General features: G+C 72.5%; 42 protein-coding genes, 1 tRNA gene and 1 pseudogene. 27 read left to right on the forward strand and 17 right to left on the reverse strand.

Annotated features, from left to right (window positions below):
- The 4 genes and pseudogenes from Aph01nite_RS20765 to Aph01nite_RS20780 form a co-directional block, all read right to left on the reverse strand.
- Window positions 1-868, reverse strand: a pseudogene (locus tag Aph01nite_RS20765) (hypothetical protein); the annotation flags it as partial.
- A 259-nt stretch (window positions 869-1,127) separates the two neighbouring features.
- On the reverse strand, window positions 1,128-1,937 hold the full coding sequence (locus tag Aph01nite_RS20770) for a helix-turn-helix transcriptional regulator (protein ID WP_204042599.1): 810 nt from the start codon (window positions 1,935-1,937) through the stop codon (window positions 1,128-1,130).
- A 60-nt stretch (window positions 1,938-1,997) separates the two neighbouring features.
- Window positions 1,998-3,362, reverse strand: a complete 1,365-nt coding sequence (locus Aph01nite_RS20775) for a sensor histidine kinase (RefSeq protein WP_204042600.1) — start codon at window positions 3,360-3,362, stop codon at window positions 1,998-2,000.
- A 16-nt stretch (window positions 3,363-3,378) separates the two neighbouring features.
- The gene (locus Aph01nite_RS20780) at window positions 3,379-4,233 is read right to left on the reverse strand and encodes a helix-turn-helix domain-containing protein (protein ID WP_204042601.1); all 855 of its coding nucleotides are present in this window, start codon (window positions 4,231-4,233) and stop codon (window positions 3,379-3,381) included.
- A 123-nt stretch (window positions 4,234-4,356) separates the two neighbouring features.
- On the opposite strand from Aph01nite_RS20780, the gene Aph01nite_RS42205 reads away from it, so the two are divergent.
- From Aph01nite_RS42205 to Aph01nite_RS20795, 3 genes are read left to right on the forward strand one after another with little or no spacing between them, the layout of a single operon-like run.
- Complete coding sequence (locus tag Aph01nite_RS42205) at window positions 4,357-5,142, forward strand: helix-turn-helix domain-containing protein (RefSeq protein ID WP_204042602.1); 786 nt, start codon at window positions 4,357-4,359, stop codon at window positions 5,140-5,142.
- A 20-nt stretch (window positions 5,143-5,162) separates the two neighbouring features.
- Window positions 5,163-6,395 (forward strand): sensor histidine kinase, encoded by a 1,233-nt coding sequence (locus Aph01nite_RS20790; RefSeq protein WP_204042603.1) that lies wholly within the window; start codon window positions 5,163-5,165, stop codon window positions 6,393-6,395.
- A gap of 14 nt (window positions 6,396-6,409) precedes the next feature.
- Window positions 6,410-7,318 (forward strand): helix-turn-helix domain-containing protein, encoded by a 909-nt coding sequence (locus tag Aph01nite_RS20795; RefSeq protein ID WP_239161846.1) that lies wholly within the window; start codon window positions 6,410-6,412, stop codon window positions 7,316-7,318.
- A gap of 137 nt (window positions 7,319-7,455) precedes the next feature.
- On the opposite strand, the gene Aph01nite_RS20800 is transcribed toward Aph01nite_RS20795, so the two are convergent.
- The gene (locus Aph01nite_RS20800; protein ID WP_239161847.1) at window positions 7,456-8,478 is read right to left on the reverse strand and encodes a polysaccharide deacetylase family protein; all 1,023 of its coding nucleotides are present in this window, start codon (window positions 8,476-8,478) and stop codon (window positions 7,456-7,458) included.
- A gap of 657 nt (window positions 8,479-9,135) precedes the next feature.
- Here Aph01nite_RS20800 and Aph01nite_RS20805 point away from each other — a divergent pair.
- Window positions 9,136-10,005, forward strand: coding sequence for a tyrosine-type recombinase/integrase (locus Aph01nite_RS20805; protein WP_204042604.1), 870 nt, complete (start codon window positions 9,136-9,138; stop codon window positions 10,003-10,005).
- A 180-nt stretch (window positions 10,006-10,185) separates the two neighbouring features.
- A tRNA-Met gene (locus Aph01nite_RS20810) sits at window positions 10,186-10,258 on the forward strand.
- A gap of 43 nt (window positions 10,259-10,301) precedes the next feature.
- Here the strand turns inward: Aph01nite_RS20810 and Aph01nite_RS20815 are convergent.
- The gene (locus Aph01nite_RS20815; protein WP_204042605.1) at window positions 10,302-11,171 is read right to left on the reverse strand and encodes an SDR family oxidoreductase; all 870 of its coding nucleotides are present in this window, start codon (window positions 11,169-11,171) and stop codon (window positions 10,302-10,304) included.
- 80 nt (window positions 11,172-11,251) lie between these two features.
- On the opposite strand from Aph01nite_RS20815, the gene Aph01nite_RS20820 reads away from it, so the two are divergent.
- Both Aph01nite_RS20820 and Aph01nite_RS20825 read left to right on the forward strand, forming a co-directional pair.
- Complete coding sequence (locus Aph01nite_RS20820) at window positions 11,252-11,764, forward strand: Rrf2 family transcriptional regulator (RefSeq protein WP_204042606.1); 513 nt, start codon at window positions 11,252-11,254, stop codon at window positions 11,762-11,764.
- 8 nt (window positions 11,765-11,772) lie between these two features.
- Window positions 11,773-12,930: a hypothetical protein gene (locus Aph01nite_RS20825; RefSeq protein WP_204042607.1), complete on the forward strand. Its 1,158-nt coding sequence runs from the start codon at window positions 11,773-11,775 to the stop codon at window positions 12,928-12,930.
- 6 nt (window positions 12,931-12,936) lie between these two features.
- Here Aph01nite_RS20825 and Aph01nite_RS20830 read toward each other — a convergent pair whose 3' ends face one another.
- The gene (locus Aph01nite_RS20830; protein WP_307836790.1) at window positions 12,937-13,380 is read right to left on the reverse strand and encodes an STAS domain-containing protein; all 444 of its coding nucleotides are present in this window, start codon (window positions 13,378-13,380) and stop codon (window positions 12,937-12,939) included.
- A 76-nt stretch (window positions 13,381-13,456) separates the two neighbouring features.
- Here Aph01nite_RS20830 and Aph01nite_RS20835 point away from each other — a divergent pair, with 76 nt between their 5' ends.
- The 3 genes from Aph01nite_RS20835 to Aph01nite_RS20845 all read left to right on the forward strand — a co-directional run bounded on the left by Aph01nite_RS20835 (window position 13,457) and on the right by Aph01nite_RS20845 (window position 16,314).
- Window positions 13,457-14,221: a putative hydro-lyase gene (locus tag Aph01nite_RS20835; protein WP_204042666.1), complete on the forward strand. Its 765-nt coding sequence runs from the start codon at window positions 13,457-13,459 to the stop codon at window positions 14,219-14,221.
- A 128-nt stretch (window positions 14,222-14,349) separates the two neighbouring features.
- Window positions 14,350-15,579 carry a glycoside hydrolase family 16 protein gene (locus tag Aph01nite_RS20840; RefSeq protein WP_204042609.1) on the forward strand — a complete coding sequence of 410 codons (1,230 nt, stop codon included), beginning with the start codon at window positions 14,350-14,352 and terminating at the stop codon, window positions 15,577-15,579.
- Window positions 15,580-15,702: 123 nt separating this feature from the next.
- Entirely contained in the window at window positions 15,703-16,314 is a 612-nt protein-coding gene (locus Aph01nite_RS20845; RefSeq protein ID WP_204042610.1) for a 4Fe-4S single cluster domain-containing protein, read from the forward strand.
- Here Aph01nite_RS20845 and Aph01nite_RS20850 read toward each other — a convergent pair.
- Together Aph01nite_RS20850 and Aph01nite_RS20855 are read right to left on the reverse strand one after the other, a co-directional pair.
- Window positions 16,286-17,800 (reverse strand): serine/threonine-protein kinase, encoded by a 1,515-nt coding sequence (locus tag Aph01nite_RS20850; RefSeq protein ID WP_239161848.1) that lies wholly within the window; start codon window positions 17,798-17,800, stop codon window positions 16,286-16,288. The two genes, Aph01nite_RS20845 and Aph01nite_RS20850, sit on opposite strands and share 29 nt — an antisense overlap.
- Before the next feature lie 82 nt (window positions 17,801-17,882).
- The gene (locus Aph01nite_RS20855) at window positions 17,883-18,371 is read right to left on the reverse strand and encodes a hypothetical protein (protein ID WP_204042611.1); all 489 of its coding nucleotides are present in this window, start codon (window positions 18,369-18,371) and stop codon (window positions 17,883-17,885) included.
- Between the two features lie 198 nt (window positions 18,372-18,569).
- Here Aph01nite_RS20855 and Aph01nite_RS20860 point away from each other — a divergent pair, with 198 nt between their 5' ends.
- The 8 genes from Aph01nite_RS20860 (at window position 18,570) to Aph01nite_RS20895 (ending at window position 38,448) form a co-directional block, all read left to right on the forward strand.
- Entirely contained in the window at window positions 18,570-20,978 is a 2,409-nt protein-coding gene (locus Aph01nite_RS20860; RefSeq protein ID WP_204042612.1) for a hypothetical protein, read from the forward strand.
- On the forward strand, window positions 20,975-24,160 hold the full coding sequence (locus Aph01nite_RS20865) for an acetate and sugar kinases/Hsc70/actin family protein (protein ID WP_204042613.1): 3,186 nt from the start codon (window positions 20,975-20,977) through the stop codon (window positions 24,158-24,160). Before Aph01nite_RS20860 ends, Aph01nite_RS20865 begins: the two co-directional genes overlap by 4 nt.
- The gene (locus tag Aph01nite_RS20870) at window positions 24,160-25,275 is read left to right on the forward strand and encodes a hypothetical protein (RefSeq protein ID WP_204042614.1); all 1,116 of its coding nucleotides are present in this window, start codon (window positions 24,160-24,162) and stop codon (window positions 25,273-25,275) included. The genes Aph01nite_RS20865 and Aph01nite_RS20870 overlap by 1 nt, the downstream gene beginning before the upstream one ends.
- 371 nt (window positions 25,276-25,646) lie before the next feature.
- Window positions 25,647-30,950 carry a non-ribosomal peptide synthetase/MFS transporter gene (locus Aph01nite_RS20875; RefSeq protein ID WP_239161849.1) on the forward strand — a complete coding sequence of 1,768 codons (5,304 nt, stop codon included), beginning with the start codon at window positions 25,647-25,649 and terminating at the stop codon, window positions 30,948-30,950.
- Entirely contained in the window at window positions 30,947-32,332 is a 1,386-nt protein-coding gene (locus Aph01nite_RS20880; RefSeq protein WP_204042616.1) for a condensation domain-containing protein, read from the forward strand. Before Aph01nite_RS20875 ends, Aph01nite_RS20880 begins: the two co-directional genes overlap by 4 nt.
- A 1-nt stretch (window position 32,333) precedes the next feature.
- Window positions 32,334-34,148, forward strand: coding sequence for a non-ribosomal peptide synthetase (locus tag Aph01nite_RS20885; RefSeq protein WP_204042617.1), 1,815 nt, complete (start codon window positions 32,334-32,336; stop codon window positions 34,146-34,148).
- Complete coding sequence (locus tag Aph01nite_RS20890) at window positions 34,145-37,096, forward strand: condensation domain-containing protein (RefSeq protein WP_204042618.1); 2,952 nt, start codon at window positions 34,145-34,147, stop codon at window positions 37,094-37,096. Before Aph01nite_RS20885 ends, Aph01nite_RS20890 begins: the two co-directional genes overlap by 4 nt.
- A complete protein-coding gene (locus tag Aph01nite_RS20895; protein ID WP_204042619.1) occupies window positions 37,093-38,448 on the forward strand; it encodes a condensation domain-containing protein in 1,356 nt (451 codons plus the stop codon). The genes Aph01nite_RS20890 and Aph01nite_RS20895 overlap by 4 nt, the downstream gene beginning before the upstream one ends.
- Here the strand turns inward: Aph01nite_RS20895 and Aph01nite_RS20900 are convergent.
- A complete protein-coding gene (locus Aph01nite_RS20900) occupies window positions 38,432-39,727 on the reverse strand; it encodes a methyltransferase (protein ID WP_239161850.1) in 1,296 nt (431 codons plus the stop codon). The genes Aph01nite_RS20895 and Aph01nite_RS20900 overlap by 17 nt on opposite strands.
- A gap of 73 nt (window positions 39,728-39,800) precedes the next feature.
- On the opposite strand from Aph01nite_RS20900, the gene Aph01nite_RS20905 reads away from it, so the two are divergent.
- Together Aph01nite_RS20905 and Aph01nite_RS20910 are read left to right on the forward strand one after the other, a co-directional pair.
- Window positions 39,801-41,039, forward strand: coding sequence for an FAD-binding protein (locus Aph01nite_RS20905; protein ID WP_204042620.1), 1,239 nt, complete (start codon window positions 39,801-39,803; stop codon window positions 41,037-41,039).
- 109 nt (window positions 41,040-41,148) lie between these two features.
- Window positions 41,149-42,813, forward strand: a complete 1,665-nt coding sequence (locus tag Aph01nite_RS20910; protein WP_204042621.1) for an FG-GAP repeat protein — start codon at window positions 41,149-41,151, stop codon at window positions 42,811-42,813.
- A 14-nt stretch (window positions 42,814-42,827) separates the two neighbouring features.
- Here the strand turns inward: Aph01nite_RS20910 and Aph01nite_RS20915 are convergent, their stop codons facing one another.
- Both Aph01nite_RS20915 and glnII read right to left on the reverse strand, forming a co-directional pair.
- Entirely contained in the window at window positions 42,828-42,989 is a 162-nt protein-coding gene (locus tag Aph01nite_RS20915; RefSeq protein WP_204042622.1) for a hypothetical protein, read from the reverse strand.
- A 54-nt stretch (window positions 42,990-43,043) separates the two neighbouring features.
- The gene (gene glnII, locus Aph01nite_RS20920; protein ID WP_204042623.1) at window positions 43,044-44,063 is read right to left on the reverse strand and encodes a glutamine synthetase; all 1,020 of its coding nucleotides are present in this window, start codon (window positions 44,061-44,063) and stop codon (window positions 43,044-43,046) included.
- A gap of 295 nt (window positions 44,064-44,358) precedes the next feature.
- Between glnII and Aph01nite_RS20925 the strand changes: the two genes are divergently transcribed.
- Window positions 44,359-45,477 carry a 5-methyltetrahydropteroyltriglutamate--homocysteine S-methyltransferase gene (locus tag Aph01nite_RS20925; protein WP_204042624.1) on the forward strand — a complete coding sequence of 373 codons (1,119 nt, stop codon included), beginning with the start codon at window positions 44,359-44,361 and terminating at the stop codon, window positions 45,475-45,477.
- 33 nt (window positions 45,478-45,510) lie between these two features.
- On the opposite strand, the gene Aph01nite_RS20930 is transcribed toward Aph01nite_RS20925, so the two are convergent.
- Complete coding sequence (locus Aph01nite_RS20930; protein ID WP_204042625.1) at window positions 45,511-46,287, reverse strand: VOC family protein; 777 nt, start codon at window positions 46,285-46,287, stop codon at window positions 45,511-45,513.
- A 219-nt stretch (window positions 46,288-46,506) separates the two neighbouring features.
- Between Aph01nite_RS20930 and Aph01nite_RS20935 the strand changes: the two genes are divergently transcribed.
- Both Aph01nite_RS20935 and Aph01nite_RS20940 read left to right on the forward strand, forming a co-directional pair.
- Complete coding sequence (locus Aph01nite_RS20935; RefSeq protein WP_204042626.1) at window positions 46,507-49,236, forward strand: helix-turn-helix transcriptional regulator; 2,730 nt, start codon at window positions 46,507-46,509, stop codon at window positions 49,234-49,236.
- 84 nt (window positions 49,237-49,320) lie between these two features.
- Window positions 49,321-51,459 carry a GMC oxidoreductase gene (locus Aph01nite_RS20940; RefSeq protein WP_204042627.1) on the forward strand — a complete coding sequence of 713 codons (2,139 nt, stop codon included), beginning with the start codon at window positions 49,321-49,323 and terminating at the stop codon, window positions 51,457-51,459.
- On the opposite strand, the gene Aph01nite_RS20945 is transcribed toward Aph01nite_RS20940, so the two are convergent.
- Together Aph01nite_RS20945 and Aph01nite_RS20950 are read right to left on the reverse strand one after the other, a co-directional pair.
- The gene (locus Aph01nite_RS20945) at window positions 51,441-52,658 is read right to left on the reverse strand and encodes a DNA polymerase domain-containing protein (RefSeq protein ID WP_239161852.1); all 1,218 of its coding nucleotides are present in this window, start codon (window positions 52,656-52,658) and stop codon (window positions 51,441-51,443) included. The genes Aph01nite_RS20940 and Aph01nite_RS20945 overlap by 19 nt on opposite strands.
- Before the next feature lie 55 nt (window positions 52,659-52,713).
- On the reverse strand, window positions 52,714-53,610 hold the full coding sequence (locus tag Aph01nite_RS20950; protein ID WP_204042628.1) for a ribokinase: 897 nt from the start codon (window positions 53,608-53,610) through the stop codon (window positions 52,714-52,716).
- Window positions 53,611-53,689: 79 nt separating this feature from the next.
- Between Aph01nite_RS20950 and Aph01nite_RS20955 the strand changes: the two genes are divergently transcribed.
- Window positions 53,690-54,601, forward strand: a complete 912-nt coding sequence (locus tag Aph01nite_RS20955) for a sirohydrochlorin chelatase (RefSeq protein ID WP_239161853.1) — start codon at window positions 53,690-53,692, stop codon at window positions 54,599-54,601.
- A gap of 18 nt (window positions 54,602-54,619) precedes the next feature.
- On the opposite strand, the gene Aph01nite_RS20960 is transcribed toward Aph01nite_RS20955, so the two are convergent.
- On the reverse strand, window positions 54,620-54,979 hold the full coding sequence (locus tag Aph01nite_RS20960; protein WP_204042629.1) for a DUF2203 domain-containing protein: 360 nt from the start codon (window positions 54,977-54,979) through the stop codon (window positions 54,620-54,622).
- Window positions 54,980-55,067: 88 nt separating this feature from the next.
- Here Aph01nite_RS20960 and Aph01nite_RS20965 point away from each other — a divergent pair, with 88 nt between their 5' ends.
- The 3 genes from Aph01nite_RS20965 (at window position 55,068) to Aph01nite_RS20975 (ending at window position 56,759) form a co-directional block, all read left to right on the forward strand.
- Window positions 55,068-55,253 carry a hypothetical protein gene (locus Aph01nite_RS20965; protein WP_204042630.1) on the forward strand — a complete coding sequence of 62 codons (186 nt, stop codon included), beginning with the start codon at window positions 55,068-55,070 and terminating at the stop codon, window positions 55,251-55,253.
- Window positions 55,254-55,344: 91 nt separating this feature from the next.
- Window positions 55,345-55,902, forward strand: coding sequence for a hypothetical protein (locus Aph01nite_RS20970; protein WP_204042631.1), 558 nt, complete (start codon window positions 55,345-55,347; stop codon window positions 55,900-55,902).
- Window positions 55,899-56,759 carry a PrsW family intramembrane metalloprotease gene (locus Aph01nite_RS20975; protein ID WP_204042632.1) on the forward strand — a complete coding sequence of 287 codons (861 nt, stop codon included), beginning with the start codon at window positions 55,899-55,901 and terminating at the stop codon, window positions 56,757-56,759. The genes Aph01nite_RS20970 and Aph01nite_RS20975 overlap by 4 nt, the downstream gene beginning before the upstream one ends.
- A gap of 4 nt (window positions 56,760-56,763) precedes the next feature.
- Here Aph01nite_RS20975 and Aph01nite_RS20980 read toward each other — a convergent pair whose 3' ends face one another.
- Entirely contained in the window at window positions 56,764-57,657 is an 894-nt protein-coding gene (locus Aph01nite_RS20980; RefSeq protein WP_204042633.1) for a GNAT family N-acetyltransferase, read from the reverse strand.
- Window positions 57,658-57,671 lie beyond the last annotated feature (14 nt).

Below are 57,671 nucleotides of genomic sequence, written 5' to 3' on the forward strand. Positions count from 1 at the left end.
CGGAGCCCGTGCCGAACTGCGCCTGGGCGAGCCGTCGGTAACCGTTCGTCTTGTACGGCAGGTCGATGATCTCCGCGTACTGCGGGAACTCCTCGGCCAGGCCGACGATGCGCTCGGTCAGCTCGGTCGGGTCCATGTAGTGGTCGACGAAGTCGGAGACGTAGTGCCGGCTGGGCGCCTTGCGCGGCGTGCCCAGCCACTTGCTCACGTCGGCCGTGATCGTGCCGCCCCGGCTGCTGGTGATCGTGACCTTGGTGGGGGCCTCGGTGATCTTCAGCGGCGCGTTGAACCGGTGGTACATGTACTGGCCCGCGTCGGTGAAGCGGGACATCGCCGCCGTGCCGCCGGAGCCGGGGGCGGTGCCGGGTCCGCTGTCCCAGGTGGCGGTGAGGACGGTCTGCGCGTCGGTGGCGCTCGACTTCACCTCGACCGACAGGAAACGCTGGGCGTCCACGCTGGTGAACCACTCGGCGCGCAGCACGGTGAGGGTGTCGACCTCGGCCTCCGCCGCGGCCGCCTCGGCGAGGGCCTGACGCCGCTCGGTCTGGTTGGCGGCGAAGTCGCTCTGGTCGGATATGACGCCGCGCAGGTCGTAGCCCTGGTCCCGGAGACTCTGGGCTTCCTGCGGGCTCAGGACGGCGTGCACCTCGATGCCGTCGTCACCGGCCTTCTTGTACTCGGCCAGGTCGACGCCCATCTCGTTCAACCGGTCCACGGCCGCCTGGTCGGGGACGACGATCCGGATCAGGGCGACGCCGTTCTGCGCGGTGGACGGCTGCCGATCGGGGGCTACCTCGCTGACCTGGGGGGAAGGGTCGGCCTGCACAGGAAGCGGGCTGAGCGTGATCGCCAGAGGTAAGGCGATCATCACCGCGAGACGACGGCCTCTTCTGCTGTCGGAAGCGCTCCTCATTCGAGATTCCTCCATCTGGCGTGCCGGGCCAGGTAGGGGGTTCAGCCTGACCGCGGAGCACACAAGTCGAAGGCAGTCTTCGCCTCCAGGACGATCTTCGTCAAGCCGTCATATGCGCCGATTCGGGATTTTTCCGTAACGGAATTATCTCTGCGCATCTTCCGGGATATAGCGCCCGGACCCTGGGGTGGGAGCCGGCCCGATCGCCCGAGCTTCACGGGGTCGTGTCGAGGCCGCTCAGCAGGATGAGCGATTGTTCCGAAGCGCTGCCGGGGTCGGCTTTCAGGAGGAGCAGCTGCTGCCCGGGGGCGCGGTTGACGTTGTAGACCGTGCCGGTCACGTCCAGGTCGCCCACCACGGCGTGGTGCAGGCGCCGGGGCGTGAAGCCCAGATCGCCGATGTCCGGACCGGCCCAGAGCCTGCGGAACTCCTCGCTCTTCAGCGACAGCTCGCCGACCAGCTCGGTGAGGTACGGGTGCTCCACGTCCAGGGAGGCCGCGGCGCGCAGCTGCGCCACCCGGGCCCGGGCCATGCGCTCCCAGTCGAGGTAGAAGGTCCTGGCCTCGGGGTCGAGGAAGGCCATGCGCAGCAGGTTGTCGCGGTAGACGAGGCCGTCGTAGAGGACGGATCCCGACTGGTTGATGGCGAGCACGTCCTGGAAGCGGCCGCAGACGAGGGCCGGGGTGGCCGGCCAGCTGCGGATCAGGGCGACGAGGCCGGGGCTGACCCGTTCGGTGGCCGCGCCGTGGCGGATCGGGCAGAGCTGGGCCAGGTCGTACAGATGGGTGGCGGCGTCGGGGCCGAGGGCGTAGAGCCGTACCAGCGCGTCGAGGATCCGGCCGGAGGGGTGCCGTTCGAGGCCCTCTTCCAGGCGGATGTAGTAGTCGGTGCTGATGCCGGCCAGGATGGCCACTTCGTCGCGGCGGAGCCCGGGCGTCTGGCGTCCCAGGAGCCCCACCTGACAGGGGAAGGCGGCCTCGCGTCGCTCACGAAGGAAGTCTCCTAGCAGTCGGTCACTGTCCACTTGATCACCATATGTCGGGAATATGAGGTTTGGGGGGCCGGGGAACAGCCACCCGGGGAGTCAGCGGGTCCGGGCTTCCGGACCGGCGTCGCGGGCGGGCAGGCGCAGGACGAAACGCGCGCCCCGCTCGCTGTCCTCGATGGTCAGGGCGCCCTGGTGGGCTTCGGCGATCTCCCTGGCGATCGCCAGGCCGAGCCCGGTCCCGCCCGCGTCCCGGTTGCGCGAGGCGTCCAGGCGGGTGAACCGGTCGAAGACCATCTCCCGGTGCTCGGCGGCGATGCCGGCGCCGTCGTCGGCGACCTCCATGACCGCCGACGAACCGTCGGCCCGGACGCTGACGGTGATCCGCGAGCTGGCGTGGCGTTCGGCGTTGTCGAGCAGGTTGGCCAGCAGCCGGGTGATCCGCAGCCGGTCGCAGTCGACGCAGACGCTCTCCCGGAGATCCTTGACGATCTCCTTCTGGTGCGTACGGCGGTCCAGTTCGGCGCTGACCAGCAGCCGCAGATCGGTCGGGTCGTGGTGCAGCGGCGCGCCCGCGTCCAGCTGGGCCAGGGTCAGCAGGTCGGCCGCGGTCGCCTGGAGCAGCTCCACGCCGGCGAGCACGGCCTCGGTCATCTTGAGCCAGTCGGTGTCCCACGGGTAGCGGAGAGCCTCCTCCAGCTGGGCGCGCATGCCGGTGATGGGAGTGCGCAGGTCGTGGGAGGCGTCCGCGGTGAAGCGGCGCAGCCGGGTGTAGGCGCTCTCCAGCCGGTCCAGGGTGTCGTTCACGGTCTCCGCCAGGCGCCTGATCTCCTCGTACCGCATCGGGACCGGGACCCGGCGTCCGAGGTCGGTGGCGGTGATCTCGCGCAGCTCGGCCCGGATGGCGTTCACCGGGGCCATGGCCTTGGTGAGGTCGCGAAAGGACCACGCGGTCATCATCGTGGTGGCCAGCACGGACACGCCGATCGCCAGCAGGAGCGCCGAGGTGGAGCCGTACCAGGGAGGGATCGGGACCGCGATGTAGAGCAGCCAGACCCCCGGCGGCTGGAAGACCTTGTACGCCACGACGGTCATGCAGCCCTTCAGCCCCGCCGGCGGGCACAACGTCCGCATGGCGCGCACGTGGCCGCTGGGCGCCATGAAGGAGCCGATGGCCGGCCGGCCGGCGAGCTCCGGGGTCGACGCGATCACCCGCCGCTGGGCGTTCACCACCTGGATGGCCTCGACCTTCCCCCGGGTCAGGATGGCCGGCAGCGGGCCCTCCCGGATCAGGGGGACCACCCGGTCCCAGGCGTCCGTGACGCGGGCCTGCGCGCCCTCCGCCGCGTGGTTGCCGGTGTACAGCAGGAAGAGCACGCTGACGGCGAGGCACACCGCCGCCGCGACGACCGCGGTGGCCGTTGTCCTGCGCGCCCGGAACGAGGGCGGGCACCAGCTGAGCATGCCGGACATCCGAAGGTCAGGGACCGGGGCTCGGGTCGTCTTCGCGGACCTCCGTACGGAGCGCGGCGAGCGCGGACACGGACGGGCTGCCGGGCACCGGCTGGAGGGTGACCAGCTGCTGCCCGGGGGCCCCGGACACGGAGAACATGTCGCAGTTGATCGTCAGCTCCCCGAGGTAGGCGTGGCGGAAGCGTTTGGTGTGGCTGCGCTCGGCCCCGACGTCGTGCCGGGCCCACACCCGGCGGAAGTCGTCGCTCAGGTCGGACATCTCCTCCACCAGCGTGGCCAGGCCGGGATCGTCGAGGTCCCCGGCGAAGGTGGCGCGCAGGTGGGCGACCCGGCTGCGCGCCTGTACCTCCCAGTCGCGGTAGAACTCCCGTGCGGCCGGATGGAGGAAGAGCACGCGCAGCATGTTGTCGCCCGGTTCCAGCTCCGTGGGCAGCCCCCGTCCGTAGAAGGCGGCGGCCAGCGGGTTGATGGCGAGCACCTCCATGGTCCGGTTCATCACGAAGGCGGGCGTCCAGTCCCAGCTCCGCATCAGCCGGAGCAGGGACGGGCTGACCTGCGGCCGGGCGGCGGGCGGGAGGGGCGGGAGGTCGGAGTGGGCCAGCGCGTACAGGTAGGCCGTGGCGTCGGGGCCGAGGCCGAACACCTCCGCCAGCGCGCCGATCACCTGGTCGGAGGGGTGGCGTTCCCGTCCCTGTTCCAGCCGGATGTAATAGTCGGTGCTGACTCCCGCCAGCATCGCGACCTCCTCCCGGCGCAGGCCGGGCGTGCGGCGCAGTCCGACGTCGAGCAGTTCGACCTGGGCGGGAGAGGTGACTTCGCGCCGGGCGCGAAGGAACTCGCCGAGCATTCTGTCACTGGCCATACTTGATACAGTATGCCCGTTTTATCCAATTTGCCTGGGTGTGTCACTGTCAGGCAAGTTCGGGGCACTGCGTGGGAGTCCCGTGGTCACCCTCGCCGGGACGTACCGGCCTATGGTGCCGACATGGACAGCAGCAGGCTTCTCGGTGACTTCCTCCGTACTCGGCGCGAGGCTCTGACCAGCGTCGACACGGCGGAGATCGCGATGCTGGCCGGGATCAGCGCCGACTTCTACGCGCGGCTGGAGGAGGGGACACAGGTTCCCTCCCCGCGGGTTCTGGACACCCTGGCGCGGGTGCTGGAGCTGAACTCCCGTGCGGCGGAGCGCCTGTGGGAGGTCGCGCGCCCGCTGCTGCGTGTCCCGGCGGAGCCGGCCGGACCGGAACCGGCCGACCCCCGGCTGCGACGCCTGATCGACGGCTGGTACGGCGTGCCCGTCCTGCTCTGCGACCCCGTGATGAACGTGCGGGCGAGCAACGATCTGGGCGCCGCCCTCCTGGACGGGCTGCGGCACGCCGACAACCTGTTCAAGCTGGCCTTCCTGGATCCGGCGGCGGCGGACTTCTTCGTCGAGTGGGCCCACATCGCCTGCGCCGCGGCCGACCTCCTGCACGACATCCAGGCCCAATCCCAATCCCGATCCCATCACCCCGCCCTGACCACGCTGATCGGCGAACTCTCCGAACAGAGCCGGGACTTCCGGCGCATGTGGGCCGGGCACGACCTGTCATCCGACGCTCGCCGGGTCAAGCGACTGCGCCACCCGGAGGTCGGGAAGCTCACCCTCTTCTGCGACGTGCTCGACGTGCAGCGCCTTCCCGGGCATCGCGTCCTCGTCCTGCAGGCCGAACCCGGCAGCCCGTCCGAGCGCGCCCTCGCGCTCCTGGGCAGCCTCACCGCCTCCATCTGAATGATCTTCCGGAGAGTACCGTGACCATCATCCACAGTCCCCGCTCCATCCGCGGGCGCTGCACCGCGGCCATCTCGCTGCTGGCCCTCATCGTCCTGTCCGTCCTGGGCACGACCGTCTGCCTCCCCGTCCGGTACGCCCTGGGCGCCGACCCCTACACCCAGTCCGACCATGTGGCCGGCCTCCTCCGCGGTCACAACCTGGAATACCTGATAGCCGCCCTGATCCTGGTCCTGACCGCCGGCACCGGCCTGTTCACCTGGTGGGCCATCGGCGCCGCGCTCCGCCCCATCCAGTCCATCCGCGCCCACATGGACAAGATCAACGCCAACGACCTCGGCCGCCGGATGCCGGTGCCGCCCGGGGACGACGAGATCGCCGAGCTGGCCCGCACCGCCAACCACACCCTGGCCCGCCTCCACGAGACCGTCGCCCGGCAGCGCCGCTTCGCCGCCACGGCCTCGCACGAGCTGCGAAATCCGATCGCCGGGTTGCGCGCGGAACTGGAGGACGCCCTCGAACATCCCGAGGACACCGACCCGCAACGCGCCCTGCGTACGGCCCTGAACACCACCGACCGTCTCGACACCATCGTCACCGACCTGCTCGCCCAGGCCCGCATGAATCCCGCGGGGCCGGACTCGCACGCGCTGATCGACCTCACCGAGCTGCTCACCCAGGAGACGGCCCGGATGAACCGCACCCATACCCACAGCCCTCGGCCCACCAGCACGGGAGTCGAACCGCTCGCCCGCGCCAACGGGCCGAACGGCGACTTCCGGGGGGTGCCGGTCCGGCTGCACACCCAGGGCGACGTGTGGATCTGCGGGTCGCGCATCCAGCTCATCCGGGCGGTGACCAACCTGGTCAGCAACGCCCGCCGGCACGCCGGGAGCGCGGTCGACCTCACCCTCGGCACCGAGCACGGCCAGGCCGTCATCGAGGTCACCGACGACGGGCCCGGCATCCCGATCGCCGACCGCCAGCGCGTCTTCGAGCGTTTCACCCGGCTGGACGACGCCCGCCGGCTGGACAGCGGCGGCAGCGGGCTCGGCCTGCCCATCACCCGCGACATCGCGCACCACCACCACGGCACCCTCACGCTGGAGGACTCGCTGGTGGGCGCCCGCTTCGTCCTGCGCATCCCACAGCTCGACCCACCGGCCGCCCCGCGGTACGAGCCGGCCCTCCCGATCGCCGATCCCCCGCAGTCGAAAGTGAAATATCCTGCCAAACTAGCCGAACAAATGTGACATATGGTGACGAAATGGACATCGACAACAGCAACTTGCTCGGTGAGTTCCTGCGAGCCAGGCGTGAGACGACCAGTCCAGCACAGGCGGGCTTCCTGCACGCCCCCTCCCGCCGCACACCGGGGCTGCGGCGTGAGGAGGTGGCCATGCTGGCCGGCGTCAGCACCTCCTACTACATCCGGCTGGAGCAGGGCCGCGAGCGCAACCCGTCCGCCCAGGTGCTGAGCGCCCTGGCCCGCGTGCTGGGCCTGGACCCCGACGCCACCGGCTACCTCTACTCGCTGGCCCACCCCTGGGCCCGCCCGCCGGCGGAGTCGCCCGTGGAGCAGGTCAGCCCGAGCCTGCTGCGGCTGGTCAACCTCTGCCACGACGCGCCCGCGATGGTGCTCGGCCGCCGCCTGGACGTGCTCGCCATCAACCCCATGATCGAGGCCGTGTACGAGGGCATGACGAACCTCGACAACTGCCTGCGCATGATCTACCTCAGCCCGGCGGCGTTCGACTTCTATCCCGACTGGGAGAAGGCCGCCCGCTCCAAGACGGCCCAGCTGCGGACCGCGGTGGCGACCGACCCCGACGATCCGTACCTGCACGGGCTGCTGGAGGAGCTGACCGCGCACAGCGAGGAGTTCCGGCGGATCTGGGCCCTGCACGAGGTGCAGATCCGCGCCGACGAGGTCAAGGAGCTGCGCCACCCGAGGGTCGGCGACCTCAGGCTCTCCTGGGAGGTGCTCTCGGTGAGCGGCACCGGCCAGAAGTTCGTCGCGCTGGTGCCCGATCCGGGCAGCGACTCCGAGCGGGCGCTGCGGAGACTGGCGGAGACGATCTCCCAGGAGGCCGCCCCCGAACCCGCCCCCGAACCCGCTCAGGAGTCCGCTCAGGAGCCCGCTCGGCCGGCCCGGGATCTGTCGATGCGCTCCTGACCCACCGCCGCCTCGCGGGTGTTGTGACACACGCGAGGCCCTCGCGGATCGGGGCATCTGCGAGGGCTCGCGCGGCCGGTCCCCAGGGGTTCCGGGGCCTTAGGGGTTCCGGGGTCTTCAGGGGTTCCTGGGCGGGGTCATCCGACCCGGCAGGAGACCGATGGCCAGGTCCAGTTGCCGTTGTGCTGGATGGTCACGCCCCAGTTGTTGCCGCTGCCGTTGGGCCTGGCGACCAGCTGCTGCTGGCTGGGGAAGGTGGCGCTGACGTTCCAGGTGGACAAGACCCTGGCGGGGGACGGGATGTTCATGGTCACGGTCCAGTTGCCGGCGCCGGTGACGGAGATGTTGAGGTTGTAGCGGTCGCTCCACTGCTGGCCCGCGGAGCGCGTCGCGGTGCAGCTGCCGCCACCGCCGGGCGGCGGGGAGGACGGCGGGTTGCTCGGGTTGCCGCCGCCGCTGGGGGCCACGGCCCTGCCGGTGCTGGAGGAGATCATGCCGGCGCACAGGTTGCGGCCGGCCAGGTTCGCGGCGATCTGCGGGATCGCGTTGACCGTGGTGGCGTACCCGTCGTGCATCAGGATGATCTGGCCGTTCTGCAGCCGGCCGGCGGCCTGGACGATCGCGGCCGTGCTCGCGCCGTTCCAGTCCTGGGAGTCCACGTCCCAGATGATCTCCCTCAGGCCGAGCTGCTGCTCGACCGACCGGAGGGTGGCGTTGCTCTCCCCGTACGGGGGCCGGAACAGCGTCGGGGCGGTGCCCGTGGCCTGCTGGATCGCCTGCTGGGTCCGCTGGAGCTCCGACTGGATCTGGGCGCTGCTCATGGTGATCAGGTGGGGGTGGGTGTAGCTGTGGTTGCCGATCCACATGCCGGCGTCCCGCTGGGCCCGGACCAGAGCCTGGTTGCTCGCGGCGTTCTGGCCGGTGTTGAACATGGTGGCCCGCAGGCCGTTCTGCCGTAACGCGTTGAGCAGGGTGCTGGTGGTGCCGCCGGGTCCGTCGTCGTAGGTGAGCCCGACGTAGCCGGCGCTGCAGTCGGCGGCCTGGGCCGCGGGCAGCGAGGTCACGGCGAACGTCGTGCCGAGCACGGTGGCGAGGCCCATCAGGAGTGAGGTCCGGATGCGGGAGCGGCGTACCCGGGCGGTGGGCGCGTTCTCGATCATGCTTGTTCCTCCAGCGATGAGGCTGAACGGGGTGGTGGTGCGGCGTGACGATCACGGAATCGCCACGCCGCACGATTTCCCCGCCGGGCGCCGCGCAGGTCGCCCGGCAGGAGACTGGAGACTGATCCCCCGCAGAAACAATTTCGGAGATCAGGGGTGTCATCAGAGCATGATTCACTGCGGTGTACGCCTCACCACGTGCGGAAACGCCGCCGTTGTGGGGCCGAGCGGGAAGGTGCTCAGCGCTCATTCTGAGGACACGTTACGAAAGATGTCAAGAATACTTCGAAACGTTTCCTTCACATGAACCGTTTAATGCGACATCTACCTGCGGAAATAAACCCCGAATGGAACGAAACGTTTCCACGTTCATCAAGTACGGCTGTTACGGGGGCGTGACGCGCCGATGGCCCATCCGGCGCGTCGCGGGCCGTCCGAGCTGCGACCCCATAGTCTGAAACTTTCAGTCGCGCGCGCCGATCGGGGATCGCATCCAACTCACTACAAGATCATTATACGTCGCCTTTGACTAGCGTCACAGATTCGTCGTAGCGTCGGTCGTGCTCGCGGGAGGCCATGCCGGGCGGACCGTCCGGCATGTCAGGCGTAGTCGCTCACCGGAGAGCGGCGAACACAGACCTGGGAGGGCACGCGCCGATGACCGTCACGGTGGTGCCGCTCCGCGGTCGTATGACCACGCCGGCCGAGGCCGCCGCCCGGCTGGACGCGTATCTGGACCGGTGCGCGCTGGCCGCCAACACCGTCACCGCGTACCGCCGGCAGGTGCGGGCCTATCTGGCCTGGCTGGGCGAGCACCTCGCGCGGCACTCCGACGCCTTCGTCGACCGGGTCGGCGCGGAGGCCGCCGCGGCCGCCTGGCAGCGCACCCTGCTCGCCGACGCCGCCCCGGCCACCGTCAACCAGGCGCTGGCCGCGGTCGCCCTGCTGTACGAGGTGGGGGCCAGCATGCGGATCAAGGTCAAGAACGCCCGCAACCCGCGGCCCGCGCCCGAGGCGCTCACATCCGGGCAGGAGGCCGCCCTGCGCCGGGCCGCCGATGAGCGAGGGCCCCGCGACTCCGCCATCATCGCCGTGCTGCTCGGCACCGGCGCGCGCGTCGAGGAGGCCGCGCTGCTGCGGGTGCCCGACGTCACGGCCGGCACCTGCCTTCTGCGCGGCAAGGACGGGCTGGTCCGCGCCATGCCGCTGCCCGTCGCGGCCCGCGACCGGATGTCGGCCTGGCTGGTGGCCCGCGCCGACCTGCTGGCCGCCCAGCCCCGACTGGCCGACGCCGCCGCGGCCGGCGACGACGGGCTCTGGATCGGCACCCGCGGCGTGCTCACCGCCACCGGCCTCACCGACGTCGTCCGGTCGTGCGGGACCGCCGCCGGACTCGCCGGCCTGCGGCCGTACACGCTGAGGCACACGTTCGCCACCCGGCTCCGCGAGCAGGGCGCCGACCCCGCCGACATCAAGGAGCTGCTCGGCAACAAGTCCCTCGGCAGCGCGGTCCGCTACTTCCGGTGAGAAATGCGTTGCCCGGCCCGGTCGCGTCCCGGCATCCTTGACGTGCGCCGACCGGCCTGAGGAGGGGAAATGCGTACACACCGTCGTGGGATGCGCATGCCCCGGAGGGCTCACGAGTAGGCCGGCGCGATGCCGGCACGTGAGCCGCCTGGTCGATCCGGGCGGCTTCGTCGTTTCCGGAGCGGGTGAGGGCGCTGGTGTGCTCGGCGGTTTCATACGCCGCATGGGGCGGGTTCGATTCCCGCACCCGCTACTGACAAGCCCGGGGCCGGGGTGGGCCCCGGGCTTGCCGCCGGTCAGGCGCCCAGGGCCTCCCGGTTGGCGGTCAGCAACTCGCGCAGGGACTTGGGGTCACGGCCGGTGAGGTCGCGTACGGCGGTGGAGACGGCGGCGGCCCAGCCACCGCGGGCGGAGGCGCCGAACGAGGCGAACAGCTGGGCGCCCTCGGCGGGGATGCCCGCGCCGACCAGGCCCTGGATGAAGGAGTCGTCGTCGACGAGGACGGCCTCGACCGGGCGGCCGGTGATCTCGGCCGTGAGCGCGGCCAGGGCCACGGCGTCGATCGCGTCGGGGCCGGTGACGTCGTACGCGGTGTTCTCGTGGCCCTCGGAGGTCAGGACCGCCGCGGCGGCGGCCGCGCAGTCCTCGCGGGAGACGTAGGCGGTGGCGCCCTCGCCGCTGTTGGCGTACAGGTGGCCGCTCGCCGCCGCCTGCGCCGCGGTGCCGATCTGGTATTCGGCGTAGATGTTGTTGCGGAGGAACGTCCAGGTCAGGCCGCTGTCGAGGATGGCGGCCTCGGTGGCGCGGTGGTCGGGGGCGACGGCGGCCGGGTTGCCCGGCTCGGGGCTCGGCAGCGAGGTGTAGAGCACGTGCTTGACCCCTGCGGCGCGGGCCGCCTGGACGGCCTTGGTGTGCAGTTCGACGCGCTGCGGGCCGGTGATGTCGATCGAGATCAGCAGCACGCGGTCGACGCCGGTCAGCGCGGCCTCCAGACCGGCCGGGTCGTTGAAGTCCCCGTGCCGGACGTCGGCTCCGCGCCGCGCGAAGTCCTCCAGCGCGGCCGGGTCGCGGGTGATCAGAACGGGCTTCTCCCCCTTGTCGAGCAGGAGTTCGGCGACCTGGCGGCCGAGGTGACCGGACGCTCCGGTGACGGCGACGGTGGGCATGGGGGTCCTCCGGGGATAGTTCGTAATCAGAACGGTGACAGTTAATCATAACCAGATCGATTACAGTTAGACTTGTGGATGTGAGCAGCCCCACGAACACCCGCTTCGCCGTCGCGTACCACGCGCTGGGCCTGCTCGCGTCGATACCCGGCGAGCCCCTGAGCTCCGAGCAGATGGCCGCCAGCGTCGGCTCCAGCTCCGTCTACCTGCGGCGCGTCCTCGGCCTGCTCCGCCGCGCCGGTTTCGTCCAGTCCCGCCCCGGCCTGTACGGCGGCTGGCTCCTCGCCCGCCCTCCCGCCGAGATCAGACTCGGCGACGTCTGGCGCGCCGTCCAGGGCGACGAACCGGTGCTCGGCATCCACGGCCCCCCATCCGGCTGCCCCGTCGGCGACTCCGTCAGCACCCGCCTGGCGCAGGTCGAACAGCGCGTCGCCCGCGCCATCGAAGCCTCCCTCGACGAACTCACCGTCGCCGACACCACCCCCGACGGCGCCCCCTTCACCCCCGACATCCTCACCATCCCCGACCCACCCCGCCCCGGCACCGCAAAGTGGTCCCCCACCGACGAACAGGTCGCCCCCAGCGGATCATGACGGGCAGAATGCCCGCTATGCATGCCGCCGACATCGACTGGTCGCGCCTCTTCCACGCGTACGGCCCGGCCTCCGACACCCCCGCCCACCTCCGCGCGCTCACCGGCCCCGACGACGACGCGCGAACCGGGGCCCTCGACCACCTCTGGAGCGCGGTGATCCACCAGGGCACGCCCTGGACGGTCACCCCGCCGGCGGCCCTGGTCGTGGCGGAACTGCTGACCGACCCGGAGACGATGCGGCCCGCCAACGATGTGCTCCGCGCCATCCTGCTCGACTTCCTGGGAGAGGTGGCCGAGGCCGCGCTACCGGACACCCCGGAAGACGAGATCAGGGCGGTCGCCTACCCGGCGAGCGGCGAGGACGAGATCGGCCCGGCCCTCGATGCGATCCTGGCCGAGAACGAGGTTGACTGGGACGGTGACGCGGTTCAGGCGATCATGGCCCGGGTCGTGCTCGACCTCCGCGCGATCGCCCCGACCCTGCTCGACCACGTGACCGCCTGCCTCGACGACCCCGACCTCCGCGTCCGGGTGGACGCCACCGGCGCGGCCGGAACTCTCGCCCTGATCCCCGGCGTGGGCGCCGACGGTCTCGCCGCCCGCCTCGAAGGCACCGCCGCCCGGTCCGGGGACCACCACGAGCGTTGCGCCGCCATGCTGACCCTGGGCGCGCTCGGCGTCGCGCCCCGGGCCTTCCTCGCCGACCCCCACCCGGCCGTACGCGCCTGCGCGGCGCTCGCCCCGGCGCTGGCCGCGGACCCCGCCGCGACCCGGGAGATCCTGGCCGCGCTGCGCGACCCGGCCGAGGCGGACTCCTGGCTCACCATCCCGCTCCGCCTGGTCCCCGGCCGTCTTCGGTTCGCCCTGGTCGCCGCGGCCGTCGAGCGGGCGGAGTCGTTCGAGGAGCTGCTTCCCGCCGCGCTGGCGATCGCCGGGATGACCAGCCACTGGACCGTGGACGTCGACTGGGGTCCGCTGCTGACGGCGGCCTTCCCCGCTCCCGTCGGCGAACCGCCCGTCCTCACGCCCGCGCAGCGCGCGTACCTGGGGGCGCTGGTGGCCAACGACGAGATCTGGAACCCGAAGATGGTGAACCCGATCTCGTGGTTCCGGGCGGCCGGGCTGCCGTACGAGCGCGAGGCCTGCCGGAGGCTGATCTCCTGAGGTCGGTCAGTGGTGGGCGGAGATCAGGGCGCTGTCCAGGGAGGGGTAGGTGGTCATGCCGCCCATGCGGCCGGTGACGCCCATGAGGTAGAAGGCGCGTTGGAGGCGGGGGGAGAGGCCGCAGACCACGACGCGTTCGCCCATGCCGAGCCGGCGGTACGCGTCGAGGATCACGCGGACGCCGCTACTGTCCATGAATCGGAGTTCGCTGAGGTCGAACAGCAGGCGTTCCGGCTGCTGTTCCATGGCCTCTTCGACATGTGTTCTGAATTCGGCTTCGACCGCGATGTCGAGCTCTCCCCAAACCCTCATCACGGTAAAAGGAGGGCGATATTCGGTGGACACGCGGAAGTATTCCATCGGGCTCACCTCCGGGCTCACCTGCCAGTTTACGTGCAGAGACGTCCCGGTAGCGAGCGGCGGGGTCAGGCGACCTGGTCGCCGGAGCATGATCGTCAGGGGTCGCGCGCGATGAACCGGGGTTGTCGCGGGTATTCGGAAAGGCGTGACGCGAGCGGAGGTGGCGATGACGCCGGAGGAGGCGCGGGCCCGGTTCCGGGGTGGGGTGCGGGTGCCGACCGCCGGGTTGTGCGCGGGGTGGACGCAGGCGAATCTGCTGGCGGTGCCGCGCGTGTACGCGTACGACCTGCTGCTGTTCGCGCAGCGTAATCCGCGGGCGTGCCCGGTGCTGGATGTGGGCGACGAGGGCGCGGTGGGGACGGCGATCTTCCGGGGGGATCTGCGGACGGATCTGCCGGCGTACGTGGTGTACGAGGACGGGGTGCCGGTGGCCGAGCTGTCGGACGTGACCGCGTTCTGGCGGGGCGATCTGGTGCCGTTCCTGTTCGGGTGCAGTTTCACGTTCGAGGACGCGCTGGTGCGGGCCGGGGTTCCGGTGCGCCATCTGGAGGCCGGGTCGAACGTGCCGATGTACCGGACCAGCGTCCCGTGCAGGCCGGCGGGCGCGCTGTCGGGGCCGCTCGTGGTGTCGATGCGGCCGATCCCGGCGTCGCTGGTGGCCATGGCCGTACGGGTGACGTCGCGGTACCCGGCCGTGCACGGCGCGCCCATCCACGTGGGAGAGCCGGAGGAACTGGGCATCCGCGACCTGAAGGCACCCGACTTCGGTGACCCCGTGGAGATCCGCCCGGGCGAGGTGCCGGTCTTCTGGGCGTGTGGCGTGACCACCCAGGCGGCGGTCATGTCCAGCGGCGTACGGTTCGCCATCGGGCACGCGCCCGGGCACATGGCGATCACCGACAGCCTCGACAGCGACTACCTGGTTCCCTGATCTCCACGCCGGGAGAAGTGCGGCAACACACAGAATAAAAAGGAAACCTTCCTATTGACAATGCTCGTGACCGCAGTGTTACATCTGCTTAATTTAAGCAGTGAAGCTAGCCGGTACCGGAGGCATTCATGCGCAGATCCCGGCTCCTCCTCACAGCCGCCGCCATGCTCGTCACCCTGACCAGCGGCCTGGTCGCCATCACCAGCGACGAGCCCGCCGCGGCCGCCATCGGCCCGGTCACCTGGTCGGACGAGTTCAACGGCGCCGCCGGAACCGCCGTCGACGGCTCCAAGTGGCGGTTCGACACCGGCGGTGGCGGCTGGGGCAACAACGAGCTGCAGTACTACACCAGCACCACCCGGAACGTGTCCCACGACGGGCAGGGCCACCTCGCCATCACGGCCCGCAGGGAGAACCCGTCCAACTTCCAGTGCCACTACGGGACGTGCCAGTACACCTCCGGCCGCATCCTGACCGCCGACCGGTTCACCCAGGCGTACGGCCGGTTCGAGGCCAGCATCAAGATCCCCCGAGGGCAGGGCATCTGGCCGGCGTTCTGGATGCTCGGCGGCGGCAACTGGCCCAACACCGGCGAGATCGACATCATGGAGAACGTCGGCAGCGTGCCGAACACCGTCCACGGCACCGTGCACGGCCCCGGCTACTCGGGCGGCAGCGGCATCGGCGGCAGCCGTACGATCGGCGCGCCGCTGGCGGACGCCTTCCACAGCTACCGGATCGACTGGTCGCCCAACCTCATCGTCTGGTATCTGGACGGCTCGGAGTACTTCCGGCTCACCCCGTCCGGCGTACGAGGCAATCAGTGGGTGTTCGACCACCCGTTCTTCATGATCCTTAACGTGGCGGTGGGCGGCAACTGGCCGGGTCCCCCGAACGCGAGCACCACGTTCCCGCAGACGATGCTGATCGACTATGTCCGCGTCTCGGCCTGGACCAACGACGGGCCGGGCGGCGGCGGGAACGCGCTCCGCTCGAACCTGAACGGCCGCTGCATCGACATCCCCGGCGCCAACCCCGTGGACGCCGCCCGGCTCCAGATGTGGGACTGCAACGGCACCGCCGCCCAGCAGTGGTCGATCAACAGCGACGGCACCGTCCGCGCGATGGGCAAGTGCATGGACGCCGCCGCGGCCGGCACGGCCAACGGCACGCCGATCCAGCTCTACACGTGCAACGGCACCGGCGCCCAGCGGTTCACCCTGTCCCCCGCCGGCGACCTGGTCAACACGGCCGCCAACCGGTGCGTGGACATCGTCGAGCGCAACACCGCGAACGGGGCACGGCTCCAGCTCTGGGACTGCTCCGGCGGCTCCAACCAGAAGTGGACCCGCGCCTGAGCGTCTGAGGACAGGCGCGTCCGGTCATCCGGACGCGCCTGTTCGCATTGGTGTAGGTTGCGAGCGAAAGGCCTAATAGCAAAATTCCATTTAATGAGCATTTTTTATGGAATAGAGCGATAAGTGATCAATGTGGCGGAGACGTGCGTCGGGACGCGGGCGCTGGGGCCCGGCCTGCGGTCCGTCGTCTGGGTCCAGGGATGCCCGTTCGACTGCCACGGCTGCGTGGCCCCGGAGTGGATCCCCGACCGCCCGGCCCTGCTGATGTCCCCCGCCGACCTCGCGGAGCGGCTGCTCGCCGACCCTGACGTGACCGGTCTCACCTTCTCCGGCGGGGAGCCCATGAGCCAGGCGGGCCCGCTGGCGGAGGTCGCCAGGATCGCCCGGCGTACCAGGGAGCTGACCCTGATCACGTTCACCGGCCACCGGCTGGAGCGGCTCCGCGCCGACCCGCCGGACGGCGCCGCCGACCTGCTCGCCGAGACCGACGTGCTGATCGACGGCCGGTACGTGGCCGCGCGCAACGACGGCAAGGGCCTGCGGGGCAGCTCCAACCAGCGGATCCACCACCTGACCGAGCGGCTCCGGCCGTACGGGGAGGAACTGCTGGCCGGACCCCGGCACAACGAGCTGCGGATCAGGGACGGGTCCGTGCTGATGGTGGGCGTGCCCGCCGACGGCATGCTGGACGCCGTCCGTACGGCGCTCAGTGGGCGGACAGGACCGCCGAGTTGACGATCTTGGCCGCGCGGTCGGCCGTGATATAGCCGGCTCTCGGGCCCGAGTAGTACAGCGACACCGTCACGTTGACCGTTTTGAACATCACCGTCGTCTGGTTGTAGCCGTCCGCCCGGCGGGTCCAGCTGTAGGTGGCGTCGCCGACGGCCCGCGCCGCGCGCAGGCGGGTGCCGGGATAGCGCTTGGGCTCGTCCATCATGGTGGCCCGGGTCATGTCGTACGCGGTCTGGGTGATCTCCAGGGTCGCGAACTGGGTCTTCTGCACGTTGATGAAAGCCGCGCCGGGCCCGGTCCACATGCACGCGTCGTGCGTCTGGAACTGGCGTTTGACCGGGCCGCCCAGCAGCGCCCGGGCCTGGGCGGGCGTCAGCAGGTCACACGCCTCCGGGTTGCCGGCCAGCAGCAGGCGCGCCGTGGCGGTCGGGTTCCCCGGCGAGACGCGGGTGCCGGGCGCGCTCGCCGTGCTGCTCGCCTGCGGCGTGGCCGTCACCGAGGGGAACAGGTCTCCACGCCAGAGCGCCACCGCGACGACGGCGAGCAGCACGACGGCCAGCACGCCGCCGATGATCACCGGCACCGTGGAGCCGCGCCGGGGAGGGGCCGCCTGGGCGGGGATGGTCGGGCCGCTGACCCCGTTGGGGTTGGTCGGCACCCCGCCGTTCACGATGGCCTGGAGCTGGGCGGCGGCGTAGCCGGGCGGGCAGCGCCGGGCCGGGTCCTTCTCCAGCATGGCGGCCAGCACGGGCGCGAGCGGGCCCGCCAGGCGCATGGGGTGCGGCGGCTGCATCAGCACGGCGGCCATGATCGCCGCGTTGTTCTCGCGGTGGAACGCCGTGCCGCCCTCGACGGCCGTGTACAGGGTGGCCCCGAGCGACCACAGGTCGGCCAGCGGGCCGTCCGGCTCGCCGCGCAGCCGTTCCGGGGCCATGTATCCGGGCGAGCCGCTCAGCATGCCGGTCTGGGTGAGGGCCACGTCGTCGGCGACCGTCGCGATGCCGAAGTCGGTGAGCAGCACCCGGCCCTGGTCGGTGATGAGCACGTTGCCGGGTTTGACGTCGCGGTGCAGGATGCCCGTGGCGTGCGCGGCGTTGAGCGCGTGCAGCACGGTCAGGCCGATCTCGGCCACCCGCTGCGGCGGCAGCGGCCCGCTGGTGCGCACGATCTTGTCCAGGGACTGGCCGCGGACCAGCTCCATGACGATCCACGGCCGACCGCCGTCCAGGACGACGTCGTGCACGGTCACGATGGACGGGTGCGAGCGCAATCGGGCGGCGGCCCTGGCCTCGCGCAGGGTCCGTTCGCGCATCTCGGCCAGCTGGGCCTCGCTGAGTCCCGGCGGGAGCAGGACCTCCTTGATCGCCACTTCCTGGCGCAGGAGTTCGTCGCTCGCGTGCCAGACGGTGCCCATGCCGCCCTGCCCGATCGGGGCGATGAGCCGGTACCGCTCGGCCAGCAGGGTCACCGGGCGTTCGGCCTGCGCCACGACTTTCTCCTCCAGATCCGGTTATGAGCGGGTAAACCGTACTTCAAAAGACGGTGTCCGCTCAGCCGGAAACGGCGAAGTATTAGCGTCTGGCCTTTTTGCGGCGTTTTACCAGTACGCGGGCGACCGCCAGGCCCGCCGCCGCAGCGAAGACGTAGCGGGTGCGGTGCCGCTTCTGTTTCCGGGTCTCAGGCTCCGGGTTCGGGTTCGGGTTCGGGACGGTGTCCTCGGCCACGGGGTCAGGAGATGAGTGGGAGGAGTGTCCGGGGCGTACGACGTCGTTGACCGGGGGTGCGGCGTCGGCGCGCCGGGCGTTCTCCGCCGTGTCGTCGGCCAGGTGGGGCCGGGGTTCCGGCTCGATCGGCGGCCAGACCAGCATGGCGTCGGACGGATCGGCGGTGGACGGCCGCGCCGCCTCCGGGCGGGTGGTCGCGGCGGGGCGGACCTGGGGGACGTTGAGCGAGAGGGAGACGCTGTCGGGCAGTTCCTGCCCCATCTCCGCCCGCCGCGCGCCCACTTTGCCGGCGGTGAGCGGCTCGGCCGGCGCTTTCTCGGGGTCGATCTCGGTCATCGACTCGCCCTCCCCTCGGCGATCTCCGCCTTTGTGCGGATTTATCCATCTGTGCACGTACCCGCGGTCCCCGAACGAAACCTCCGGCGAAATGGCGGCCTTCGGGCGGAACCCCTCATTTGAGGAAGTTCCCGCAGGTCTCTCGCAGATACAACGAAACCACGTCGGTTCGCCATAACGCCAGGCAGGGGGTTTCGGATGAGCGTTGACCACTTGAGACGCGACATCCAGGACGCGGAGCAGTTCTCGGCGAGCGTGCTGCGCCTGCTGGACGGCGCGCCCGTGCCGGAGGAGCTGGGCCGGAGCCTGAGCCGGGTCAGGGAGCAGGCCGACCAGGTGCTGACGGCGGCGCGGCAGCCGTACGTGCTGGGGGTGCTCGGGGAGTACAGCGCGGGCAAGACCATGCTGATCGCGTCGCTGCTGGGCCTGCTGGACGACCTGTCCATCGGGGACCGGCCGACCACCGGCAACGTCACCGCGTTCTGGCTGCGGCAGGGCCGGGACGGCAAGACCCGGATCTCCGAGTCCCGGGTCTCCTACATCTCCGCCAACACCCTGGCCGAGTACCAGCGGGCGCTCGGCGAGCAGCTCCGCGCGGCGGCCGGTGCGAGCGGCGGCGGCGCGTGGCTGACCGACGGGTTCCGCCGGGCGGTCGCCGAGGCGTCCGCGCCCGGCGGCAACGGCCGCATGCTCCGCGACTGGTACGACAACAGCAAGGGCTGCCCGCACGACGTCGGCCGCCTGGCCACCCAGCTGGTGGCGATCACCGGGGCGGCGCACCGCTACCCCGCCCTGCTCGGCACCCGCGGCCGCGTCCCGCTCGACGAGATCGGCCCGCTGCTGGTGATCACCGGCGAGCGCACCGAGTCCACCCGCGCCTCCATGGAGCCCGACCCGTTCTGGCTGGTACGGCACGTCGAACTGACCGTCGAGATCCCCGCCGAGGTGCTCGACCTGGACCGCCTGGTCGGCGCGTCGCCGTGGACCACCGGGAACACCACCGGGGACGCCACCGGGGACACCACCATGGCCGACCGGCTGGTCGTCTACGACTTTCCCGGCTTCCTCAACCACGTCTCCGGCGAGCGCGACCTGCTGCTCACCAGGACGATGCTGAAGGACATGGACACGGTCGTCGCCCTGCTGAAGGCGGCGAACGCGGACGGCCCCGCCTCCGACCAGCTGGCCCGGCTGCTGCACGACGTGCCGGCCGGCGAGCGGCGCGGCCGGGTGCTGGTGGGCGTCGGCAACGTCAGCGACATCCCCGAGATCACCCGCCTCAGGTCGGCCGACGCGCAGCGGGCGGAGCACGAGGACGAGGTGCTGCGGCAGCTGCCCTCCCTCAAGGAGCTCCTCGACACGGCCGCCAAGCTCAGCCCGGACGAGCCGCCCTTCCTCTACTCGGGGCCGGTGGCGCTCGACCGGCTGGGCTTGGCGTACGGGCGGCTGGACGGCCGGCTGCGCGACGCGCTGGAGGTGGCCGCGGCGGCCGGCACGGTCGCGGCCCGGCTGCCCCTGGTGAGCAGGCTGCGGCCGATGCTGAGCGCGCTCGCCCTGGACGGCGGCCGCGAGTCGGTCCTGCGCCGCCTGGAGGAACGCCTCGCCGAGTACGGCCTGACCCGCCGCCACCAGCGCGTCCAGGCCGAACGCCGGAGCCTCGACGCCGAGCTCGACCGGTTCGCCGCCGCCCTCGGCGAGAGCGCCCAGCAGGCGCGGGCCTCGGGCAACGCCGCCGTCAACCACCTGCTGAGCAGCTTCGAGGGCACCCTCACCTGGCTGAACGCGCAGTCCTCCCAGCTGCTCGCGGCGGCGCTCGCGGCCAGGACCGGCGCGGGCGGCCAGTCCGTCATCGCCGCGATCGAGCAGGACGTCACCAGCCGGGTCTTCGCCTGGCCGGAGTGGTGGCAGATCCTGTCCAGCACCGCGGGCGCCGAGGTGCAGAGCGGCCCGGAGACCACCGAGAGCTTCGCGCCCCGGTTCGAGGAGACCTGCGCGGCGGCGACCGCCACGGCCCGCGGCCGGACGCTGCTGCTGTGGGAGTCCGCGCTGATCCAGAGCGCGGAGCAGAGCATCACCCCGGAGGCCCGCGGGCTGGCCGGGAGCCTGGAGCTGGACGAGAAGGACCGGCGGCGGATCCGGCTGCTGACCGAGCCGTCGGAGTGGCGCGGCATGCTCACCAGCAAGGCCGCCGAGCTGGAGCCGCCGGAGGACCTGGGCACGGTGGCGGACGCGTTCCCGATGCGCCGCCCGCACCGGTTCGCGTGGGCCATCCCGGAGAGCCGGCGGACCCATCTCGACGACGTGGAGCTGCGGCATCAGCTGCATCCCGCCCGGATCATCCGGATGCGGGAGGAGGTCGTCAAGGCGGCGATCATGGTCGTCCAGCGGCAGCTGGACGCGCTGCGGCCGCAGGCGGTGGCGTACGCGCAGCAGTACCTGGCCCGGCTGGCGGGGCTGCTCGGCCCGTTACGGGCGAGCGTCAACGCCGCGCCGGCGCCGGAGCAGGGCGCCCCGCTGCTGGACGAGCTGACGCGGCTGCGCGCCCGGCCGGAGGAGGACCGGGCCGAGAAGAACCCGTGGGAAGACCTTGAGGAGCTGGGGGCATGACCGTGGAGATCGCGTTCCTGAACGCGGAGGGTGTGCCGATCACCGAGTGGCGGGTACGCGCCGACGCGGAGTCGCAGACGATGCCGGTGCCGGTCGTGCGGTTCCAGGGCCGGGGCGACGTCGTCCTGCGGCGGGTGCGGATCACGGCCGGGGCCGGGGCGCCCGCGCGGGCGGCGGCGTTCGCGGAGCGTTGGACGCCGTCCCTGCCCGCCGAGGGCATGCTGCTGGCCGAGGGGAGCTGGTGGCGGCTGGCGTCGGCCGCGCCGGTCAGCCGCTCGGAGGTGCCGCCGGGGAGGACGGTGTTCGAGTGGACGGTGTCGTACCAGGCCGCGGAGGGCGGCGGCGAGCGGGAGGCGAGCAGCCGGATCACCGTGGACGGCGGGGAGGAGCCCCGGGACCGGCACGACGGCTGGATCGCCCTGGACTTCGGCACCTCGACCACGTCCATCACCATGTTCGACCCCAAGAACCGGTACAACCTGCACGGCCTGCTCCCCAGCCAGACCGCCGTCATCCGCGAGGGCCTCGGCGAGGTGCTGGACAACCAGGACCCGGACGCGGTGCTGTTCGGCATGCGCGGCGCGGAGTGGCGGCGGGCCATGGAGAGCGTCGGCATCGCCCTGTCCCCCACCTACTCCCCCGGCTCCGACCCGCTGGCCACCGTGCGCGCCACCCTCGACACCGACCTCTACCGGCTGCTCATCGCCCTCGAACGGCACGCGGTGGACGCCTGGCAGCCGGGCCTCGCCACCGGCCTGCGCGCCCTGTACGGCGCCGCCTTCGCGATCCCCCCGATCGAGGAACACCGCATGGTGCGCATCCCGCTGCACGCCGAGGACGAGTTCACCATCTCCAGCGAGATCGAGATGGTCACCCTGGACCGGCCGCCCTCGGTACGCATGGCGAAGGAGGGGTACCGGCTGGACCGGGACGCGCCGGAGCTGCCCGCCCAGGTCCGCTACCAGCCGGGCCTGAAGCAGTTCATCGGCGCCGGCCGCCCGCTGCCGGGGCTGCCGGATGACGCGCGGGCGCGGGTGACCACGGACGACGCGGTGGCGGCGGCCTGGCAGCGGCTGCTCCAGGACCGGGTGGCCGGCCACTGCCAGGCCCATCCCGACCTCTACTCGACCAAGCCGATCACGCACGCGGTGATCACCTATCCGACGGCCGCGCCGCCGAAGACCCGCCTGGACTGCGAGGCCATCGCCCGCAAGATCGGGCTCCAGCAGGTCGTCACCGCCTACGACGAGGCCACCGCGGCGGCCATGTTCTACCTGATGCGCGACTTCGCGGGCGATCTGCCGGTCGGCATCGAGGCGTTCCGGGCGCGCTGCCGCCGGGACGGGGGCAGCCCCGTCTGGCACCGCAACATCCTGGTCGTGGACATCGGCGGCGGCACCACGGACATCGCGCTGATCGGCCTCACCCTGCGCGACGAGACCGAGTTCCGGCCCGGCAAGGGGCACGACGTGCAGGGCCGGTTCTACACGCTCAGGCCGACCGTCCGGGCCAAGGCGGGGCGGGCCCAGCTGGGCGGGGACGCCATCACCCGGGAGATCTTCCTGCGGCTCAAGGCGCAGCTGGCCGACGCGCTGCTGACCCGCAGCCCCGACCTGATCCAGGGCGAGTACCTGCCGTACCTGTCGGAGGGGGTGTACACGGCGGGCTCGCTGCTCGCGCCGCATCCGGACCCGGAGCGGGAGAGCGTGCGGATGGACCTGATCGACGAGGTCATCCCCACCCGCTGGAAGCGGCGTCCCGGCGACGACCGGGTGCTGCTGCGGTTCCGGCTGCTCTGGGACGTGGCGGACCGGGCCAAGCTGGCGCAGTCGGCCGAGGAGGGCGACTACCCGGTCCGGCGGGTCGAGGAGCTGCTGCAGCTGGACGGCAAGGCCGCCGACGCCGTCTCGGAGATCGGCGAGGTGGTGCTCCGGCGGGCCGACCTGGCCGAGGCGATCAAGAGGGTGGCCACCAGCGCCTTCGACATCGGCGTCAACGTGGTCAAGAAAGCGCTGAGCAGGAACGACGACGGCACCAGGGAACCCCTCGACTCGGTCATCATCTCGGGCGGCACCTCGGCGCTCCCGCAGATCAGGCGGGCGCTGCTGCGCTCGTTCACGGAGGCCGGCGACGACCTGCGGTGGAACCCGCTGAACGTGGTCTACGACGCGAAGTTCGCCAAGACCGCGACGTCCATCGGCGCCTGCTGGGCCGAGCACGTGCGCGCCAAGGGGTACCCGTCGGCGGGCAGCGCCATGCTGAGCGTCGGCGGCGGGCTGACCGAGCTGCACATCGACGTGAACAACCTGTTCCACTCGCTGGCCAACACCTTCGTGCTGGACGCGCTGAGCGAGCAGGACCGGCCGCTGTTCCTGATGGGCGCCGAGTTCGACCGCATCCAGACGGGCGCGGAGATCGACGGCCGGCTGCGCTCGGAGTGGCTGGACCCGCAGGAAGCGATCATGATCTACCGGCAGCCGTTCTCGCCGGAGGAGACGCAGAAGCCGATGTGGGCCAGCCTCAACCTGGACCACCTGCAGAAGCGGCAGGGCGACACCGGCCTCAGCCTCACCCGCTGGCGGCAGCAGGTGAAGGTCTGCTTCGAGATCGACGAGCGCACCTTCTTCACCGCCCACTTCTGCGCCGGCCGCGGCCCGATCCACCTGGTCGACTTCGCCGGCGCCGGAGCCACGCCCGACCTGGTCGAGCCGGGCGAGGACGGGGTGCCGGTGGTGCGCCACGACATCGTGGTCAACCCGCAGACGTCGGGCGGCATGGCCGCGGCCGGACAGGTGATCTTCGAGAAGGGCGCCCGCCTGACCGACCTCGTCCGCGGCGACGGCGGTCAGCCCCGCCCGGCGCTGATCAGCCGCCCCCTGCCGAAGGACGTCCCGGCCGACGGGGTGTGGTCGTTCTACTACCGGCGTCCGGGCGGGCCCGCCGACATCACGCAGATCGGGAAGGACCTGCCCGCGCCCGACGCCGGCCGGCTGGGGCCCGACCACGTGGCGGTCCTGGACGAGCGCGGGCGGCTGACCGTGCTGCGCGCGTACGTGCCGTACGAGCGGGCGGCGACGATGGCCGAGGTGGTGGAGCGGCCGGGCGCGGTGCTGAGCGTGCCGATGGTGCCCGGGGACTCCGACGTGGACGACCGCCTCAACCCGTTCAACGGAATGCACTGATGGCCGCCTTCGACGACCGGCTCAGGCTCCTCCTGGCCGGTCCCGGCCAGAGCTCCGCCCTGCTCGTGCGCTCCTTCCTGTACGGCCTCCGCGCCGGCCTGGCCGAACTCCCCCCGGACGACCAGGGCGTCGAGGAGGCCGCCGCCCTGGTCACGGCGATCGGCGACCTCCTCGACGGGCACCCGCCGATCACCCCGGCGCTTGCCGCGCCCGCCCCGGCGCCGGTCGTCCCAGTCGCGGACGTCCAGCCGCCCGACGCCCTGCTCAACGCCTTGGCGGAGTTGCGCGACGCCGTGCTGCGGGACACCGGCGAACCGGCGGCGGCCGGTCCCCACGACGACGCGGCCCAGGTGTGGACCACGCTGCACCTGGCCACCCTGCGCCTGCCCCGAGCGGACGCCGAGACGGTCCGCGACCAGGCCGCCGAGATCGCCGGGCGGAACGGCGCGGTCCTCACCACGCCCGCCCCCGAGGACACCGTCGCGGGGCTCACGAGCGAACGCCTGGTCCCCGGGCTGCGGATCGCCGACCAGGTGGTCGCGCCCGGCCTGTCCGTCTCCCCTGCCGGCCGTCCGCATCCCCTGCTCAGGCCGGCCGGGTCAGACGTGGCCACCGCGCCGCTGCACGCGCTGGCCGGGCAGGTGCTCACGCTGGCCGAGCGGGATCCCTGGCTGCGGCACTGCCTCCAGGTGCTGGAGTTCCTCGGCCTGTGCGAGCTGGCCAAGCCGGCCGAGCGCCGCAAGTTCGGCGATCACCTGGTCCGGCGGCAGCACGCGGCGGCGGGGGCGGAGCCGTACACGGCGGAGTGGCTGGACGCGCTCGTACGGCTGCACGAGGCGGTCTGCTCGGCGGTGCACCTGCCGCCCGCGCCCGACGACTCCTGGTGGGGCGAACGGCGTACGGCCTGCCACCAGGCCCTGGCGGCGGCGGCCCGCGCCACCCCGGACGGGTCGGTCAAGTTCCCCCCGGCCCGCTACAAGGGCGTCGGCGACCTGACCAGGCAGGACATCGCCATCCAGCTGCCGCAGCGCTCGGGCCAGGTACTCGCCTGCGTGAAGGCGTGGTCCCGGATCGGCGGCGCGGAGAGCCAGGGACGGGTGATCTACGCGGGCTGACCAGGATCCGCGAAATGAAAGTTTCATGCGCTCCGGCTTTCCGGGCATTCTCCGGTGCGCGGCCCAGACGATCGCCCCAGATCCGGAGATCCCCGCAGGGAACGGCGTAATTTCCCGCCCCCAACAACTGGCCCTAATGCCATGTGATGGATAACGTTGCGGAGGACTCGCGCCGAGTTCCACCTGTTCAAGGTGGGAGCGTTCCCACGACCGATTCCGGCCGCAGGCGAGTTCGGCTGAGGCGGTGCCACTACGGCGGCCCGAATTCCGGGCTGCCGATATTAGCGGTGCCGTGAAGAGTTGACTGGACCATGCAGGATGGGAGCGCTCCCAGTGTTCTGTGCCCGTGGAGTCGATCCGGGGGTCATGCCGTGACGCGGGCCGAACTCTCGCCCGCCCAGCGTTCCCGGCTCGCCCAGCGGTTCCGCCAAGGAGCCGCCGGCCTGTCCATCCAGCCCCGCCCGCCGGGCACCGCGCCCCCGCTCTCGTACGCGCAGGAGCGGCTCTGGTTCCTGGAGCAGTACGCGCCGGACACCCCGGCCCACACCGTCTCCTTCGCGGTCCGGGTGGACGAGGCCGTCGACGAGCCGGCCATGGCCGCCGCGCTCCGCGACCTGACCGCCCGGCACGAGGCCCTGCGCACGCGCTTCGCCGTCACCGAGGACGGCGAACCCCAGGTCCTGCTGGACGCGCCCGACGCCGAGTTCACGGTGGACGACGACCCGTCGCGGCTCCAGCGGGAGCTGGACCGGCCGTTCGACCTGGAACGCGGGCCCCTGGTCCGGGTGCTCGTGCTCAGGCTCGGCCCCGCCGAGTCGGCGCTGCTGCTGACCATGCACCACAGCGTCACCGACGGCTGGTCCTGCGACATCGCGATGGAGGAGCTGTTCGCGCTCTACGCCGCCAGGAGGACCGGGACGCCCGCCCGGCTCGCGCCCCTCGCCGCGCAGTACGGCGACTACGCGCGCTGGCAGCGGGAGCGCTCGCACGACGGCGACATCGCGTACTGGAAGAGCCGGCTGGCCGGGCTGCCGCCGCTGGACCTGCCGACCGACTTCCCCCGGCCGCCCGAGCAGCGGTGGGAGGGCGCGGCCCATGACGTCTGGATCGACGCCGAGCTGACCGAGGCGCTCACGGTACTCGGGCGCGGGCACGGGGCGACGCCGTACATGACCGTGCTGGCCGCGTTCCAGGTGCTGCTGTCCCGGTTCTCCGGGCAGGAGGACTTCGCGGTCGGCTCGCCGGTGTCGGGACGGGACCTGGTCGAGCTGGAGCGCATGGTCGGGGTGTTCGTCAACTCGCTGGCGATGCGCGCGGACCTGTCCGGCGACCCGACGTTCACCGAGCTGCTCCAGCGGACCAGGGAGACGTGCCTGGACGCGTACACGCACCAGGAGCTGCCGTTCGACCGGCTGGTGAGCGAGCTGGCCGTCGAGCGGGACGTGTCCAGGCCGCCGGTGTTCCAGGTGCTGTTCGCGCTGCACAACTACCGGTCCGGCTGGCTGAGGACGCCGGGGCCGGCGCTGGAGGCGTTCCCGGTGCCGACCGTCTCCAGCCGGTTCGACCTGGCGTTGTACCTGTTCCAGACGCCGGGCGGGCTGACGGGGACGTTCGTCTACTCCACGGCGCTGTTCCGCGCCGAGACGATGGACCGGCTGAACGCCTGCTTCGTCCGGCTGCTGCGCTCCATCGCGGCCGATCCGGACGTGCCGATCTCGGCGCTGGAGCTGGCGCCGGAGGAGGAGACGGCCGAGGTGCTGGCCTTCGGGGCGAGCGAGCCGCCGGTTCCGTTCACCGGCGCGGGAACGTTGCACGAGGCGATCGCGGCGCAGGCCGCCCGTACGCCCTGGGCCACGGCCGTCGTGTGCGGGGACCGGTCACTCACGTACGCCGATCTGGACGGGCTGGCCGGCGAGCTGGCCGGCCGGCTGCGGCGGCTGGGGGCGGGCCCGGGGCACCGGGTGGGGGTCTGCCTGGAGCAGTCGGCCGAGTCGGCGGTGGCGGTGCTCGGGGTGCTCAAGTCGGGCGCCGCGTACCTGCCGCTGGATCCCGAGCATCCGAAGGACCGGCTCGCGTACGTCCTGGCGGACGCGGGGGCCGAACTGGTGGTCACCGAGGGCCCGCTGCTCGATCGCCTGCCGGACGGGGTGAGCCCCGTCCTGGTCGGGGACCCGGCGAGCCAGGGCTCGAGCCTCGGCGAGGACACCGGCGGCGCGCACGCCGGGCCCGGGGACCTCGCGTACGTGATCTACACGTCCGGCACGACCGGGCGGCCGAAGGGCGTCGCCGTCCAGCACCGGGAGGTCATGACCTACCTGGCGGGCGCGCACGAGCGCCTGGGCATCGAGCCGGGCGCGTCGTTCGCGCTGCTCCAGTCGCTGGCGTTCGACTTCGCGGTGACGGTCTTCTACCTGTGCCTGATGACCGGCGGCACAATGGACCTGATCGCCTCCCGGACGGCGGGCCCCGATCTGGCCGCGCGGTTCCGGAGCAGGCCGCCGGACTACCTCAAGATCACGCCCTCCCACCTGGCGGCACTGACCGCGGACACGCCCGCCGCCGAGCTGCTGCCCCGGCGGCTGCTGATCCTGGGCGGGGAGGCCGCCGACGGCGGATGGGCGGGCGAGCTGGCCCGGATCTGCCCGGTGGTCAACCACTACGGCCCGACCGAGGCCACGGTGGGCGTCACGACGTACCGGATCGAGGGCGAGCCGGGCGGGACGCTGCCGATCGGCAGGCCGCTTCCCGGGGCGCGGGTGCACGTGCTGGACCGGAGCCTGCGGCCGGTCCCGGTGGGCGTGCCCGGCGAGGTGTACCTGGGCGGCGAACGGCTGGCGCGGGGGTACCTCAACCGGCCGGGGCCGACCGCCGGGAGCTTCCTTCCCGACCCGTACGGCGCGCCGGGCGCGCGCATGTACCGCACCGGCGACCTGGCCCGCTGGCTGCCCTCCGGGGACCTGGAGTTCCTCGGCCGCCGCGACCATCAGCTCAAGATCCGCGGATACCGGGTCGAACCCGCCGAGATCGAGGCCGTCATCGGCGGCTCCTGCGTGGTCGTGCCCCGCGACGGCCGCCTGGTGGCCTACCTGGCGGGCGACCCCGTCCCGGACGCGGAGCTGCGCGACCGGCTCGGCCGTACCCTGCCCGACTACATGATCCCTGCCCAGTTCGTCTGGCTGGAGGAGCTCCCGCTCAAGTCCCACGGCAAGATCGACCGCGACCGGCTGCCCGAGCCGGCCGCCCTCCCGGCCGGCGAGTACGTCCCGCCGGCCACCGACTCGGAACGCGCCGTCGCCGAGATCTGGTCCGAACTGCTCGGCGCGGAGCGGGTCGGCGCGCTGGACGACTTCTTCCACCTCGGCGGTCACTCCCTGCTGGCGATGCGGGTGATCGCGCGCCTGCGCAAGGCCGCGCCGCACCGGACCGTGACCGTGCTCGACCTGTTCAAGCACCGCACCGTACGCGACCTGGCCCGGCTCCTCGACACCGGCGACAGCGGCCCGAAACGGTTCCTGCACCGGTTCACGCCACCCGGCAAGACGACGAAGGGCACGCTGGTCTGCGCGCCGTACGGCGGCGGCAGCGCGGTCATCTACAAACCGCTCGCCGACGTCATGCCGGACGGCTGGCAGCTGCTCTCCATCGCCGTCCCCGGCCACGAACTCGGCGAGGAGGGCCGCCCGATCACGGAGGTCGCCGACGGCTGCGTGGCCGAGATCCTGGCCGGCGTCACCGGCCCCCTCGTCCTGTACGGCCACTGCGGCCTGGGCGTCATGCTCACCGTGGAGATCGCCCGCAAACTGGAGGCGGCCGGCCGCGAGGTGGAGGCCGTCTACCTGGGCGGCATCTTCCCGTTCGGCCGCCCGAAGGGCCGCCTGGCCGGGCTCTCCCGGGTGATGGAACGCCTGCGCAGCGACCAGATCTGGGCCAACGCCCTGCAGTCGGCCGGGCTGGACATCGACGAGCTCGACCCGGCCCAGCTGAAGCTGATCATCGACAACCGCCGGAAGGGCACCCGGGAGGCCGAGCAGTACTTCACGAACCTGTTCGAGGAGAACACCGAACGGCTGCGCGCGCCCGTCATCTCGGTGGCCGGGGAACGCGACCCGGCCTGCGAGTTCTACCAGGAGCGCTACCGCGAGTGGCACCTGCTGAGCGACTGCGTGGCCGGGGTGGTGCTGGACGAGGCCGGGCACTTCTACCTGAAGTACCGCGCCGAGGAGCTGGCCACGATCGTGACCGGCGTGCACACGGCCATCGCCGGGGACGCCACCGAACCTTTGCGGCGGACCGAACGCTCCACGTGGTGGCTGGAGGGGCTGTCCCGCAAGGACGTGATGGCCGACGAGGACGGGCTGGCGCTCGGGCCCCAGCCGAGCATGCGCCGGTTCTTCGCGGTGGCAGCCGGGCAGCTCATCTCCTGGACGGGGTCGGCGCTGACCGACTTCGCCATCCCCGTGTGGATCTACGTCACCACGGGGTCCTTGGCCAACTTCACGCTGTTCGCCGTGCTCGGCCTGGTGCCCGGCATGCTGATCTCCCCCGTGGCGGGCGCGATCGTGGACCGGTACGACCGGCGTACGATCATGATCCTCGGGGATGTGGCCGCGGGCGGGGTGCAGCTCATCCTGGGCGTGCTGGCGTGGACCGGGAACCTCCAGGTCTGGCACATCTATCCGCTGATCGTGGCGTTGTCGCTGTCGCTCACGTTCCAGCGCTTCGCGTACATGTCGGCGGTTCCGCAACTGGTGCCCAAGCAGTACCTGGGCCACGCCAACGGCGTGGTGGCGACCGTGACCGGATCGGCCATGCTGCTGGTGCCGCTCATGGCGGTCGGGCTGATGTCGGTGATCGGGCTGGGCGGCATCCTCGTGCTGGACGTGGTCAGCTACGTGGCCGCGACCCTCGTCGCGCTCTGCGTCCGGTTCCCCAGGACGATGGCGTGGCGGCGCAGGGAGAGCCTGATCGAGGAGATCAAGGGCGGCATCCGGCACTCCTGGGGCAACTTCAACTTCCGGGCCATGCTGCTCTGGTTCGCCGTGCTCAACGTGTTCCTCGCCCCGCTGTGGCTGATGTTCACGCCGCTGGTGCTGTCCTTCGCGACGCTGCCCGACATCGCGCGCGTCTCGCTGGCCGGCGGGGTCGGCGGCCTGCTCGGCGGCCTGGTGATGAGCGTCTGGGGCGGGCCGCGCAAGTACCGGCTGCGCGGGGTGTTCCTGGCCACGCTCGGGTTCGCGGTCTTCTGCGGCGTCGTCGGGGCCCGCTCCGACCTGACCCTGATCGCGGCGGGCGCGTTCGGCATGGCCTTCTTCATGACCCTGATCAACGGCCAGTACGCCACCATCATCCAGGTCAAAGTGCCCCAGCGCTTCCACGGCCGGGTGATCGCGCTCAACACGCTGGTGGCCTGGTCGACCCTGCCGTTCGGCTACATCGTGGTCGTGCCGTACGGGTCGGAGCTGTTCAAGCGGATCGGCGAGGCGACCGGCCTGGGCTCGGACCGCGGCATCGGCCTGCTCTACGTGGTGTGCGGCCTGGCCATCGCGGTCATCGCGCTGGTCGCGCTGCGGATCAGGACACTGGCCCGTTTCGACGAGGAGGTACCGGACGCGATGGCCGATGACCTGGTGGGCACCGAGGCGCTCAGGCGCCGGCTTGAGAAGGTCGCGCCATGACCCCCGAGGACCGCGCGGAGCTGGTCAAACGGCTGGCGGAGCTGCCGCCCGAGCGGCGGGAGGCGCTGCGCAGGTCGCTGGCCGAGCAGGCGGACGGGATGGCCTGGCCGCTCTCCTCCGGCCAGGAGCGGCTGTGGTTCCTGAGCAGGTTCGACCCGGACGACACCGGCTACCACATGATGTGGCACGTACGGCTGCACGGCGCGGTGGACCACGCCGGGCTGGTGTGGGCCTTCTCCCGGATCGTGGCCAGGCACGAGGTGCTGCGCACCCGGTTCCTGCTCCGGAGCGACCGGCCCGCGCAGGTCGTCAGGGACCCCGAGACGGTGCCGGTGGAGCGGATCGCCGGCGGCGGCCAGGACGCCGTGGTCGCGTTCGTCAACCGGCCCTTCGACCTGAGCAGGGACCTGCCGATCCGGGTGGCGCTGATCGGCGACGGCGACGCGCACCTGCTGTGCATGGTGATCCACCACATCGCCGGCGACGCCTGGTCCCTGGACGTGCTCATGCGCGAGCTGGCCGAGTGCTACGCCGCCTACCAGGAGGGCCGCGAACCCGCCCTGCCGCCCCTGACCCTGCAGTACCGGCATTTCGCCGTGTGGGAGCGGAAGCGGCAGGACCCGCGCGCCCTGGAGTGGTGGGCCGAGTGGCTCGCCGGGGTGCCGCCGCTGGACCTGCCCGTCGACCGGCCGCGGCCGAAGCGGTGGAGCGGGCAGGCCGTCCGCGCGTACGTGTCCGTGCCCGACGACGCCGCGACCCGGCTGGAGGACCTGGCCAAACAGGAGCGCTGCACCCCGTTCATGGCGCTGGTGGTGGCGTTCCAGGCCGGCATGGGCCTGCTGGCCGGGCAGGAGGACTTCGCCGTGGGCGTGCCCGTGCACGGCCGGGACCGGCCCGAGTTCGCGACGCTGATCGGCTGCTTCTCCAACACGATCGCGGTCCGCGCCGACCTGTCCGGCGACCCCACCTTCCGCGAGCTGCTGCGCCGGGCCCGCGGGCCGTTCCTGCGTGCGCTGCAGAACTCCGGCACGCCGTTCGAACGGGTGCTGAACGCGGTCCAGCCGCCCCGGGACCTGAGCCGCCCGCCGCTCTGCCAGGTCGTGTTCAACCTGACCCACGACCTGCCCAAGGCCGACCTGTTCCGGACCACCCTGGGCGACCTGCGGGTGGAGACGTGCGAGCCGCTGCGCGTCACCCAGGCCAGGGCGGAGGTGCTCGGGGAGATCTACCGGGACTCCTCCGGCGTCGGCGGCTGGCTCGAGTACAACAGCGACCTGTTCTCCGCCGAGACGGGACACCTCATCGGCGAGACCTTCACCGGCCTGGTCCATCGCGCGGGCAAGCACCCGGACCTGCGCCTCTCCCACCTGAAAGGCATGTGAGATGAGCCTGTTGGCGCGATGGCGTGACCTGACCCCGGACGCGGTCGCGGTGAGCGGACCCGGCGGCGACCTGACCTACGCCGAGCTGGACCGCCGGGTGACCGCGCTGGCAGGAGTCCTGCGCGAGCGGGGGGTGCGGCCGGAGGTCCCGGTCGGCCTCTGCCTGGAGCGGACCACCGGCATGCTGGTCGCCATCCTGGCCGTGTGGGCGGCGGGCGGCGCGTACGTGCCGCTGGACCCGGCCTTCCCGGAGGACCGGCTGCGGCTGATGCGCGAGGACGCCGGGATCCGGCTGGTGCTGACCCAGCCGGGCGTGGACCGGCGGCTGGTCGCGGACGTGGCCGAGGTCCTGACGATCAGCGAGGGCGGGCTGACGGAGGAGAGCGCCGAACCGGGCCGCTGGCCGGAGGGCGACCTGGCCTACCTGATCTACACCTCCGGCTCGACCGGCCGCCCCAAGGGGGTGGCGGTGCCGCACCACGCGGTGACGCACCTGATCGAGTCGTTCGCGGACACGCTCAAGCCCGCCCCCGGCGACGTCTGGCTGGCCGTGACCACCCTGTCCTTCGACATCTCCGTGCTCGAACTGCTGCTGCCGCCGGCCTGCGGCGCGCGCGTGGTGATCGCGGCCGACACCGCCGACGGCAAGTCGCTGCGCGAGCTCGCCATCGCCCAGGGCGCGACGATCATGCAGGCCACCCCGGCCGGCTGGCGCGTCCTGCTCGAATCCGGCGGCGTGCCCGAGCAGATCACCACCCGCCTCTGTGGCGGCGAAGCCCTGCCCCGCGACCTCGCCGACGCGCTGCTCGCCGACGGCGCGCGGCTGTGGAACGTGTACGGCCCCACCGAGACCACCGTCTGGTCGGCCGCCGGCCTGGTGCCCCCCGGACCCGCCCCGGTCACCCTCGGCGAACCCGTCGGCGACACCGGCCTGTACGTCCTCGACCCCGGCGGCGAACCCGCCGAGGAGGGCGAGCTGCACATCGGCGGCGCGGGCGTGACCCGCGGCTACCGCGGCCTGCCCGCCATGACCGCCGCCCGGTTCCGGCCCGACCCCTTCAACCCCCGGCCCGGATCCCGCATGTACGCCACCGGCGACCTGGTCCGCAGAACCGGCGCCGGACTCGAATTCCTGGGGAGAGCCGACCAGCAGGTCAAGGTACGCGGCTTCCGCATCGAACTCGGCGAGATCGAGACCGCCCTCCGCTCCGGCGTCGAGGTACGGCAGGCCGCCGCCGCCGTGCACCCGGGCCCGGACGGCACGCTGCGGCTCGTCGCGTACGTGGTGGCGCGGGAGGCCGACCCCGGCGCGCTCTGGCCGGTGCTGCGCGAACGCCTGCGCAGGTCCGTGCCGGAGTACATGGTGCCCGCCCACCTGGTCGTCCTGGACGCGCTGCCGCTCACGCCCAACGGCAAGCTCGACCGGGCCGCGCTGCCGCCGCCCGCCTGGACCAGGGCGGGGACCGTCCCGTACCGGGAGCCGGGCACGCCGGTGGAGGTGGAGCTGGCCGCCATCTGGGGGGAGGTGCTGGGGGTGGCCGAGCCGATCGGGGTGGACGACGACTTCTTCGACCTGGGCGGGCACTCGCTGGCCGCCACCCAGATCATCGCCAAGATCCAGGCGCGGTTCGCCATCGCCGTCCCCATCGTGCTGCTCTTCGAGCATTCCACGGTGACCGCGCTGGCCCGGGAGATGGAGCTGTTCGACCCCGACGAGCTGGACCTGAACGAGGTGGCCTCGCTCCGCGACCAGCTGGACGGGCTGAGCGCCGAGGACCTGGCCGCGATCTTCGACGACCTGGCGGCCGGGTCATGAAAGCGCCCCTCTCCCCCGCCCAGGAACGCCTCTGGGCGCTCCAGCGGCTGGAGCCCGGCAACTCCGCCTACAACTGCCATCTGGTCCGGCGGCTGGAGGGCCCCCTCGACCGCGCCGCCTTCGACCGCGCGGTCGCCCTGGTCGCGGCCCGGCACGAGAGCCTGCGCACCCGCTTCGTCGAGGAGGACGGTGTGCCGTGGGCCGTCGCGGGCACGCCCGCCACGGTGGACTGGCGGCGGGCGGCGGACGAGGCCGAGGCGGTGGAGCTGGTCGCCGACCTGGTGGGCCGCCCGTTCGACCTGATGGCGGGCACGCCGGTACGGATCTCGGTGATCGAGATCGCCGACGCCGACCCGGCCGAGCACGTGCTGTGCGTGGTGCCGCACCACATGGTCGCGGACGGCTGGTCTCTCCAGATCCTCCTGGCCGACCTGGCCGAATGCTACGACGCCTCGGTGGCGGGGCGGGCGCCCGAGCTGGCGCCGCTGCCGATCCAGCCCAGCGACTTCGCGCGCTGGCAGCGCAGGCGGGACGAGCGGGCCGCGCCGTTCTGGCTGGAGCGCCTGGCCGACCCGCCGCCGCCCGACCTGCCGTTCCGCGCGGCCGGCACGGCGAGCGGGCGGGGCGGCTTCCACCGGATCGAGATCCCGCCCGAGGTGGCGCGCGGGCTCGAACGGGTGGGCCGGGAGCGGCGGGCGACGCTGTTCATGGTGCTCACGGCCGCCTACCAGGCGCTGATCTCCCGGCACACCGGCCGGCGCGACGTGCTGGTGGGCACGGCGGTGGCGGCCAGGGAACGGGCCGGGCTGGAGCCCATCGTCGGGTTCCTGTCGCAGGTCGTGGTGCTGCGCGGGGACCTGAGCGACGACCCCGCCTTCGCCGAACTGGTGGACAGGACCCGGGCGGACGCGGTGACGGCGCTCGGGCGGCCGGCCGTACCGTTCGAGCGGTTCGCGCAGCCCTCCGAGATCCTGGTGCCGAGCCTGTTCATCCTGCACAACCAGACGCCCGGCAGGGACGGGTCGTTCGGCGGGCTCACCATGAGCCGGTTCGAGGACGGGTACCGGCAGGCCAAGGTGGACATCTGCATCGACGCCTGGCATGACGGCAGCCGGATCCTCATGTCCATCAACTACGACGTCGGCCTGTTCGAGGAGGCGGACATCGCCCTGCTGGGCGAACGATTCCTGCGGCTGCTCGAATCGGCGGCGGCCGACCCGCGGGAGCGGGTGTCGCGGCTGGCGATGGCGGACCCGGCGACGGAGCCCGTCCCCGTCCCAATCGAGGTCCCGGTCGAGCCCGTCCCGTTCACGCTGGGCGGGCCGCCGGACGCGGTGGCGCTGATCTGCGGCGACGACTGGATCACGTACGGGAACCTGGACGAGCGCGCCGGGGAGGTCGCGGAACGGCTGCGCGCGGCGGGAGTCACGACCGGGGATCTGGTGGGCGTCCGCCTGCCGCGCTCGGTGGAGTTGATCGCGACGCTGCTGGCGGTGTGGCGGCTGGGCGCGGCGTACCTGCCGCTGGACCCGGACGATCCGGACGAGCGCGTCGCGTTGCTGGCCGAGCCCGCGCATCACGTCGTCACGTCCGAGGGCGTCGTCCCGGGCGGGGGCGTGGGGAGGTATCCGGGGGCCGCGTACGTCATCCCGACGTCGGGGACGACGGGCGTGCCCCGGGGAGTGGTCGCCGAGCGGGCCGGGGTCGAGGCCCGGGTGCGGTGGATGCGGGAGGCGTACCGGCTGGGGGCGCGGGACCGGGTGGTGCAGTTCTCTGCGCTGAGCTTCGACGCGCACGTCGAGGAGGTGTTCCCGGCGCTGGCGGCGGGCGCGGCGCTGGTGCTGCTGCCGGACGGCGCGGCCACCCTGCCGGACCTGCTCAGGTCGGCGGCGGGGCGCGAGGTGACCGTGCTGGACCTGCCGACCGCGTACTGGCACCGGCTGGTGGACGTGATCGACGAGATCGCCTGGCCCGCCGGCCTGCGGCTGGTGATCCTCGGCGGCGAGCAGGTCATGGCCCCCTCGGTGGAGCGCTGGCGGGACCGGTTCGGGGACACGGTGCGCCTGCTCAACACGTACGGCCCGACGGAGGCGACGGTGATCGCGACCGTCGCCGAGCTGGGCGCGGCGGACGCGCGGCGGCGGCCGTCCATCGGGACCGCGATCGGCGGCGCGTCCGCGGCGGTGCTCGACGAGCGGGGCGAGGCGGCCCCGGCGGGGGTGGTGGGCGAGCTGGCGCTGGGCGGGATCGGCGTCGCCCGCGGCTACCTCGGGCGGCCCGGCCTGACCGCGGGCCGGTTCGTGCCGGACCCGTACAACCCGGGCGGGCGCCGCTACCTGACCGGGGACCGGGCGCGGTGGCGGGCCGACGGCGGCCTGGAGTTCCTCGGCCGGGCCGACGACCAGCTCAAGGTGCGCGGCTTCCGGATCGAGCCGGGCGAGGTGGAGAGCCACCTGCTCAGGCACCCCGAGGTGGCGCAGGCGTACGTGACGGCGCGCCAGGACGACCTGGTCGCCTACTACGCGGGCACCGCCGACCCGGTGGACCTGCGGGCCGACCTGGTCGCCCGGCTGCCGCGGCAGCTGGTGCCGACCGTGTGGGCGCGGCTGGACGCGCTGCCGCTCACCAAGGGCGGCAAGGTGGACAGGTCCGCGCTGCCGAAGCCGGAGCGCGCCGGCGCGGCCGAGCGGGTGGCGCCGCGCACCGACGCGGAGGAGTTCGTGGCCTCGATCTGGTGCGCGCTGCTCGGCCTGCCCGAGGTGGGGGTGTACGAGGACTTCTTCGAGCTGGGCGGGCACTCGCTGCTGGCCACCCGGATGGCGGCCAGGATCCGGGCCGGGATCGGCGTGGAGGTGCCCATCCGCGTCCTGTTCGAGCAGAGCACGGTGGCGGGGCTGGCCGAGGTGCTGGAGGACCTGCTGCTGGCGGAGATGGCGGCCGAGGAGTGATCTCGCCGGATCTGCGCGCCGCCCTGCTCGACCGGCTCGCCAAGGTCCCGCCCGAGCGGCGGGAGGCGCTGCGGCGCACGCTCGGCGAGAAGGGCGGCCTGCCGCTGTCCCCCGGGCAGGAGCGGGTCTGGTTCCTCAGCAGGTTCGATCCGGAGGACACCAGCTACCACGTGCCGTGGTGCGTCTGGCTGCGCGGCCCCGTACGGCCGGAGGCGCTGGCCGGGGCGTTCGCCAGGATCGCGGCCCGGCACGAGGTGCTGCGCGCCCGCTTCAGGATGACCGGCGAGGGGCCCCGGCAGTTCATCCTGCCGCCGGGCCCGGTCACCCTGGAGCGGGGCGAGCTGCTCGGCGACCCGGCGCCGCCGGTGGACGCGTTCGTCAACCGGCCGTTCGACCTGGAGGTGGAGCCGCCCTGGCGGGTCGCCCTGCTGCGGGTGACCGGCGAGCGCATGCTGCTCTGCATCGTGCTGCACCACATCGCCGCCGACGGCTGGGCGCTGGACGTGCTCATGCGCGAGCTGGCCGAGTGCTACGCCGCCGCCGTCGAGGGCCGCGAGCCCGACCTGCCCGACCTGCCGATGCGCTTCACCGAGTACGCGGCGAGCGAACGGAACCGGGACAGCGGCCCCCAGCTGGCGTTCCTGGCCGAGCGGCTGGCCGGGACGCCCAACCTGGACCTGCCGGCCGACCGCCCCCGGCCGCCCCGCTGGACCGGGCACGGAGCCGCCGTACGGTTCGAGGTGCCGGGCGAGGTCGTCCGGGGCCTGGAGCGCTTCTCGCGGCGGGAGCGGTGCACCCCGTTCATGGTGCTGATGGCGGCCTTCCAGGCCACCCTGGGCGCCACCGCCGGGCAGCGCGACTTCTGCGTCGGCGTCCCCGTCGCCGGCCGTTCCAGGGCCGAGTACGCGCCGATGATCGGCTCCTTCGCCAACACGCTGGCGGTGCGGGCGGACCTGTCCGGGGACCCGGCTCCCGGCGAGCTCGCCAGGCGGGTCAGGAAGGCCGTGATCGAGGTGATGACGCGGGCGGACGCGCCGTACGAGAAGGTGATCGCGGCGTTGCGGCTGCCGCGCGACCTGAGCAGGCTGCCGCTCTGCCAGGCCATGTTCGCGCTGCAGAACACCCCGCAGGACGACATGCTGCGCCCGGCCATCGGCGACCTGGAGGCCGAGTTCTACCCCGGCCCCGGCTCCCGCTACACCAAGGCCGAGGTGGCGGTGCAGCTGTGGCCGCTGGGCGACGGGCTGGCCGGCATCCTCGACTACAGCGCCGACCTGTTCGCCGAGCGGTCCATGCGCGCGCTCGCCGACCGCTTCACCGGCACGGTCGCGCGGTTCACCCTTCCCGCTTGACGGCGCGCAGGACCACGAACTTCGGGTCGCTCGCCACCAGCTCGCAGTTTCCGAACAGGCGGCGCAGCTTGACGTGGTAGCCGAGGTGGCGGTTGCCGACGACGTAGAGCTCGCCGCCGGGGCGCAGGGCGCGGCGGGAGCCGGTGAACATCTCCCAGGCGGTGGCGTCCCCGATGGCGCGGTGGCTGTGGAAGGGCGGGTTGTTCAGGACCAGGTCCACGCTGCGGGCCGGGATCTCCGACATGCCGTCGCTCACGAGGAAGCGGGCGGGGGCGTCCGTGGCGGCGCGGAAGGTGGCCTCCGCCGAGGCGACCGCGTGGTAGGACTCGTCGACGAAGGTCAGCTCGGCCTCCGGGTGCGCGAGGGCGGCGGCCAGGCCGACCACACCGTTGCCGCAGCCGAGGTCCACGACCTGGCCGCCGCGGGCCGGCAGGTGGCGCAGGAGGAACCGGGTGCCGATGTCGAGGCGGTCCGCGCAGAACACCCCGGCGTGATTGGTTACGGGTCTGCCGGAAACCGGTCCGGCGTCCTCGGGCAGCCGGTAGGTGCGCGGCCACGGGCTCGGGGCGCGGGGGATCGCCGGGTCCGGGGTGCAGAAGATCAGGCGTGCCTTGCGGACGGCCAGGGAGGTCCTGGTCGGGCCGAGGACGCGCTCGAACAGCTGCAGCGTGGAGGTGTGGATCTCGGTGACCATGCCGGCGCCCACGATCACCGTGCCCGCGTGCACCGAGGGCGCGAGGCGGCGGAGCTGGTCCTCCAGCAGGGCCAGGCTCTTCGGCACGCGGACCAGCAGCACGTCGATCCGCCCGGGCGGGTCGTCCAGCGTCGACAGCAGTCGGGGGCCCGACACCCCGTTGCGTTCCAGGTTCAGCCGGGTCGCGCGCTGGGCCAGGAAGGAGTCGCTGATCTGGACCGGCGCGTACGCGGCCAGCGCGGTCGCGATCGCCCCCCAGCGATCGCCGAAGACGGCCACGGAACCAGTCACGGAACCAGTCACGGAACCGGCACTGGAACCGGCCACGGAACCAGCCGGGGAACCGGCGCTGGAACCGGCGTTGGCACCAGTCACGGAATCAGCCGGGGAATCGGGTACGGATTCCGTGGCGGAATCGGCGCCGGAACCAGCCGCCGAACCGGCCAAGGGACCGAGCAGCCCGGTCTCCGCCAGGTGCCGTAGCAGGTACTCGTCGGCCGCGTCCCAGGCCCGGAGCCCGTCGCGGGCGTTCCCGGTGGCTCGGTCGAGTTCGAACTCCCCCACCGGGGTCACGAGGCTGTTCATCGCCTGACCAGGCTAGCGCGGGCCGAGGTGCCCGCTGCCCGTGCGGTACGGGAAGGTGGTTATGGTCAAGGCCATGACGGTTCAGGTGAATTGGGCAGGAAATCTCACTTATCGGGCCACGGCGGTCCACCGGCCGGGCTCGGTCGAGGAACTCCGGGAACTGGTGGCGCGCAGCCCGCGCATCCGGGCGCTCGGGACCCGGCACTCCTTCAACGAGCTGGGCGACTCCCCCGCTGAACTGGTGGAGTTGGGCGGCCTGCCGCCGGTCATCGAGGTGGACTCCGCCGCGGCGACGGCGCGGATCGGCGGCGGCCTGCGGTACGCGGACGTGGGCCGGCACCTGGACGAGCGCGGGTTCGCGCTGCGCAACCTGGGGTCGCTGCCGCACATCTCGGTGGCCGGCGCGTGCGCGACCGGGACCCACGGGTCGGGCGTGGGGAACGCGAACCTGTCCGCGTCGGTCGCGGCCGTGGAGCTGATCACGGCCGAGGGGGACCTCGTCACGCTGAAGCGCGGCGACGACGGGTTCGACGGGGCCGTGGTGGGACTGGGGGCGCTCGGCGTCGTGGTCTCCCAGACCCTGGACCTGGTGCCCTCGTTCCAGGTGCGCCAGCGGGTGTACGAAGGCCTCCCCCTCGAATCCCTTTTCCCGAAATTTCAGGAAATCGTGTCTGGTGCGTACAGCGTGAGCCTGTTCACGGACTGGCGGGGGCCGGCGATCAACCAGGTGTGGGTGAAGCGGCGCGACGGCGAGCCCGCGGTGGAGATCCCGGCGGAGCCCGCGGACGGGCCGCGCCATCCCGTGCCCGGAATGGCGCCGGACAGCTGCACAGAGCAGGGCGACGTGCCCGGCCCCTGGTACGAACGGCTGCCGCATTTCCGGCCGGACCGGATTCCGAGCGCCGGTGACGAACTGCAGTCGGAGTACATGATCGACGCCTCGGACGCGGTGGCGGCGCTGGCCGCGCTGGCCGCGATCCGGGAGCACATCGCCCCGGTTCTGCTGATCTGCGAGATCCGCACCATCGCCGCGGACCGGCTCTGGCTCAGCCCCTGCCACGAGCGGGACTCGGTGGCCCTGCACTTCACCTGGATCTCCGACACCCCGGCCGTGCTGCCGGCGGTGGCCAAGATCGAGGAGGCGCTGGCCCCGTTCGCGCCCCGCCCGCACTGGGCCAAGATCTTCCTCACCCCGCCGGACGACCTGCGCCCCCGCTACACCCGCCTCCCCGATTTCCTGGCGCTGGCGCGCGACCTGGACCCCTCCGGAAAATTCCGCAACCCGTTCACGGAGAAATACCTGTTCGCCTAGTCCGCGACGTCGTTTTACGCGGAATTTCCGCGCACATTTCCGCAGATCAGGCGGAATACGGCCTGTTTCCCTTGTCGGGCTTTCACCCCCCGACAAGGAGGAACGATCCATGTCCCACATGTCCCACCGTCGTCATCTCGTCCGGGCGGCGGTCGCCGTCGCCCTGGCCCTCGGCGGCGCCGCCGCGCTCGCCCCGCCCGCCCTGGCGGACGCCCACAGCGTCACGCTCCACGCCGACTTCGACAGCGACGGGTTCGCGGACGCCGCCATCGGCGTCCCCGCCGAGAACATTGGAGCGATCCAAGACGCCGGCCTCGTCCACGTCCTGTACGGCGGCCCCGGCGGGCTCGGCAGCGGCGGCAGCCAGACCTTCCAGCAGAACAGCCCCGGCATCGACCCCGGCATCATGGACGACCCCGGACCGGAGACGGGAGACCGGTTCGGGGCGGCCCTCGCGGTCGGCGACGTGGACGGCAACAGCATCGAGGACCTGATCATCGGTGTCCCCGGGGAGGACCGCGGCCTGACCCAGGACTCCGGCGCGATCCACGTGCTGTTCGGGCACGTCTCCACCGGCCTGTCCGGCGTCGGCAGCATCACCCTCGACCAGGAACTGGCCAGCGCCGTCTCCAGCGGCGACAACGAGCCGGGCGACCAGTGGGGAGCCGCCCTGGCCGTGGGCCGGGTGGACAACGACTTCGAGGCCGAACTGTTTGTGGGCGCTCCCGGGGAGGACACCACCGTGGCCGACGGCGGCCAGGTCTGGGCGCTCCAGTTCGACTTCGGCGACTTCACCTTCGACACCTTCCAGACCGCCCAGCTCGACCAGGACGCCACCGGCGTGGAGGGCGTCCAGTCGCCCGGCGACCGCTTCGGCGCGGCCCTGGCCGTCGGCGACTTCGGCACCGACGCCTTCGACGACCTCGCGGTGGGCGTGCCCGGCGACGAGGTCGACGCGGTCGACAACGCCGGCTCGGTCAACGTCCTGTACGGCTCCGCCACCGGCCTGTCCACCGCCAACGACCAGCTCTGGAACCAGGCGGCCCCGCTGCCCGGCGGTCCCGAGGCCGGCGACGCGTTCGGCACCGCGCTGGCCGTCGGCGACTTCAACGAGAACGCCGCCAACGTGAGCGGCCAGTTCCCCGACGACCTGGCCGTGGGCAGCCCCGGCGAGGACGCCGGCGAAGGCGTCGTCTTCGTGATCTACCGCTCGGGCAACTCCCTGGTCACCACCGGCGCCCAGCTCTGGTCCCAGGACACCGCGGGCATCTCCGAGGCCGGCAACCCGGGCGACGCCTTCGGCCGCGCCCTGACCGCCGGCGACTTCAACGGCGACGACCAGGACGACCTGGCCGTCGGCGTCCCGGGCGAGGACTCCGAGACCCTCGGCCGCGCCAACGTCGGCGGCGTCAACGTCATCTACGGCGACCGGGGCGCCGCCCTCGGCGCCGACCACCAGCAGTTCCTGTTCGGCGAGAACCTCACCTTCGGCGACCCCGCCGAGACCGACGACGCCCTCGGCACCGCTCTCACCAACGGCGACTACAACGACAACGGCGAATCCGACCTGCTCATCACCATCCCCGGCGAGGAGGTCCCGGGCAGCGGCGCGACCAGCCCCGGCGCCCTCAACCTGGTCTTCGGCAAGGACGCCTTCGGCATCCTCGGCTTCGGCGGCCTCGACCCCGACGACGGGCAGTTCCTCCACCAGGACTCCCCCGGCATAGGCGACAGCACCGAGGCCCTGGACGGCTTCGGCGAATCGGCCCGCTGACCCGCCAGGACCCGCTAGGAATCGCTCAGACCGGCCAGCACACGGTGGAGCCCCCACCGGAACTGGCCGGTCGAGTCGTACGCGGCGATGGCGGCGACCTCCCGGTGCTCCGCCGGCCGTTCGCGGTGTCGCGCCGGCCACGCCACCGACCACGCCACCGCCGAGACGGTCCGCACAACGCGAGAACGGCTCCCACCCGAGCGGGTGAGAGCCGTTTCTTCGTCCGTGGATCAGACCTGGCCGGCCTTCTCCAGGGCCTCGCAGCAGGTGTTGGTGATCAGGCGGGTCACCACGTACGGGTCGACGTTGGCGTTCGGGCGGCGGTCCTCGATGTAGCCCTTCTTGTCGAGTTCGACCTGCCACGGGATGCGCACCGACGCGCCGCGGTTGGAGACGCCGTAGCTGTAGACGTTGTAGGGGGCGGTCTCGTGCAGGCCGGTGAGGCGCTGCTCGATGCCGAAGCCGTACCCGGCGATGTGCTCCTCGACCTTGCCCTCGGCGCCGAGCGCCTCGCAGGCGGTGATGATCGCGTCGTAGCCCTCGCGCATGGCGCGGGTGGAGAAGTTGGTGTGCGCGCCCGCGCCGTTCCAGTCACCCTTGGCCGGCTTGGCGTCGAGGGTGGCGGAGACGCCGAAGTCCTCGGCGATGCGGTAGAGCAGGTAGCGCGCCATCCACATGTGGTCGGAGACCTCCAGCGGGCCGCCGGGGCCGATCTGGAACTCCCACTGGCCGGGCATGACCTCGGCGTTGATGCCGGAGATCTTCAGGCCGGCCTCGATGCAGGCGTCGAGGTGCGCCTCGACGATGTCCCGGCCGACCACCTCGTCGGCGCCGATGCCGCAGTAGTACGGACCCTGCGGCCCGGGGAACCCGCCGACCGGGAACCCGTACGGGCGGCCGTCCTTGAAGAAGGTGTACTCCTGCTCGATGCCGAACCAGGACTCCTGGGCGGCGAACTTCTCGTCGACCGGCGTGAGCAGGGCGCGGGTGTTGGTGCGGTGCGGGGTGCCGTCGGCGTTGTAGACCTCGCAGAGCACGAGCACGTTGTCGCCGCCGCGGATCGGGTCCGCGCAGGAGAAGACGGGCTTGAGCACGCAGTCGGAGGCGTGGCCCTCGGCCTGGTTGGTGCTGGATCCGTCGAAGCCCCAGATAGGCAGGTCGGCGCCGTCGGCCAGCACCTTCGTCTTGGACCTGAGCTTCGGCGTCGGCTCGGTGCCGTCGATCCAGATGTACTCAGCCTTGTAAGCCACGTCGTTCCCTTCCTCAGTCGCGAGCCAGGGCATAAGCTCGCCACGCCCGACTCTGCCAACCCCCCGTTTCGCAACCATTGCCCGTTTGTGAACACGGTGTGACAAAGCTCGAAGTGAGTGGCCGGTGTGACGTGCGTCACCACAAACCCATGAATCGACCGGAATGTCGCGATCATTGTCAGTTTTGATCGCCAGAGGGCCGGGATAGGCGCTAGCGTCGGCCTATCGGGGCCCGAAAAGCGAACGTCCATTCGTACTGCGAACGTACGATGCGTCTGTAGGAGCTGATCCAGCGATGCGCAGTGAACCTCCCTTCCGTGCGGACCACGTCGGCAGCCTGCTGCGGCCGGCCGAACTGCTCCGCGCGCGCGACGACTTCCGCCAGGGCACGATCCCGGCCGAGCGGCTGCGGGAGATCGAGGACGCGGCCATCCGGGAGGTGGTGCGGGCCCAGCAGGAGGCGGGACTGCGGTCGGCGACCGACGGGGAGTTCCGGCGGGCGTCCTGGCACATGGACTTCATCTACAAGCTCGGCGGCGTGACCCAGGCCACCGACGAGCACATCACGGTCCGGTTCCGCAACGACGAGGAGGAACTGGAGTTCGCGCCGCCGGCGATGCGCGTGGCGGAGCCGATCCGGCTGACCGAGACCATCTTCGAGGACGACTTCACCTTCCTGCGGGACACGGTCGCGCCCGGGATCACGGCCAAGCTGACCATCCCGTCGCCGAACATGGTGCACTACCGCGGCGGGCCGGCCTCCATCGGCCACGGCGTCTACCCGGATCTGGAGGACTTCTGGACCGACCTGGCCGCCGCGTACAACGAGGAAGTGCTCCGCCTGGCCGAGCTGGGCTGCCGCTACCTCCAGTTCGACGACACCAGCCTGGCCTACCTGAACGACCCGGCCCAGCGGGCCGAGGTCGCGGCGCGCGGCGACGACGCCGACCACCTGCACCTGCGCTACATCAAGCAGATCAACGCGGCGCTGGCCAACCGGCCGGAGGGCCTGCGGGTCACCACCCACATGTGCCGGGGCAACTTCCGCTCCTCCTGGGCGGCCGAGGGCGGCTACGACTTCGTCGCGGAGGCCCTGTTCGGCGAGCTGGCCGTGGACGGCTTCTTCCTGGAGTTCGACGACGAGCGCTCCGGCGGGTTCGAGCCGCTCCGCTTCGTGCCCAAGGACAAGCACGTGGTGCTCGGCCTGGTCACCACCAAGCGCGGCGAGCTGGAGTCCAAGGACGACCTGAAGCGCCGCATCGAGGAGGCGTCCAAGTTCATCGACCTGGACCAGCTGTGCCTGTCGCCGCAGTGCGGCTTCTCCTCCACGGTGGAGGGCAACACGCTGACCCACGAGGAGCAGTTCGCCAAGATCCGCCTGATCGTGGAGACCGCCCAGGAGGTCTGGGGTTAACCGGCCAGACCTCCTGGGCTTCCGCCCTGTCGCCTACTGCGGCGCCTCCGCGCTGGTGATGACCGCGAACCTGGCCCCGTGCGGGTCGGTGCAGACGGCGAAACGGCCGACGCCCTCCACCGCCATGGCGGGCAGCACGACGGCGCCGCCGGAGGCGTCGACCCGCACCAGGGTCGCGTCGCAGTCGGAGACCTCGAAGTAGGGCAGCCAGTGGGCCGTGTCGCCCTGCTCCAGCGGCATGATCCCGGCGATGTCGGGCTGCTTCCCTTCGGCGGTGGAGACCAGCACGTAGGTCAGGCCGCCGCCGAAGGGCACCTCCTTGATGCTCCAGTCGAAGAGCGCGGTGTAGAAGTCGCGGACGGCGCTGGGGTCGGGCACGTAGAGCTCGGTCCAGCCGAGCGAGCCCGGCTCGGTGACGAGGTCGAGGCCGCGGGTCCCGCCGGGCTGCCAGACGGCGAACTCGGCGCCGCCCGGGTCGGTGAAGGCGGCCATGCGCCCGGCGTCGAAGACGTCGCCGGGCTCGACCCGGACCGTTCCACCGTGCTCGCGGACCCGCCGGGCCGCCTCGTCGGCGTCGGGGGCGTGGAAGTACAGCGTCCAGGCGGGCCTGGCTCCGGGGTCCATCAGCGGGCCGAGCGCGGCGACGGTCTTGCCCGCCTGCTGGAGGAAGCCGTAGCCGCCCGCGTCGGGGCCCGCGGAGTGGAAGACCCAGCCGAAGACCGCGCCGTAGAAGCCGGCGCTGGCCTCGGGGTCGGGGGAACCCAGGTCGATCCAGTTCGGCGCGCCCGGGTGGAAATCGGTGGTCAGCATGGAATGCTCCTTCGCATCCGTGTCGGGGCGGCCAACGATGCCATGCGGGACCGACATTTTCCGGCGTCCTCTGATGGCCGTGCGCCGAGTGACGAATGTGACCAGACTGCAAAGCCTATTTCTGGGTTCGTGTCCGGGTTAATAGCGCTACGCCCCTCCAGGCTAGTCGCCGCTGGGTAAAGTGCCCGTGTGACAGCGGCCAAATGATCAGGTGACGGCATGGATGGTCATACCGCCCCTCTGATCGGCCGGGGCGACCTCCTCCGGGAGCTGCGGGGAACGCTGGACGCGAGCCTGGACGGCGCGTTCCGGTTCCTGGCCCTGGAGGGCGAGCCGGGGGCGGGCAAGACCCGGCTGCTGGCCGAGTTACGCATGGCCGCCCGGGCCCGCGGCGGTCTGGCGCTGTGGGGCAGGGCGGCCGAGTTCGAGCAGGTCATCCCGTTCAGCGCGCTGGTGGACGCCCTGGACGGCCATCTGGAGGACGCGCGGATCCCGCCCGATCCCCTGCTGGCGACGGTCTTCCCCGCGCTGGGCGCGGCCGCGGAGCCGGGGGACGACCGCAGCGGCCTGGCCAGGTACCGGCTCTACCGGGCGGTCATCGGCTTGCTGGAGCGGCTGGCCGAGCCGTCCGGGCTGGTCCTGATCCTGGACGACGTGCACTGGGCGGACGGCAGCACGATCGACTTCCTGGACCACGTGGTCCGGCATCCCCCGGCGGCGCGGGTGCTGATCGCCGTCGCGTACCGGCCGAAGCAGGCGTCGCCGCGGCTGGCCGGGGGCGGCAGCCGGATCACGGTGGGGCCGCTCAGCGAGGCCGAGGCCCACGAGCTGCTCGGTCCGGAGATCAGCAGGGGCCGCCGCCGCGCCCTGTACGAGGCGAGCGGCGGCAACCCCTTCTACCTCCAGGCCCTGGCCAGGATCGAGGCCGGAGACCTGCCGGCCACCCTGCACGCGGTACTCCAGCGCGAGCTGGCCGGCCTGTCCGGCGACGCCCTGCTGGTGGCCCAGTCCGCCGCCGTGGCCGCCGACGAGTTCGAACCCCGCCTGGCCGCCGTGGCCGCCGAGCTGGCCGACCCGGTCACCCTCAAGTCCCTGGACGAGCTGGTCGCCCGCGACCTGGTCCGCCCGGACGGCAGCCGCTTCCGCTTCCGCCACCCCCTGGTACGGCAGGCCGCCTACGAGTCCGCCGCCCCCGGCTGGCGGTTGGCCGCGCACGCCAGGATCGCCGGGCACCTGGCGGCCGTCGGCGCCCCCGCCACGGTACGGGCACACCACGTCGAACGGTCGGCCACCTTCGGCGACCGGGAGGCGGTGGCCGTCCTGGTGGAGGCGGCCCGCGCGGTCGCCACCACCGCGCCCGCCACCACCGCGCACTGGCTGCGGGCCGCCATCCGGCTGCTCCCCGACGACACCGACGGCCGGGGCCACCGCCTGGACCTGCTGCTGGAGCTGGCGCGCGGCCAGGTGGTGTCCGGCTGGCTGGCCGAGGGCCGGGAGACCGCCTACGAGGTGCTGCGCCTGCTGCCGCGCGAGGACTACGCCAGGCGGGCCAGGGCGGCCCGGTTCTGCGCCCTGGTGGAACGCCTGCTGGACCGGCCCGCGCAGGGGCGGGCGGTGCTGCTGGCGGAGCTGCGGGAGATCCCCGACCCGAAGCTGCCCGAGGCGTACCCGATGCGGCTGCGGCTGGTGGCGGAGAGCCTGATGCGCGGCGACCACCGGGCCGCCCAGGCGGTGCTCGACTTCATGCCGTCGGAACCGGCCGACCACGGCCTGGCGGTCGCGGTGGCCGCCCTGCGGCCGATGCCGGCCTACGCGGCGGCCCGCATCCCGGCCGCGATCGATCATCTGGACCGGGCGGACGCGCTGGTCGCGGTCACCCCGGACATCCAGCTGCTGGAGTGGATGGACACGATCGCCTGGCTGTGCTGGGCGGAGCTGTGGCTGGGCCGCCACCGGTCGGCGGTGGACAGGTTCGAGCGGGCCATCGCGATCGCGAAGGCGACCGGGCAGACGTTCATCGTGACGAACATGCTGGCCGGCCAGGCCCGCGCGTACGGGGTGGTGGGCCGCCTGCCGGAGGGCGCGGTGGCGGCCGAGGAGTCGGCGGAGGTGGGCCGGCTGCTGCACTCGGGGTACGCGGTGGTGGTGGCCCAGGCCCAGCAGAGCCTGCTGGCCTGCCTGACCGGCCACGAGGAGCTGGCGGTACGGCTCGGCGAGGAGGCGGTCACCTCGGGGGTGAGCGCCCTGGAGTGGCCGGGCGCCCAGGCCCTCTACGCCTACGGCAACGCCCTCGCGCACACCGGGAGGGCCGCCCTCGCGCCGGTCACCGCCATCGAGGAGGCGTTCGCGGCCGGCCGATTGGACCAGTTCAGCATGTTGTCGTTCTGCGAGACGATGGCCGCGCACAGCGACGACCGAGCCGCGTGGGCGGCGCGCGCGGCCGAGGTGGCCCATCCGGAGCTGGAGTTCAACGCCGGTTTCGTGCACCTGGCGGCGGCGCACGCGGGGTCGGGCACGGCGGCGGCCGATCTGGCGCTCCAGGCGGCCGGGATCCTGGCCGCCGCGGGTCAGCGGCCCGCCGCGGGGCGCGCCCTGCTCCGGGCCGGCTGCGCGCTGATCTCCGCGGGGCGCAAGCGGGACGCGCTCCCCCATCTGGGCGAGGCCGGGGAGCTGTTCGAGGCGTGCGGGGCGCCGGGGCTGCTGGCCCAGGCCGTACGGGAGCAGCGGCGGGCCGGGAAGCGGGTGCCGTCCAGGGGGAAGGGCGCGGGCGGGCACGGGCTGTCGCCCCGGGAACTGGAGATCGCCCGGCTGGTCGTCGAGGGGTGCACCAACCAGCAGATCGCGGAGCGGCTGTTCCTCAGCGTGCGGACGGTGGAGACGCACCTCTCCCACGCGTTCGAGAAGCTCGGGGTGACGTCCAGGACCGGGCTGGCCATCGCCCTCAAGTAACCACCGGAAGTACGTGTTTTCCACGATGCCCAAGATCCGCCCGTCCTGACATGGTGTGACTCCAGAGGCACGGGAGGCCCGTACATGCGGATCGCGCGTTCCACCACGGAGGGCGTCTCCGACGCCCGGCGCGCGGGCGTGGCGGCGGGGCGGACGGAGCACGTCGAGGTTCTGGTCGCCGGGTCCGGGTTCGGCGGCGCGGTCGCCGCCTACCGGCTGGCCGAGGCCGGGTTCGAGGTCGTGGTGATGGAGCGCGGCCGGGCCTGGCCGCCCGGTTCGTTCCCGCGCAGCCCGGCCGAGATGGGCCGCGCCTTCTGGGATCCGGCCGAGGGCCTGCACGGCCTGTTCGACGTGTGGCGCTTCGGCGACCGCGACTCGGTGGTGGCCAGCGGGCTCGGCGGCGGGTCGCTGATCTACGCGAACGTGCTGCTCCGCAAGGAGGAGCGCTGGTTCGTCCGGGAGTCGCCGCTGCCGGGCGGCGGCCACGAGCACTGGCCGGTCAGCCGGGAGGCGCTGGATCCGCACTACGACGCGGTCGAGCGCATGCTGGGCGCCACGCCGTACCCGCTGGACCAGGACGCCTACCGGGACACGGCCAAGACGCGCGCGACGCAGGACGCGGCGGCCGAGCTGGGCCTGGACTGGCGGCTGCCGCCGCTGGCGGTCAGCTTCGCACCCGAGCCGGAGGCCCGCCCGGGTCTCGGCCTGCCGATCGCGGACCCCGGGTACGGCAACCTGCACGGCCTGCCCCGGCGGACCTGCAAACTCTGCGGCGAGTGCGTCATCGGCTGCAACGAGGGCGCGAAGAACAGCCTGGACCACACGTACCTGTCGGCGGCCCGCCACCACGGCGCCGACCTGCGCACGCTGCACGAAATCAAGACGATCGCCCCCAGGCCGGGCGGCGGCTACGAGGTCGGTTATGTCACGCACGCGCCAGGCGGCAGGGCGCGGACGATCGCCTGCGACCGGCTGGTGCTGGCGGCGGGCACCTACGGCACCACGTACCTGCTGCTCAGGAATCAGGACCGGCTGCCCGGCCTCAGCGGCGCGCTCGGCACCCGGTTCTCCGGCAACGGCGACCTGATCTCCTTCCTGCTGCGCGCCCGGGACCGGCCGATCGCGGCCAGCCGGGGCCCGGTCGTCACCAGCTCGATCCGGCTGCCCGGCGGCGCGTACATCCAGGAGGGCGGTTTCCCCGCCTTCGTGGACTGGATCGCCGAGTTGATGGGCGCGGGCGAGCTGTCCAGCCGTTCGCTGCCCGTCATGGGCATGGGCAGGGAGGCGCCCGACGGGGTGCTCCGCCTGCGCGGCGAGCGGCTGGTGCTGGACCGGGACGCGGAGACCAGGCGCGACTACTACGAGCGGCTGAGCGGCGCCATGCGGCGGATCGGGGACGTGCTCGGCGCCGAGTACTCCGACGCGCCGCTGCGCCGGCTGCTCACCGCGCACCCGCTCGGCGGCGCCCCGATGGGCCGCCACATCGGCGAGGGCGTCTGCGACTCCCGCGGCGAGGTCTTCGGCTTCCCCGGCCTGTACGTCGCCGACGGCGCGGCCATGCCGGGCCCGGTCGGCCCGAACCCGTCGCTGACCATCGCCGCCATGGCGGACCGGATGGCCGACGGGATCGCCGCCAAGAGAAGGCGCGGCGCTCCCGGGTCCACCGCCCTTTCGTTCACCGAGGAGATGCGCGGCGCGCTCGACGGCGGCGACCGCCTCGCTTTCCGGCTCACCATCACCGCCCATGACGTGAACCGCTTTCTCACCGAGCCCGCGCACCTCGCCCGGGCCGAGGGATGGATCGACGCCGCCATTTGCGGGGGCCGGCGCCCGATCGAGCGGGGCTGGTTCAACCTCTTCGCGCCTGGAGAGGCGCCCGACCGGAGAGAGATGCGGTACCAGCTGCATTTCCGGGACGGCGAGAACCAGCCCCGCACCCTCCTGGGCGTCAAGCACGTACGGCACAGCCCCGCCGTCTGGCCGGACCCCACGACCCTGCGCGTCACCCTGCTGGCGGGCCACCTGAACGAGGACGAGGACGACGACGAGGAGGATGCTGTGCTCGCGACCGGCGCCCTGCGCGTCCTCCCGTCGGACCTGGCCAGAACGCTCACCACGTTCCGCGTCAGCGGCCCCGGCGGCCCATCCGCCCTGGCCCGCTTCGGCACCTTCTACCTCGGCGAGGTCTGGAACGCGTACGGCCCCTACCCTTCGGAGGGCTGATGGCGCTCCCTCGCCCACGGGTCGTAGTCGACCTCCAGCGCCTCCTGCGCGGGCCGCTCCCCTTCGGGCACGTGCTGGAGGTTGACCCGGATCCGGGTCCAAGCGGAGCTGCGGCCACGCATGGAGTCGACCAGCACGTCCGCGGGTTCCAGCAGGGCGGCGACGTCCGGGTGGCGGGCCTTCCAGCGGTCGAACCCGGCCATCGCCTCGGCCTTGGTCTCCGCTCTGGCGATCTCGATCAGCGGCATGGTGGACTGCCGCCGGCCGGTGCCCTTCGGCGCGCGGGGGCGCGGGCCCTGCTCCTTGGCCAGCGCGAGCAGCGACTCCAGCGAACCCTCGACGGCCTGGGAGTCCATCGCCGCCCAGGGGTCGCCGGCGGCGGCGAAGCGGGCCGGGACCGTGTCGATCGAGAACGCCTCCGGGCGGCAGCCGCGCACCTCCTCCCAGGCGAGCGGCGTGGACACCAGGCCGGTCGGGCGCACGCTGTAGGCGGAGGCGACGGTCCGGTCGCGGGCATTCTGGTTGAAGTCCACGAACACGCCCTGCCGTTCCTCCTTCCACCAGTGGCTGGTCGCCAGGCCGGGCGCGCGGCTCTCGATCTCCCTGGCCACCGCCTCGGCCGCCCGGCGCAGCTCCTGGAAGGTCCAGCCCGGGGTGATCCTGGCGTACACGTGGAAGCCGCGGGAACCGGACGTCTTCGGCCACGCCGTCAGGCCGTGCTCGCCCAGCACGTCCCTGGCCAGGAACGCCACGTCCACGATCTCGTCCCAGGACACGCCGGGCACCGGGTCCAGGTCGATGCGCAGCTCGTCCGGACGGTCCAGGTCCGGCACGCGCACCGGATGCGGGTTCAGATCCACGCACCCCAGGTTGACCGTCCACAGCAGAGCGGCCAGATCACGGCCCACGACCTCCTCCGCCGAGCGCCCCGACGGGTAGCGGAACTCGGCGACCTCGATCCAGGCGGGCCGCTTCGCGGGCGCGCGCTTCTGGAAGAACGGCTCCGCGTCCACCCCGTGCACGAAACGTTTGAGCACCAGCGGGCGGTCCGCGACGCCGCGCAGCGCGCCCTCGCCCACGGCGAGATAGAAGCGCACCAGATCCAGCTTGGTGTGGCCGGTCCGGGGGAAGACCACCCGCCCGGGGCTGGTGATCCGCACCTCCCGGCCGGCGACCTCGATGATCTCCGCGTCGGACACAAGCCCACGATACGTCGTGGCACCGACAACGGGCCGGACGGCGGCGCGCGACCGGCTAGGGGTTGGCCAGCGGCTGGTCCTCCAGCGCCCGGTCGATGTCCCGCCGGTACGGCATCGACGTGGACGCCCCCGGCCGCTGGACCGAGAGCGCCGCCGCCGTGGAGGCGAACCGCAGGAAGTACTCCGCGCCGTGCCCCTCCGCCCGCGCCACCGCGAGCGCGCCGACGAAGGTGTCGCCCGCCGCCGTGGTGTCGACCGCCTTGGCCGGCACGGCGGGGGCCCAGAGGCGTGAGCCGTCGCGTGAGCCGTACAGGGCGCCTTTGGATCCCAGAGTGACCACCAGCTCCGGAACGCGCTCCAGAAGGGCTTCCAGGGCTCTGTCGGGCGCTCCCAGGCCGGTGATCGCGGCTGCCTCGTGCTCGTTGCAGACGAGCAGGGTCATGGCGGCGAGGAGTTCGTCCGGCAGTTCGGCCACCGGGGCGGGGGTGAGGATCACGGGGGCCGGGGAGGCGACGGCCGCCGCCACGACCGCGTCCATGGGCAGTTCCAGCTGGAGGAGGAGGGCGTCCGACCCGGCGATCAGTTCCAGGTCCCGCTCCGAGGGACCGGTCACGGTTCCGTTCGCGCCCGGGACGACGATGATCGAGTTCCCGCCGCCCTCCTCGACCACGATGTGCGCGATGCCGGAGGGCCCGTCCACCGTCCGCAGCCCTTCGGTGTTCACTCCGGCGTCGTCCAGAGCCGCGCGCAACGCCGGGCCGAAGGCGTCGGACCCCACCGCCCCGAGGAAGGAGACCTCCGCGCCGGCCCGCGCCGCCGCGATCGCTTGGTTTGCTCCCTTTCCCCCGGGAACCGTGCGAAACTCGGTCCCTGATACCGTTTCCCCCAGGTGAGGGGCTCGCGGGACGTACGCGACGAGGTCCATGTTGGCGCTGCCGAATACCGTGATCACGCCTTCTATGTTCCTCCTGCGGAACGCATCGGCCCGTCGACTCCACTAATTCGGCTGATTAGTCCTAGAATCCGCCGATGTGAACGAAGGTCATGACGTTCCGGCGAAGCTCCCCATCCGGGAGCGCTCGTCGCGCCCCGGCGGAGGCGGCCGCCATCGCAGGCCGCTGCCCGTCACGCTGCCCGCTGACGCGCCCACGCTGGTGCTCGCGGTCCCAGGGGCGGTGGACGATGTCGTGACCGAGTTGACGTCGATCATCCGCGTGGACAACCCGCAACTCGACCTCCGGCCCGTCTCCCTCAGCGACGGCGGCGCCGACCTGGCCAAGGAGTTCTCCTCGATCGCGGCCGAGCGCGCCGCCCGCGGCTTCGCCGCCGAGAGCGACGGGGAGACGCGTCCCCGCGCCGCCGTCGTGGTCCCGCTGATCACCGGCGCGCACCCGCGCGTGATGCGCTCGGTCCGGGACGCCGTCGCCGAGAGCGAGGCCCCGGTGACCGTCACCGACCCGCTCGGCCCGCACCCGTTCCTCGCCGAGGCCCTGCACGTACGCCTGTCGGAGCGCGGCCTGGCCCGCGCCGACCGCATCCGCCTGTTCAACGTGACCTCGCCGGTGGACGGCATCATCGTGGCCACCGTCGGCGGCGACGAGTCCGCCCGCGCCGCGGACGCCACCGCCGTCCTGCTGGCCGCCCGCCTGGCCCTGCCGGTGGTGCCCGCCGCCTTCGACGGCCGCCCCACGGTGGCCGACGCCGCCGACCGGCTGCGCAACATCGGCGCGTCCCGGATCGCGCTCGCGCCGTTCGTGATCGGGCCCGAGGTGGATCCGGACCGGATCGCCGCCGCGGCGGCGGACTGCACGGGCTGCGCGTCGCCGCTGGGCGCGCACGAGGCGGTCGCCCGCATGGTGGCCGTCCGGTACGGCGCGATCCTGGGCAACCTGACCGAGGACTTCGAGGAGTTCCCGGAGGAGTTCTCCGAGGGAGAGGGCTAGAGAGGCCCTAGAGGGGCCCTATAGAGGCCTTCGCCCGGCGAAGCCGAGTTCGCTGCGGTGGTACCAGGCGAGTTCGCTTTCGCCCTCGATCCAGCAGAGCCGCACCGACACGCCGTCCCTGACGGCGGGGAAGTCGATCAGGACGGGCGCGATGCCCTTCAGCTCGATGCCCTGGTCGGCGAACCAACCGATGATCTCCGCCAGCCGGGCCTCCAGGCCCTTGGCCTCGGCGAGGCCGCCGCGCGCCGAGGTGCCGGACTGTTTCAGGTCGTAGCCCAGCTCGGCCAGGTCGGCCCGCAGCTCGATCAGCTCGGCGACCAACTCGCGCGCCTCGGGCATGAGCGAGCGGGCACCCTCGACACTGAAGATCCTCTCCATCCGCCGAGGTTATCGCGACTTCCGGGCCGCCCGGCGCCCGCTCGGGCGCGCTGGCCCAGATCACCCCGGAGCCGCTATGACTGGGGGCATGAAACCCTTCTTGATCGGTCTCGGCGCCCTCCTGGCGCTCACGGGGGCCGTGTGGACCCTGCAGGGCCTCGGTTACATCGGCGGCAGCTTCATGAGCGGCAACACGACATGGGCGATCATCGGGCCGATCGTGCTCGTCGCCGGGCTCGCGCTGGCGGTGTGGACGCTCCGGCGCCGCTCATAACCGCGGACCAGGCCGCCACATCCGAATTGTCACGTTTGATCCTGAACAAGCAGGCTATGACTGGCATATCCCCTCATGAGCGAGGGGACGTATGGAGCGAAAGGGATGGCCGGGCACCCTGGCGGTCGCCGCGCTGCTCATCGGGCTGAGCGTGGGGCTGCCGGCGGCGGACCGGAGCGTCCCCGCGTTCGACGTGCCGCTGCCGGCCGGGACGCGGGTCCAGGTCGGGCCGGCCGACGGCGCGCGGCGGCCGGTCTCCGTGCAGGTGCCCGACGGCTGGGCCGTGGACGTCGACGACACCTCGCTGTCGCAGTCGGTGGCCCTCTTCAACGGCTCAACGTCGTTCCAGCTCAGCGTCATCCTGGCGGAGGGCGCCACGCCCACGCAGCTCTGGCACGGCCTGGGCCGGCTCGAACTGGCCGGGGGCGTCACGGCGCAGCAGGGCCAGACCGTCCCGATCACGACCGAGCAGGGCGTGCCCGGCCTCGCCGGTCCCGTCACCTTCCCGGACCGTACGGCCACGGTCGCCGTCTTCGCCGCGCCCGCCCTGGGCGCCGACGTCGTGGTGACGGGCCCGCCGGACGAGGTGACGGGCCCCGAGATCCGGACCATGCTGGTCTCGATCAGGTTCGACGGAGCCGGGCGGTGACCGGGCGGCCGGCGTTCTGGCTGTGGGCGGTGGCGTGCGCGCTCGGGGCGTACACGACGGTGGTCACGCTGGCGCCGCAGGCCGGCGTCTTCAGCGTGGCCGCGGTCCTCGCCATGATCGTGCTCTCCCCGCTGCTGCTGCTCGGCTTCTGGCTGTTCCACCGTGTCCGCCCGGTCCGGGCGAATCCGGTGGGGTACGCGCTGATGGCCCTGGCCTGGGGCGGCTTCGGCGCCTTCGGCGTGGCATTGGTGGCCAACCCCGCCTTCCTCAGCCTGATCGGCAAGACCATGGGCCTGACCTTCGCCGACCGGTGGGGCGACGCCATCGCCGCCCCCGTCAACGAGGAACTGGCCAAGTCGGCCGGGGTGGCCCTGCTCGCCCTGGCGAAACCCCGGCCGCCCCGGCTGATCACCGGCCCGCTCGCCGGTTTCGGGTACGGCGCCCTGATCGGCCTCGGCTTCCAGATCGTCGAGGACTTCCTGTACGTGTTCAACACGATCACCGCGGCGGGCGGCGTGCAGGAGGTCACCGACACGCTGAGCTCGCTGTTCGTCCGGGTCGTGCTGTCGGCCTGGTGGAGCCACTGGGCGATGACGGCGGTGGCCGGGGCCGGGCTGGGCTACGCGCTCGGCCGTACCGACCTGCGGGCGGGCCGCCGCGCCCTGGTCGGCGCGGCGGGCGTGCTGCTGGCCATGGCCATGCACGCCTGGTGGGACTCCCCCGCGCTGCCGGGCGCCTTCCTCACCAAGGGCGTGCCGCTGCTGCTGGTGGCCGCGGCCGTGTACCTGCTGGCCCGCCACGACGAGCGCACCCGCCTGCGCGTGCCCGCCGGGGCCGGGATCCGGCAGGCGACCTGACCTCTCAGAGGGACCTCTGCCAGATGTCGATGGACAGCACCTGCCGCATGCCGACCGACAGGTACAGGCCCAGCGCCGGCGTGGTGTTGTTGGAGTCCACGTGCAGGATCGTGCCGGTACGGCCGCGCCGCCAGTCGGCCTCGAAGGCGCGCCGCAGCAGCAGCTTGCCCAGGCCCCTCCCCCGGAAGGCGGGCCGGACGGCGAGCGTCAGCACGTAGCCGCAGTTCTCGTCCGGGACGAAGTGGTTGGTGCCGACCAGCATCGCCGCCGGGGCGCCGTGCGCCTTCGCGACCAGCACCTGCCCCCAGTCGTGCGCGCTGGACGCCTCCCTGGCGTCGGCCCACTCCTCGAAGGTCTGCGGGACGTTCCCGAAATGCTCGGTGAACGCCTCCTCCTTGACGGCGTGCGCGGCGCGCAGCAGCTCCTCGTCGTCGCCCGACCCGGCCGTGACGGTCACGCCCGGCAGGAACGCGGGCGCGGCCATGCCGTCGTGGTCGACGCGCATCCGGTGGAAGCTGGTCGCGGGCGCGAACCCGCGGGCGCGGGCGGCCTCCCGCTGGGCGGTGTCCCGGGCGTGGATGCCGATGTCCGCGGTCACCCCGGTGAACCGGCCCAGCACCTTCGCCCAGAGGGCCTCCTCGGCCTCGGCCGTACGGATCCGGACGTCGATGTCCACCCGGTCGCTCCCGCCCTTGCGGCACGCCCACGCCCAGCCGACCAGCCGGTCCCCGTCGAAGGCGAGCCAGCCGTCGGTGGCCGGGTCGAAGTCGGGTTCGGTGAGCTGGTCACGCACGTCCGCCGGGGTCATGTCCGGCCGCCCGAGCACCCGCGTGTCGAGCTCGGCCACCAGTTCGTAGATCGCGTCCGCGTCCGCGGGCTTGGGATGCCTGATTTCCATGCCTCGTTTGTACG

Source organism: Acrocarpospora phusangensis (assembly GCF_016862995.1).
Taxonomy (GTDB): domain Bacteria; phylum Actinomycetota; class Actinomycetes; order Streptosporangiales; family Streptosporangiaceae; genus Acrocarpospora; species Acrocarpospora phusangensis.

Coding starts and splice junctions, on each gene's coding strand:
- Aph01nite_RS20805 (WP_204042604.1), top strand. CDS start 9,136: ATGACCGTCACGGTGGTGCCGCTCCGCGGTCGTATGACCACGCCGGCC.
- Aph01nite_RS20905 (WP_204042620.1), top strand. CDS start 39,801: ATGACGGTTCAGGTGAATTGGGCAGGAAATCTCACTTATCGGGCCACG.
- Aph01nite_RS20795 (WP_239161846.1), top strand. CDS start 6,410: ATGGACATCGACAACAGCAACTTGCTCGGTGAGTTCCTGCGAGCCAGG.
- Aph01nite_RS20865 (WP_204042613.1), top strand. CDS start 20,975: ATGACCGTGGAGATCGCGTTCCTGAACGCGGAGGGTGTGCCGATCACC.
- Aph01nite_RS20860 (WP_204042612.1), top strand. CDS start 18,570: ATGAGCGTTGACCACTTGAGACGCGACATCCAGGACGCGGAGCAGTTC.
- Aph01nite_RS20840 (WP_204042609.1), top strand. CDS start 14,350: ATGCGCAGATCCCGGCTCCTCCTCACAGCCGCCGCCATGCTCGTCACC.
- Aph01nite_RS20970 (WP_204042631.1), top strand. CDS start 55,345: ATGGAGCGAAAGGGATGGCCGGGCACCCTGGCGGTCGCCGCGCTGCTC.
- Aph01nite_RS20960 (WP_204042629.1), bottom strand. CDS start 54,979: ATGGAGAGGATCTTCAGTGTCGAGGGTGCCCGCTCGCTCATGCCCGAG.
- Aph01nite_RS20980 (WP_204042633.1), bottom strand. CDS start 57,657: ATGGAAATCAGGCATCCCAAGCCCGCGGACGCGGACGCGATCTACGAA.
- Aph01nite_RS20930 (WP_204042625.1), bottom strand. CDS start 46,287: ATGCTGACCACCGATTTCCACCCGGGCGCGCCGAACTGGATCGACCTG.
- Aph01nite_RS20885 (WP_204042617.1), top strand. CDS start 32,334: ATGAGCCTGTTGGCGCGATGGCGTGACCTGACCCCGGACGCGGTCGCG.
- Aph01nite_RS20925 (WP_204042624.1), top strand. CDS start 44,359: ATGCGCAGTGAACCTCCCTTCCGTGCGGACCACGTCGGCAGCCTGCTG.
- Aph01nite_RS20870 (WP_204042614.1), top strand. CDS start 24,160: ATGGCCGCCTTCGACGACCGGCTCAGGCTCCTCCTGGCCGGTCCCGGC.
- Aph01nite_RS20775 (WP_204042600.1), bottom strand. CDS start 3,362: ATGCTCAGCTGGTGCCCGCCCTCGTTCCGGGCGCGCAGGACAACGGCC.
- Aph01nite_RS20815 (WP_204042605.1), bottom strand. CDS start 11,171: ATGCCCACCGTCGCCGTCACCGGAGCGTCCGGTCACCTCGGCCGCCAG.
- Aph01nite_RS20880 (WP_204042616.1), top strand. CDS start 30,947: ATGACCCCCGAGGACCGCGCGGAGCTGGTCAAACGGCTGGCGGAGCTG.
- Aph01nite_RS20940 (WP_204042627.1), top strand. CDS start 49,321: ATGCGGATCGCGCGTTCCACCACGGAGGGCGTCTCCGACGCCCGGCGC.
- Aph01nite_RS20855 (WP_204042611.1), bottom strand. CDS start 18,371: ATGACCGAGATCGACCCCGAGAAAGCGCCGGCCGAGCCGCTCACCGCC.
- Aph01nite_RS20780 (WP_204042601.1), bottom strand. CDS start 4,233: ATGGCCAGTGACAGAATGCTCGGCGAGTTCCTTCGCGCCCGGCGCGAA.
- Aph01nite_RS20965 (WP_204042630.1), top strand. CDS start 55,068: ATGAAACCCTTCTTGATCGGTCTCGGCGCCCTCCTGGCGCTCACGGGG.
- Aph01nite_RS42205 (WP_204042602.1), top strand. CDS start 4,357: ATGGACAGCAGCAGGCTTCTCGGTGACTTCCTCCGTACTCGGCGCGAG.
- Aph01nite_RS20800 (WP_239161847.1), bottom strand. CDS start 8,478: ATGATCGAGAACGCGCCCACCGCCCGGGTACGCCGCTCCCGCATCCGG.
- Aph01nite_RS20835 (WP_204042666.1), top strand. CDS start 13,457: ATGACGCCGGAGGAGGCGCGGGCCCGGTTCCGGGGTGGGGTGCGGGTG.
- Aph01nite_RS20900 (WP_239161850.1), bottom strand. CDS start 39,727: ATGAACAGCCTCGTGACCCCGGTGGGGGAGTTCGAACTCGACCGAGCC.
- Aph01nite_RS20910 (WP_204042621.1), top strand. CDS start 41,149: ATGTCCCACATGTCCCACCGTCGTCATCTCGTCCGGGCGGCGGTCGCC.
- Aph01nite_RS20935 (WP_204042626.1), top strand. CDS start 46,507: ATGGATGGTCATACCGCCCCTCTGATCGGCCGGGGCGACCTCCTCCGG.
- Aph01nite_RS20830 (WP_307836790.1), bottom strand. CDS start 13,380: ATGCTCCGGCGACCAGGTCGCCTGACCCCGCCGCTCGCTACCGGGACG.
- Aph01nite_RS20825 (WP_204042607.1), top strand. CDS start 11,773: ATGCCCGCTATGCATGCCGCCGACATCGACTGGTCGCGCCTCTTCCAC.
- Aph01nite_RS20890 (WP_204042618.1), top strand. CDS start 34,145: ATGAAAGCGCCCCTCTCCCCCGCCCAGGAACGCCTCTGGGCGCTCCAG.